The organism is Inquilinus limosus DSM 16000, assembly GCF_000423185.1.
Taxonomy (GTDB): domain Bacteria; phylum Pseudomonadota; class Alphaproteobacteria; order DSM-16000; family Inquilinaceae; genus Inquilinus; species Inquilinus limosus.
On the sequence record NZ_AUHM01000032.1, the window covers coordinates 1 to 57,671 of the forward strand.

Genomic DNA, 57,671 nt, shown 5'->3' on the forward strand with positions numbered 1-57,671 from the left:
CATGGTCAGGCCGAGCTCAGCCCGCAGCGAGGACAAGAGCGCCATCACCTGGGCCTGGACCGAGACGTCGAGGGCCGAGACCGGCTCGTCCGCCACCAGGAAGTCGGGGTCGGTGGCCAGCGCCCGGGCGATGGCGATGCGCTGGCGCTGGCCGCCGCTGAAGGCATGCGGATAGCGGTCGGCATGCTCCGGCTGCAGCCCGACCTGGACCAGCAGCTCCCGCACCCGCCGCCGGCGCGCCGCCTCGTCGGCCAGGCGGTGGATGCGCAGCCCGTCGGCGATCTGGGCGCCGACCCGGCGCCGCGGGTCGAGGCTGGAGAACGGGTCCTGGAACACCAGCTGCATCCGCCGGCGCAGCCGCCGCAGCGGTTCCCGGCCGAGGCCGGAGAGATCGGTGCCGTCGAACAGCACGCGCCCGGCGCTGAGCGGCTGCAGCCCGAGCAGCAGCCGGCCGATCGTGCTCTTCCCCGAGCCGCTTTCGCCGACCAGGCCGACCGTCTCGCCGCGCGCCAGAGATAGGCTGACATCGGTCACCGCCTGCACCGGCCGGCCGCGGCCGAACAGGCCGCGCCCGCCGAAGCGGCGGCCGATCCCTTCGGCGACGACGAGAGGCGGCGTCACGGCGTTTCCCAGCACAGGTCTCGCATCCTCCGTTGCGTCCGCGGCGGATCGCAGAATGCCCCAACATCGCCAAAGAAATCAGCCATCTTGCCCGGCTGGACGGCCGCCCCGTTCCGCGGTTAGGACTATGGCCCGGACAAGAGGCCCGAGGCGCGGCGCCTGGGGTGGCACAGGAGGCGTCGCTATGCCGTTTTGGCAGCCTGTTCGACTGGCTGGGGTCGTCGTGGTTCTCGCATCGCTGGCCGCTGCCGCCCAGACGCCGTCCACAGAGACGCCGCCCGCCGAGGCGCCGCCGGCGCAGACGCCGTGGGACCAGACCTTCATCAATCCGCATCCGGCCGAGGACGACCTGGTCCTGCCGATGCCCTGCGGCGGGGCCATGGCCTTCCGCCGCGTCGAGGTCGAGAGCGGCGGCTGGCTGAACGACATGCGGGTGGCGCTCGGCGGCTCCGACCCCGATCTGGGGGTGATCGACGACCGCCGCTTCGACAACATCGCGGGCGCCTTCACCCCGACCGCGGATCAGACCCGACGCTACTTCTACATCGGCAAATACGAGGTGACCCGGTCGCAATACGAGGCGCTGAGCGGCACCTGCAGCCCGCCGACCATGCGGGGCCGGGAGCCGGCCGTCGACATCTCCTGGTTCGACGCGCTCGCCTTCGCCGAACACTACACCGAATGGCTGATGGCGAATGCCCGGGACAAGCTGCCGAAGGAGGGCGACCTGTCCGGCTATCTGCGCCTGCCGACCGAGGCGGAGTGGGAGTTCGCGGCGCGGGGCGGCATGGCGGTCTCGGCGCTCGACTTCGTCGCCGACCGCTTCCCCATGGCGGGCGGCAACCCGGCCAGCTATCTCTGGTTCCAGGGCAGCCAATCGGCCGGCGGCCGGATCCACCCGGTCGGGCTGCTGCAGCCGAACCCCCTCGGCCTCTACGACATCCTCGGCAACGCCTCGGAGCTGATGTTCGAGCCGTTCCGGCTGAACCGGCGCGGCCGGCTGCACGGCCAGGCGGGCGGCTTCATCATCCGCGGCGGCGACTTCCTGACCCCGCTGGACCAGGTGCGCAGCGCCACCCGCACCGAGCTGCCCTATTTCTCCGAGAAGACCGGCCAGGCCACGGCGCTGCGCCAGGTCGGGATGCGGCTGGTGATCGCCGCGCCGGCGATCGTCTCGGCCGAGCGGCTGACCGCGCTGCAAAAGGAATACGAGGCGCTGGCGGCGCCCGATCCGGGGCAGGAGACCGCGCTGCAGGAATCGGCCGCCATCCGCGACCTCGACACCGCCGCCCAGACCACCGACGACCCGGCCCTGCGCGCCAGGCTGCAGCGGATCTCGCACGACCTGCGCGACGCGATCACCGAGCGCAACGACGCGCGCGACCGCGCCATCCGGCTGATGATCAATCTCGGCGCCTTCTTCGGCAACAAGCTGCGCACCGACCAGCTGCGGCTGGACAGCGTCGGCAAGGCGATCGACGACGTGGCGCGGCCGGCCCTGGCGGAGATGCAGCGGCGCCTCAACGGCAGGCCGGACGGCGCCGACGCCCTCGCCCGCGCCGAGCAGCAGGTGGCCGAGATGGAGGCGCAGCGCGAGGCGCTGCGGGTCGGGGTGCGGCTGTCGCTCGAGAACTACGCCGACACCGTCTTCACCATGGCGGGGGACTATTCGCCGGAGGTCATCCAGGCGCAGTTCCAGCTGCTGAAGAGCGAGCTGCAGGCGCGCAACGCGGGCGAGCTGATCCCGTACGCTGCCCTGTTCGTGGCGCATATGGAGGCCTACCGGGCCCAGGGCAAGGCCAACCCGGCGGCCTGGCTGAAGGACCTGAACCGGTAGCGCCGCGGCCGCGGCGCAGCGAAGGGGGAGCCGAGATGACGAGACGATGGGCAGCGATCCTCGCCCTGGCCGGGGCGGCCGCGGTGTCCGGCTGCGCCGGCAGCGGCGACCCGCATGAGGGCGGCTTCATCACCGGCGTCACCAACCTGATGTCGGGCGGCTACCAGCAGCGGATCGATCAGCGCCAGGCGGAGGTGGCGTCGCTCGGCGCCGAACAGGCTCAGCTGCAGGCCCGGGCCGACGCGATCCGGCGGGAACAGGCGCAGGTGGACCGTGAGCTCGGCGCCGCGCGGGCCCGGATGGCGCAGCTGAACCGCCGCATCGCCGCGCTGCGGGCCCAGGCCTCGGCCGCCGATGCGGCCAAGCTGGACGACGCCCAGCGGCGTCTGGCGCTGGCCCGCAGCAAGGCGAACGAGGCCTCCAACCGCGACCGCTCGACCGCCGACCGCGCCGCCGACATCGCCGACCTGCAGCAGGTGCTGGATTCGGTCGGCGGCCTGGTCGACGAGATCGCCCGGACGACGCCGACGAGCTGAGCGCAGCGTTCCGGAGACTCAGAGTTTCCCGAGCACGTCCGACGCCGCCTTGGCCGCGGCTTGCTGCGCCGCATCCTCGGCCGTCCCCGCGGCCCGGCGCGCGGCGTCGGCGATCTGCCGGTTGCCCGGCAGCGCGGAGGGAAGCCCGCCGGGGACGGTGTCGCGGGCAAGAGCGAGCGCGTCCTGCGCCTGCTGCGGCACGGCCCCCATCCCAGCGCCGGTCAGCGCATCGGCGGCCTGCCGCCGGTCCGGCAAGCCGCCGGGAAGGGCACCGCGGGCGGCGTCGAGGGCGTGCGGCACCTCGCCCGGCAACAGGCCGCCGAGCGCCTGCTGCGCCACCTGTCCGGCCTGGTCCAGCGCCATGGACTTGGCCATCTCGGCCAGCCCGTCGGGCTGCGACAGGCCGGCAATCAGCTGCTGCGCCCGATCGGCCACCGATCTCAGGATCGACGACGAATCGAAGCTGGGCATCGGGCTGAAATCCGGCGGCACGAAAGGCGTCTGCGGCGTCAGCTCCGGCAAGGCGGCGATGGCGGACGAGCCCGACGATCCCAGCGCGCCGGTCATGCTGCCGGCCGCGGAGGCCAGGCTGCCGGCGGAGGAGCGGGCCGCGCCGGCAGCCTGCTGAACGCGATTCGCCGCGCCGGAGGCCATCTGCGGCAACTCCGGCGGGGCATAGTCGACCAGCGGCCGCAGCACCTTGTCGCCGATGGTGTTGAAGGCGACCTGGCGCAGGCCGTGGACCGCGGCCATGGCCGGCGTCTTCACCGAGCTTCCTGCGAAGGACATGGCGGCTTCTCCCCCTTTCCACCCAGCGGCTACGACGCCGGCCCGAAGGTGCGGACGGCGATGTCGTAGGCCCGGCGGTTGATCGCGTCGATCAGGTACAGGTCGGGCTGGGGCCTGAAGCCGATCAGGAGAAAGGACGCCCAAGCCCGACCCGCACGCGCGACCATGACGCGAATCCGGATCCTCGATCCCTTCGTCTCGACCTCCACCTCGCCTCCTCGCACATCCGTCAGGTCGGAGCCGAGGTCGACCGGGGTCAGTGACACATCGGGGATGGCGGTGCCGACCGCCCCTTGAGCGGCGTGGATGAGCGCGTCGGCGACCGCTCCGTGCGAGGGGTAGGCGGCCTCGGGCGCGACCAGAACGTTGACCTGCCCGATCATCCGCTCGCCCACCATGTTCTTAAGGTTGATGCTGTCCTGGCCCGGCCCCACGCTTTCGTCCCGCTTCTCCGCCCAACTCGTCGGGAAGACGAAACGCGCCGGCAACACGTTGGAGAGCCGTATGGTGCGAAGCGGCTCGGCGGACGGAACATCCGCCGCGTGCGGCAAGCGGAAGCTGTTGGCGGCCACCACGAAGGCCTCCTCCGCCCGGCTGTAGTCTGCCGCCGGGGCATAGCCGAAGACGAGATAGAGCCGATCGCCATTCTTGGAGGTGGACATCCGGTAGGTGAAGGCCTTGCCCTTCACCTCGCGCCTCGCCAGCACGTCCGCGTTCCAGCCTGCAGGGGTATCAGTCAGGTGGCGCTTCAGGACCTCGTAGCCGTTCTCACGCAGCCAGACATCGAGCCAATCGGCGCTCGCCAGTTCGCGCCCAAGCTTCTCCGTGTAAACCTCGAGCAAAGCCCGCTGATCCCGGGAGCCATAGCGGGACAGCAGGACGAGCCCCTTGGCGTCCGGATTCTCCGGCTTGTACGGCTCGTATTTCAGCCAGTCCTTAGGCAGCAGAAGGCTGAAGGTCAGGGCCGGGTCGCCATTGTCCTCGAACTGACGCTGGCTGGCCTGCAGGATCTGCGCTTCCGAGGAACGGGGTTTCAGGAGCAGCTCTGTCATGGGGGTCTCCGCCGCGCGGACCGGTTGCGGCTTCAGAATCATCACGATGGAAAAGCCGAGAATCGTGACGAGGATGAAACAGAACACCATCAGTTCAGGGAGCCGGCCTTCGCTGGCCGCGCGATCGATGTCGCCCTTCCGATAGGGCCAGAGGAGGCCGAAACGCCAGGTCAGCGGAACGCGAAGACCGGCGGGTGTGGCCGAGGCCGCGTGCCGGACCAGCCGGCGGAAACGCGTCAGCATCAGCAGCACCCACAGCCCGTACCCCGTCAGAGCCAGGCCGCCGACCATCACCGCCGAGACGGGCGTCAGGGCCTGACCATATCGCTGCGCCCAGCCATAGGTGAGGCCGAGCAGCACCGCGAACAGAATCGCGAGTGCGACGGCGCTTCGCCGGGTGCGGCCCTCCCTGGGAAGGAGCATGGCGATGTCGGCCAGCCAGCGTCTCACCTCACTTGCCTCCGGACGCGGGCCCGATGCTGACCTCCTGCTCGACGCCGGCACCCAATAGCACGCCGAGCCCGGCATAGGCCCCCGCATAGTAGCGTTCGTCGGCCCGGTCGTAGTAGGCGTAGCCGCCGCCCTTGGCGCCGACGCCCCCCACCTTGGCGGACGCCTTCTCCTTCATGTTGAGGGTCCAGTCATCCGGGACGCCGGGCAGCCAGCCGATCGGAATGGTGGTCTGCGACTCGGCCGAGCCCCCCAGCGCCGAGGCGCTGGCCTTGCCGCCCAGAGCCACGCCGACACGACGGCCGTCATCGCCGAACAGCGCATCGCCTTCGGCCTTGGCATAGAATTGCTGTCCCTCCAGCGCCCCGCCGACGCCGCCCGTCTTCAGGTCGCCGAGCTCGCCGGCGACCTTGCCGCGCGCCATGTAGGCCGCCGCCTCGCCATGCGCGCCGGCACCGTAGGGGGTGAGCCCGGCATGGCCCTTCGCGGTCGCGGACAGGATGTCCATCTCGCCGGACACCGCCCCCAGATCGCCTCGCTTTTCCCCCCGCAGCTGCGCGCCGGCGACCGTCGCTTCGGCATCGACCGTCGCCTTGTCGGGACCGAAGCTGGTCGCGACCTTCCCCTCCGCACCCATGACCTTGGCGGAGTTCGGCCCGGAGCCCTTGTTGCCGGCCCAGGCGTCGCCCTCGGCCTGCCACGACGTCTGCTGGGCCCCCGCGCCCACGCCGACCTGCGGCCCGGGGTTGGCGCCCTGCCCCTCGGGCGTCCAGGCGGGGCCGGCGGGGCCGACGGTCGGCCCATCCGCCCCGCCGGGCGTCGGCGTCGGCACCGGCGCCGCGCAGTTCAGGAGGATCTTGGCGCCGCGGCTGTCGATCCCTTCCCCGCTCATCTCCACCGTGGAGCCGCCGGCCTCCTGCCGCATCGCGGTCTTGGCCATGACATGGATGCCGTCCGGCACCATCGAGATGAAGTTCTGCGGCGCCGCCGGGCCCTGGCTGGCGAACACCTTGGTCTCGGAATGGGTCTCTACCCCATCGGCGCTGAGCCGGATCTTGTGACGGCCGCCGAAGGACAGGATGATCTGCGTCTCGTCCATGTAGATCTGGCTGCCCTTGTGCTGCAGCGTGATCGATTGCGGCGTCATCTGCACCTGCGACGCCTGGACGGTGGTCAGGTGCAGCGTTTCCGCCGCCATGGTGTAGGCGTTGCCGACCTGCGTCCGCTGGTTGTTGCGGACGATCTGGGTCGAGTCCTTCTGGGCGTGCTGGAACATCTCCTCCGCCCCGGCCTGGTCCTCGAAGCTGAGCTCGTTGAAGCCCGCGCCGCCGGGGCTGGTCGAGGATTTGAACCCGGTGCGGGTCTTGTGGCCGGGCAGGGACAGCGACGGCATGGTCGTGGGGTTCGGCACCACGCCCATGACCAGCGGCTTGTCGGGGTCGCCTTCGAGATAGCCGACCAGCACCTCCATGCCGATGCGGGGGATGGTCTGCGAGCCCCAGCCGGACCCGCCCCAGGGCTGGCTGACCCGCAGCCAGCAGGAGGAGGTGTCGTCGCCCTTGGCGTAGCGGTCCCACGGGAACTTGACCTTGATCCGGCCGTAGCGGTCGGTGTGGATCTCCTCGCCGGGCGGGCCGACCACGGTCGCGGTCTGGATGCCCTCGATCCGCGGCCGCGGCGTCTTCTGCTCCGGCACCCAGCGGGTCGTCGCCGGCACCACCTGGAACCGGTTCGAATAGGTCGCCGTGCCGCCGTTGGCGGCGTAGGACTGGTCCTCTGCCCAGTGCATCACCCGGACGACGGCGTAATCGGCGTTCTCCTCGGCGATCGGGTGGCCGTACAGCCTGAACCGCTGGGCCGGCTGGAGGCGGCGGTTGCCGCTCTCGGCGTCGACCGTCTCGAAGCCGGCCTCGTGGGCCTCGATGCGCCGCCGGGAGATGTGGTCGGCCCGGTCCTTGTCCAGGAACCGGCCGCCCCAGCGGTACATTTCGAACATCCGGTTGGTCTCGATCGGGGCCAGCGAGGGCTGGCCCCGCATCACCGGCGCCTGCGGGGTCTCGAAGTTCCAGTCCGCCTCCGCCGCCTGGCCGGGCATGAACTGATAGCGCCGGACCCAGCCGGTGACGTCGTTCAGGTCGAGGTTGGTGCTGGTGAAGCGCAGCTCCGGCTCCTCGCCCGGCGTCCAGGCATGGGCCCCGTCCGACACCACCAGCACGTGCCGCGCCGGCCCGCCGTCGCTGCCCGGCTCGTGCCGGAACCACCAGCTCCAGCCTTCCTCCTCCAGCAGGCGGGCGATGAAGTTGTAATCGGTCTCGTTGTACTGGACGCAGTATTCGCGCACCGCCTTCGGTCCGATCACAGGTCCGAAGTCGAAATCCCGGATCTTCGCCTCGGTGAAGATGGTTTCGAGGATCTGCTGGGTGGTCTTGTTCTGGAAGATCCGGCAGTCGGAGGTGTGCGTGAACAGCCACAGCCACGGCCGGGCGGTGAGCACATAGGAGCGCATTCCGTCGCCGAGGGCCGGCCCGGCGTCCAGCGCCCCGACGACGCCGGACCAGGTTCGCCGCGCACCACCGGGCAGTTCCAGCGTCCAGCTGACCGGCAGGCCGACGAGGTCCTTCGGCAGGATGTCCCGGCGCTTGGACCGCACCCGCAGCCGGAAGCCGAACAGGTCGTTCAGGCCTTCGACGCCGTCCATCCCCTCCAGCAGGAAGACGTCCTCTCCCAGGGGCGTCTGGATGGCGAGAAGACGCCCGGCCTGGGTCAGCGACCCCACATAGTCATAGGGAGACATGATCGACTCCGGCCATCTTCGGCGAAGCGTCCCCGGCCGCGGGACAGGCGGCCCGCGATCCGGCCCCGGATCGGACGCGGAGGGCCGCCGTAGCGGCCCCATGCAGATGCACCATCACACCCCCACCCCATCGTCGCCGTCGGCACCCGGCACCGCCTCGTCGGCTGGCGCCGGCCACGGTCTTTCATGCCAGCATCGATTGTCAGGCCGCGGTGGGGCCGGTCCGGTCCGCCTGGCGCAGAACCACCGCGATGACGGTGAGGGCGGCGAGCAGCCTGGCCGCCGGGGACCGCGGCACCTCAGCCGCCGCATCCGTCGGACGGCCCAGCGCCACGAGCCTGATCTCCTCCCCGTTCGCGCCAGGGACATGCCGCATCAGCAGGACGTCGAGGCGGCGCTCGGACCGCCTGAGCCCCGCGGCCCGCCAAAGCCGGCGCGCCAGCCGGCAGGCACGCGCCGCCATCTCCTCCTCACGAAGCGGAGGCGACGCCGGAGCCGCGCGTGACGGCAACCGCCAGGCAAGGCGGCTGCGGAAGCCCGGCAGGGGGGAGGCGGCCATCAGCTCGGCAGCGGCCCGTTCCAGCAGGACGGACTGGCGCTGCCGTCGAAGCACCGCGCCGGTCCCGCCCGGCGGCCGGACGGAATCATCCTCCAGCTCCCCGAGAACGGTGTCGATCAGCCGGATCACCTGATCTGTGCGCATGGTCCTTCGGCTCAGGAGGAGCAGTTTCGGATGCCGCGCGAACGCAACGGCGGACCCGGTCCGCCGGCCGTCACCGGAGGCGGACCGCACCGCGCCGTACCGCGCCCGCCCGGCATCCCCGCCGCGAACGCCAGGCGGCCGGGGCCGAACGGGGCCCCGGCCCCGCCGTCAGCCCTTCTTGGTGGTGGCGACGTCGTAGCTGGCGACCTGGTTGTTCACCGGCTTATGATTTTCGTCATAGGTCGTGTACTTCAGGTCGACCTTGGTGAAGTTCAGCGTGATCTCTTCCGACGGACGGTCGCCGTTGGTGTGGACCTGGTAGCCGGTGACCAGCGCGTTGGTCAGCTTGTATTCCATATAGGTGGCGCCGGGGCTGCCGGTGGTGACGAGATGGATCGTCACCGTCTTGCCCTGGTTGCCGGTCGCCGCCGCCTCGAAGAACTTGAGCGACGAGCCGTCCATCAGCTTGCTGAGATGAACCTCGCCGACCACCGGCTCGGATGCCTCGCGGTTCTGGGCCGAACCCGAAGGGGTCGAGACGGAGCGGTGCACACCCCAGTTCAGCGCCGCGACATCGATCCATTTCTTGTGGCTCTCATGCGTCGCGTCGCCTTGGATACCATCGATCTGAACATAGATCGCCATGATGTCTCACCCTCTCGTTGCAAGAAAAACGACATCCTCGGCGGCCGCGCCGCGAGGCATTGGTCGGACAGCACCGGGACTACTGCAATCCGGAGCCACCAGTTCACGCTGTCTTGAAACGGGCCCCCTCCGGAAAACAGGTCAACGCCCGGATAAAAGCGGATCGTTGTGTCAACTTTGCTGTAGGAATTGAGGCAGGAAGCCACAGTTTCGTCATACTTTGGCGCGCATCAGTGGCTAAACACCTCTCATACCTGAGTACGTGGGTATCTATACACAGAATCGACGATTCTGGAAGCTGCAAGACATTTGGCGCATAATCGATCTTCCGCGCCGGCCGCGGCGCTCGGGGGTGAGAGTGTCCGGAAAAGAATCTTACGAGAAAGGAACACCCGCCGCGGGCCGTGACGGACTCGACACATTCGGAGATTCCCGCAGGCCGATTTATCCGCATTTCCGCATATGGAGCGCGGGCGGTATGCTGCCGAACGCCCGCCGGCGACCGCTTCGTCAGACCGATTGAACCGATGTGAGATCACCGTGCAGACTCCGGACGTCCTCGACATCCAGTCCTTGACCGCCCCGATCCCGGGCGCGAATCCGGCTGGCGAAGATCTGCGTCAGGACTTCTCGGCCGGAGCCCCGTTCCAGCGTCTGCGCGACCTGCGCGGACAGGTGCGCGCGCAGGAGCGCGCCGCGGATGCCGAGGACGACGCGGCCCAGCCGATCGCGGAATGGCGCCAGATTATCGCCGGCGGCGCCGAGCTGCTGGCGCAGCGGTCGAAGGATCTCGAGATCGCGGCGATGATGGTCGAGGGCCTCGCCCGGGTGCACGGCTACGCCGGGCTGCGCGACGGATTCCGCCTCGCGCACGCCCTGGTGGAGCAGCATTGGGACGGGCTGCACCCCCTGCCGGACGAGGACGGCGTGGCGACGCGCCTGCGCCCGCTCATCGGGCTGAACGGCGAAGGCGCCGAGGGGACGCTGATCCAGCCGGTGCGGAAGATCGCGATGATTCGCGGGCAGCAGGGCAGCTACGCCCTGTGGCAGATCGTGCAAGCCGGGGAGATCGCGGCGCTGGAGCCCGAGCGCCGGCAGCAGCGGCTGGACGCGGGCGGCGTGGACCTGGATGCGGTGCGCCAGGCCGGGAACGAGATGGATGCCGCGACGGTGGCGACGCTGGTCGCGGACATTTCCGGCGCGCAGGACGCGTTCCGGCAGCTCTGCGCCGCGCTGGACGAGCGCTGCGGCCCCGATTCGCCGCCGAGCTCGAACATCCGCAAGGTCCTGGAGGCGGCGCAGGACGCCGCCCGGCTGGTCCTCGGCGACCGCGTCCCGGCCCAGGGGCCGGCGGCTGCCGGGGATGGGGCGGCCACCGGCCATCAGGCCCCGCCGGCACCGTCGGGCACGGCGCGTCCGGCGGCCCTTCCCGGCGAGATCCGCGACCGCGAGGATGCGTTCCGACTGATCGAGCTGGCGGCGGCGTGGTTCCGGCGGATGGAGCCGCAGGCCCCGATCTCCTACACGCTCGAGGAATCGGTGCGCCGGGCGCGGCTGCCCCTGCCCGACCTGCTCGACGAGCTGATTCGCGACGAGACGGCCCGGGGCGATTTCCTGATCGCCGCCGGCATCAAACCCCGCAGCAGCGGATGAAGACCCGTGGATACGCGTAACCCTGCAGTGACCCAGACGAGGCCATGATGTCCAGCATTCACGACAAGCTCGAGCGCGTCCGCAAACCGCGCGTCCACATCACCTACCAGGTCGAGACCGAAGGCGCCGTGATCGAGAAGGAGCTGCCCTTCGTGGTCGGCGTCCTCGGCGACTTCTCGGGCGATCCGACCCAGCCGCTGGCCCCGCTGCGCGACCGCAAATTCGTCCAGATCGACCGGGATAATTTCAACGACGTGATGGCCCGAATCGCGCCCGGCCTGAACCTCCGGGTGGAGAACACGCTGAAGGACGACGGCACCGAGATGGCGGTCCACCTGGCCTTCAAGTCGCTGGACGATTTCGAGCCCGGCGCTGTGGTCCAGCAGGTCGAGCCGCTGCGCAAGCTGCTGGAGACGCGCAACCGTCTCCGCGACCTGATGTCGAAGATCGACCGGTCGGAGGACCTCGAGGCGCTGCTGGAGAAGGTGCTGCAGAACAAGGACCAGCTGGCGCAGCTGTCCAGCGCGCTCGGCGCCGAGGACGACAAGGCCGCACCCGCCGCGGATGCCGGCGAGACCAAGGAGTAAGCCATGGCCGTGGAGAAGAGCCCGCAAACCCAGGCCGCCGTCCAGACCACGGAGACGGCCGCCCCCAGCCTGCTCGACCAGGCCATCGGCGCCACCAAGCAGACCGAGCCGGAGCGGGCGCAGGAGCTGCTGCGCACGCTGACCGAGGAGGCGCTGAAGGGAACGGTCACCTATGACCGGAACCTGACCCGGACGCTGACGCACGCGATCAAGGCGATCGACGAGCAGCTGTCGCGCCAGCTGGCGGCGATCATGCACCATGAGAAGTTCCGCAAGCTGGAAGGCTCCTGGCGCGGCCTGCACCACCTGGTCAGCAACACGGAGACGAGCAGCATGCTCAAGATCCGTGTCCTGAACCTGTCCAAGCGCGAGCTGCACCGGGACCTGACCAAGGCGGTGGAGTTCGACCAGAGCCAGGTCTTCAAGAAGATCTACGAGAACGAGTTCGGCACCCCCGGCGGCGAGCCCTATGGTGCGCTGATCGGCGACTACGAGTTCTCGCCCCACCCCGAGGACATCGAGATCCTGCAGCATATGAGCCAGGTCTCGGCCGCGGCCTTCGCGCCGTTCATCTCCGCCGCCGCGCCGCAGATCTTCGGCTTCAACGACTACACCGAGCTGTCCAGGCCGCGCGACCTGGAGAAGATCTTCGAGTCCCTGGAGTACACCAAGTGGCGCAGCTTCCGGGATAGCGAGGACAGCCGCTTCGTCACCCTGACCATGCCGCGCGTCCTGGCGCGGCTGCCCTACGGGGCCGCCACCCGCCGGATCGACGAGTTCGATTACGAGGAGGCGCCGATCGACGCCGGCGGCGTCCATCGCGCCATGGCGCATGAGGATTATTGCTGGATGAACGCGGCCTATGTGATGGGCACGCGGCTGACCGACGCCTTCGCCCAGTACGGCTGGTGCACCGCGATCCGCGGCGCCGAGGGCGGCGGCAAGGTCGAAGGGCTGCCGTTCCACACCTTCACCAGCGACGACGGCGACCCCGACCACAAGTGCCCGACCGAGATCGGCATCACCGACCGGCGCGAGGCGGAGCTGTCGCGCCTGGGCTTCCTGCCGCTGTGCCACTACAAGAACACCGACTACGCCGTGTTCTTCGGGGCGCAGACGACGCAGAAGCCGAAGAAGTACGACCGGCCGGAGGCCACGGCGAACGCCGCGATCTCGGCCCGCCTGCCCTACATGATGGCGACGTCGCGCTTCGCGCATTACCTGAAGGTCATGGCCCGCGACAAGATCGGCTCGTTCCTCGAGGCGTCCGACTGCGAGGCCTGGCTGAACCGCTGGATCATGAACTACGTCAACAGCAACAAGGACGCCGGCCAGGAGGTGAAGGCCCGGTATCCGCTGGCGGACGCCAGGATCCAGGTCAAGGAGATCCCGGGCGCCCCCGGATCGTACAACGCCGTCGCCTGGCTGCGGCCCTGGCTGCAGATGGAGGAGCTGACGACATCGCTGCGGATGGTGGCGCGCATCCCCAATGTCGGCGGAAACGGCTGATCTGTTGACCCAGGCGAGGTCCGCGGCCAGGCGGCCGCGCCGGCCCGGGCCCGGCGCGGCGCCGCTGGGGCCGGAGCTGGTCGACCGCATCCTGGCGGGCGGCGGCCGCGACGCCGCCGACGGCGCCGGGCCGGTCGTCGCCCTCCTGGCCGAGCCGCGCACGGCGGAGGCGCTGGCGCTGTGGTTCGGGCGGTCGCAGGCGGCCGAGCTGCTGGCCGACCGGCGGGCGCTGCTGGCGGCGCTCGACCGCGACATCGCCTGGATCGACGCGCTGATCTCGGCCCAGCTCGACGTCATCCTGCACGCGCCCCGGCTGCAGCGGCTGGAGGCCAGCTGGCGCGGCGTCGCCTATCTGGTCGAGATCGCCTCCGGCACGGCGGCGGCCAAGATCCGGATCCTCGACATCGACTGGGCCGAGGTGTGCCGCGACCTGCAGCGGGCGATCGAGTTCGACCAGAGCCAGCTGTTCCAGAAGATCTACGAGCAGGAGTTCGGCATGCCCGGCGGCGAGCCGTTCGGCCTGCTGATCGGCGCCTATGAGCTGCGGCACAAGCCGGGGGCCGACCATCCGACCGACGATGTCGCCGGGCTGAAGGGCATGGCGCAGATCGCGGCGGCCGCCTTCGCCCCCTTCATCGCCGGCGCCCATCCGACCCTGCTGGGCGTCGAGAGCTTCACCGAGCTGGGCCAGCCGATCGACATCCTGCACGGCGTCAGCGGCCCCGAATACGTGCGCTGGCAGGGCCTGCGCGACCTCGAGGATTCCCGGTTCCTCGGCCTCACCGCCCCGCGGGTCCTGATGCGGCCGCCCTGGCCGGACGACGGCAGCCGGGTCGACGGCTTCCGCTACCGCGAGGACACCTCGGCCCCCGACCTGTCGGGCTATTGCTGGGGACCGGCCGTCTTCGCCTTCGGCGGCATCCTGATCCGCGCCTTCGACGAATCCGGCTGGTTCGCCGAGATCCGCGGCGCCGCGACGATGGGCGGCAGCGGCGGGCTGGTCACCGACCTGCCCAGCCTGTCCTTCGGCACCGACCGGGACGGCGTCGGCTACCGGATCGCGACCGATGTCGAGCTGACCGACGCCGCCGAGAAGGACATCTCCGACCTCGGCATCATCGCGCTGTGCCGGGCGCGGGACACGCCCTATGCCGTGTTCCACGGCAACCCGTCGCTGCAGCGCCCCAAGACCTACGACCGGCAGGCCGCGAACGCCAATGCGCGGCTGTCGGCGATGCTGCAGTACATCTTCTGCATCAGCCGCTTCGCCCATTACGTCAAGGTCATCGGACGCGAGCGGGTCGGCAGCTTCCAGTCGGCCGAGGACTGCCAGGAATTCCTGCGCCGCTGGCTGCTGGGCTATTCGATCTCGAGCGACACCGCGAGCGGCGAGCAGCGCGCCCGCTATCCGCTGCGCGAGGTCGACGTGGCGGTGCGCGAGCTGGCCGGCCGGCCCGGCATGTATGGCTGCGTCATCCATCTGCGGCCGCATTTCCAGCTGGACCAGGTGGCGTCGAGCTTCCGCCTGGTTACCGAATTGGCGGCGCCGGGCGCCCGGGCCGCCTGACGCCGGTAAGTGGGGAGAGATTTTCATGACCAGCGCGAGCGAGCATTTCCAGGCGGGCCGCCTGTCCGAGGCGATCGCCGCCGGCCTCGCCGAGGTCAAGGCGAAGCCGGCCGACACGGCGAAGCGGGCCTTCCTGGCCGAGTTGATGTGCTTCGCCGGCGAGTTCGAGCGCGCCGACCGGCAGCTGGACGTCGTCGCCGACCAGGACCCGGGCGCGGCGCTGGGGCTGGCGCTGTTCCGGCAGCTGATCCGCGCCGCCCAGGCCCGGGCGGAGCACTTCACCGCCGGCCGCCTGCCGGAGTTCCTGGAGCCGCCGACGCCGCATCTGCAACAGCTGCTGGAGGCCGGCATCGCCCTGCGCGACGGCCGCGCCGAGGACGCCGGCCGGCTCGTCGCCGAGGCCGAGGCCGCGCGACCGCCCTGCCCCGGCCGGCTGGACGACACCGAGATCGCCGATCTGCGCGACGTCGACGACCTTGTCGCCCCGGTGTTCGAGATCCTGACCAGCACCGGCAAGTACTACTGGGTGCCGATGGAGCGCGTGGCCGCGATCGAGTTCCACCCGCCCGAACGCGTGCGCGACCTGCTGTGGCGCCGCGCCTCGATGACGGTGGCCGACGGGCCGGAGGGCGACGTCTACCTGCCGGTTCTGTACGGGGCGGCGACCGCCGGTGCCGACGACGGCGCCCGGCTGGGCCGGATCACCGACTGGCAGGGCGGCGGCGGCACGCCGGCGCTCGGCATCGGCCAGCGCTGCTGGCTGGCCGGCGAGACCGCCGTCCCGATCCTGCAGGCGCGGCGCTTCGAAGCCCGGCCCGTCTGACGACCATGGCCAAGGACGACACCTTCCTGCTTCTCTCCGTCCTCGACCGCCTGCTGGCGGACGAGGCCGAGCCGGCCACGCGCGTCGGCATGCGGCGGACCACGCATTCGCTGGCCGAGATCCGCAACGGCGTCCGGCGCGACCTGGAGAACCTGCTGAACACCCGGGCCCGGCCGGTGGCCTGGCCCGAGGCCTATGGCGAGCTCCGCTCCGCCCTGACCGGCTACGGCATCCCCGACTTCACCGCGCTGCCGATGACCTCGACGGAGGATCGCGAGCGGTTCCGGGCGCTGATCGAGGCGACGATCCGGCGCTTCGAGCCGCGGTTCCGCAGCGTCTCCGTGCGGCTGCTGGAGAACGCGGAGGGCCTCGACCGAACCCTGCGCCTGCGCATCGACGCGCTGATGCATGCCGAGCCGACGCCCGAGCCCATGACCTTCGATTCCGTCCTCGAGCCGGTGAGCCGCAGCTTCTCGGTGACGACGCGCAGCCATGGCTGAAGACCTCCTCACCCATTATCAGCGCGAGCTGACCTATATCCGCCGCCTGGCCGGCGAGTTCGCCGACGCGCATCCCAAGATCGCCGGCCGGCTGCGGCTGAGCGGCGAGGCGACCGACGACCCCTTCGTCGCCCGGCTGATCGAGGCCTTCGCCTATCTCAACGCCCGGGTGCGGACCAAGCTTGACGACGACTTCCCCGAGCTGACCGACGCCCTGATCGGCGTCCTCTACCCGCACTACCTGGCGCCGATCCCGTCGATGGCGATCGCGCGCTTCGACTGCCAGGCGGACATGACCGGCCCGTATCACCTGCCGCCGGGGATGGAGATCAACACCGAGACGGTGGCGGGCGACACCTGCCTGTTCCGCACCGCCTATCCGCTGACCCTGTGGCCGATCGCCCTCGACACCGTGGCCTTCGGCGCCCGGCCGATGACGGCGCCGCCGAACCCGCGGGCGGCGGGGGCGGCGGCGATCCTGCGGGTGGGCCTGCGCTGCCTGGGGGATGCGGCGACCTTCTCCTCGCTCGGCATCGACAATCTGCGCTTCTACCTGTCAGGCCCGGCGCAGCAGGCCCTGCCGCTGTACGAGCTGATCCACAACAACTGCGTCTCGGTAGCCCTGGCCGACGGCCCCACCGATCCCAACCCGGTGATCCTGCCGCCGCGCGCGATCAAACCGGTCGGCTTCGGCCCGGATGAGGGGCTGCTGTCCTATCCGGCCCGGTCGCATCTGGGTTACCGGCTGCTGACCGAATACTTCGCCTTCCCGGAGAAGTTCCTGTTCTTCGATCTCGAAGGGCTGGAGGCGAAGACCCTGATGGACGCCGGCCGGCGGCTGGAGATCTTCTTCTATCTCAACCGCGGCTCGGCCGACCTCGAACGCAGCATCGGACAGGATTCCCTCGCCCTCGGCTGCAGCCCGATCGTCAACCTGTTCCCCCTGCGGGCCGAGCCGATCGCGGTCACCCAGCTGGCCTCCGAATACCGGGTGGTGCCGGATTCGCGGCGCCCGGTCTCCACCGAAGTCTATTCGATCGAAAGCGTCGAAGGGTCCGACACGCAGGGCCAGGCGACCCGGTTCGAGCCGTTCTATGCGATGCATCACGGCGGCGGGCAGAAGGCGTATTGGCACGCCACCCGCCGCCCGGGCCGCCGGGGGGAAGGCGGCACGGAGGTGTTCCTGTCGCTGGTCGACGAGGCGTTCGACCCGGCGGCGAGGCCGGGCATGACGCTGTCGACCGAGATCCTGTGCCTGAACCGCGACCTGCCGAGCCGCCTGCCCTTCGGCGGCGGCCAGCCGCGCCTGGCCCCGGCGGAGGCGCCGGCCGCCCTGCGCGGCATCACCTGCATGACGCCGCCGACCCCGACTCTGCGCCCGGCCCTCGGCAAGCACGGCCGGTGGCGGCTGGTCTCGCATCTCGCACTGAACCACCTGTCCCTGACCGACGACGCCGGCGGGCTGGAGGCGCTGCGGGAGATCCTGAGGCTCTACGACTTCCGAGACGCGCCGGAGACGCGGGCCATCATCGACAGCGTGCTGAAGGTGTCGAGCCGCCGCGGCTCCGCCCGCATGCCGGGCGACGCCCTGGGCGGCTTCGCCCGCGGCGTCGACGTCACCATCGAGTTCGAGGGCGAGCGTTTCTCCGCCGCCGGCCTCTACCTCTTCGCCTCGGTGCTGGAGCGCTTCCTTGGCCTGTACTGCAGCGTCAACTCCTTCTCCCGGCTGACCGCGACGATCCGCGGCCGTCCCCAGCCGCTGAAGCGCTGGCCCGCCCGCGCCGGCGAAACGGTGCTGCTGTGATCGAGCCCCTGGTCAGGCGCCCGACGGGAGTGGAGGCGTTCCAGGCCATCCGGCTGGCCGAGACCATCGCGCGGCGGCAGCGGCCGGGCCCGGACGGGCGCGGCCGCCCGGTCGGGGAGGATCTGGCCCCGCGCGAGGAGGCGGTCCGCCTGACCAGCGCCGTCAGCCTCGCCTTCCCTGCCGGGTCCGTCGCCGGCTTCGAGCCGCCGCCGGAGGGCGAGGCCGGCCCGCCGCGCCTGGCCCTGACCCTGTTCGGGCTGATCGGCCCGTCCGGCGTCCTGCCCAACCACCTGACGGCCGAGGTCGCCCGCGCCGTGCGGATGAAGCGGCCGGCGCTGAAGTCCTTCCTCGACCTGCTGCTGCACCGGCTGGCGTCGTTCTACTACCGCGCCTGGGCGAAATACCGCCTGCCGATCGCCTATGAGCGGTCCGGCCGGACCGAGGACGACATCACGCACGCCCTGTACGCGCTGGCCGGGCTGGGCCTGCCGCATCTCCGGCAGCGCCTGGCGGTCGACGACGAGACCATCGTCCACTATGCCGGCCATTTCGCCCGCTGGCCCCGTTCGGCCGCGGCGCTGGAAGCGATGCTGGGCGACTATCTCGGCCTGCCGGTCCGGGTGAAGCAGTTCGAAGGGACGTGGATCCCGCTGCCGCCGGAGGAGCGCAGCGCGCTGCCGTCCGACGCCGCACCGGAGGGGAATTTCTGCCGGCTCGGCGTCGACGCGGTGGTCGGCGAACGGGTCTGGGACGTCCGCGGCAAGTTCCAGATCCGCGTCGGCCCGGTCTCCTGGGAACGGTTCCAGACGCTGCTGCCCGGGACCGAGGCCGTCCGCCGCCTGGTCGAGCTGACCCGCCTCTATGTCGGCCCGGGCCTCAGCTTCAACCTGCGCCTCGTGCTCGACCGCAACGAGGTGCCCGAGCCGCATCTCGGCACCGGCGCCTTCCGGTTGGGCTGGACCAGCTGGGCGGTGTCGCGGACGCCGCCCGCCGACCTGTCCGACGCCGTGTTCGAATTCGACCCAGCCTGATTCCGCCGCACGCATTTCAGCAGAAGAGATCACGCCATGGCCGCCATCGATTTGAAATCCCTCGTCGGCAAGCTGAACACCCCCTGCCGCCGGGCGCTGGAAGGCGCGGCCGGGCTGACGCTGTCGCGATCGCAGTTCAACGTCGAGATCGAGCACTGGCTGATCAAGCTGCTGGAGGACGGGCAGAGCGACCTCGTCGCCTGCCTCAAGCACTACGAGATCGATCCCGGGCGGGTGGCGGGGGAGCTGACCCGGGCGCTGGACCGGCTGAAGACCGGCAACACCCACCCGCCGGCCCTGTCGCCGTCGCTGGTGTCGCTGGGGCGCGAGGCCTGGCTGCTGGCGACGCTGGAATACGGCGAGGCGCGGATCCGGTCCGGGCACATCCTGGCCGCGCTGCTGTCGGACGAGACGCTGGGCCAGCACGGCCGCGCGGCGTCGCCGCTGCTGGGCCGGATCCCGCCCGACACGCTGCGCCGCGAGCTGCCGAAGATCACCGCCGGATCGGCCGAGGACCAGGACGCCGCCGCCGTGCCGAGGATGGACCAGGCCGCCGCGGCGCCGGGCGGCCCCGCGGCCGCGGGCGGCGGCAAGACCGAGGCCCTGGACCGCTACACCATCGACCTGACCGCGCGGGCGCGGGCCGGCCGCATCGATCCGGTGCTGGGCCGCGACGCCGAGATCCGCCAGGTGATCGACATCCTGACCCGGCGGCGCCAGAACAACCCGATCCTCACCGGCGAGGCCGGCGTCGGCAAGACCGCCGTGGCCGAGGGCTTCGCCCTGCGGATCGCCGCGGGCGACGTGCCGGAGCCGCTGCGCGACGTCGCCCTGCGCACGCTCGACCTCGGCCTGCTGCAGGCCGGCGCCGGGGTGAAGGGCGAGTTCGAGAACCGGCTGAAATCGGTGATCGAGGAGGTGCAGGCGAGCCCGCGGCCGATCATCCTGTTCATCGACGAGGCCCACACCCTGATCGGCGCCGGCGGCCAGGCCGGCCAGGGCGACGCCGCCAACCTGCTGAAGCCGGCCCTGGCGCGCGGCGAGCTGCGCACCATCGCCGCCACCACCTGGGCCGAGTACAAGAAGTATTTCGAGAAGGACGCCGCCCTGACCCGCCGGTTCCAGGTGGTGAAGGTGGAGGAGCCGGGCGAGGCCGCGGCGATCGACATGATGCGCGGCATCGTGCCGATGCTGGAGAATCACCACAAGGTCCGCATCCTGGACGAGGCGGTGGTCGAGAGCGTGCGGCTGTCGCACCGCTACATCGCCGGCCGCCAGCTTCCCGACAAGTCGGTGAGCCTGCTGGACACCGCTTGCGCCCGCGTCGCCATGGCCCAGGCCGCGACGCCGGCCGCGCTGGAGGGCTGCCAGCGCCGCATCGAGCGGCTGGACGCCGAGATCGCGATCCTGACGCGCGAGCAGGCGACCGGCGGCGACGGCGCGGAGGAGATCGCCGCCCTGCAGGCGCGGCGGGCCGAGACCGAGGCCGAGCTGGCAACGCTGCGGCAGCGCTGGGAGCAGGAGCGCGGCCTGGCCGACCGGATCTGCGGCCTGCGCGACCGGATCGAGCGGGCGGAGGGCCTGGCGCCGGCCGCCGAGCCCGCCGAGGCGGCGGCGCAGGACGCGGGCGCCGAGGATGCCGCGACCCTGCGCACGGATTACGCCGCGGCCCGCGCCGAGCTGGCCGCGCTGCAGGGCGAGACGCCACTGGTCCCGGTCGAGGTCGACGGCCAGGCGATCGCCGAGGTGGTGGCGAACTGGACCGGCATCCCGGTCGGCCGCATGGTGTCGAACGAGATCCGCGCGGTGCTGACGCTGGAGGAGCGGCTGCGCGAGCGGGTGGTCGGGCAGGACCATGCGCTCGACGCCGTCGCCCAGGCGATCCGGACCTCGCGCGCCAAGCTGACCGACCCGCGCAAGCCGATCGGCGTGTTCATGTTCGTCGGCCCGTCCGGCGTCGGCAAGACCGAGACGGCCCTGGCCCTGGCCGACCTGCTGTATGGCGGCGAGCAGAACCTGACCGTGATCAACATGTCGGAGTTCAAGGAGGAGCATAAGGTCTCGCTGCTGCTCGGCTCACCGCCCGGCTATGTCGGCTACGGCGAGGGCGGCGTGCTGACCGAGGCGGTGCGGCGGCGACCTTATTCGGTGGTGCTGCTGGACGAGCTGGAGAAGGCCCATCCCGGCGTCCAGGACGTGTTCTACCAGGTGTTCGACAAAGGCATGCTGCGCGACGGCGAGGGCCGCGACATCGACTTCAAGAACACCGTCATCATCATGACTTCGAACGCCGGCACCGACCTGGTCGCCAAGCTCTATGCCGACCCGGACACCGCGCCGGACGCGGCCGGGTTGTCCGCAGCGCTGCGGCCGGAGCTGTTGAAGATCTTCAAACCGGCCTTCCTCGGCCGGATCTCGGTCATCCCCTACGTCCCGCTGGACGACGAGACGATGCGCAGCATCGTCCGGCTGCAGCTGGACCGGGTGCGGCGGCGGATCGAGGAGGCCTACGGCGCCCGCTTCACCTATGGCGACGACCTGATCGAGGGGCTGCGGGCCCGCGCGACCGAGAGCGAGAGCGGCGCCCGCACGATCGAGCAGATCCTGTCGCGCACCGTGCTGCCGGAGCTCGCGGCCCTGTTCCTGGCCCGGATGGCCGAGGGCCAGCCGATCCAGGAAGCGGTCGTCTCCATGGACTCCGATGGCACGCTGCAATATCGTGTCTCGTAACACCGCCAGGACGCCCCGCCGCCCTTCCGGCGGGCGCAGCCCACATGCGGGCTAGACAGCCATGAAGCTGATTCTCGACCTCACCTCCGGCGGGCGATCCGCTGCCCGGGATTCCCGCAGCTTCGACCGTTGCGGCCTGACCATCGGCCGCGACGTGGACAATGACTGGGTGCTGGAGGACGCCTCCCGCTTCCTGTCCAAGAGCCACTGCTTCATCGATTATGTCGATGGGCATTACGTCCTGTTCGACCTGTCGACCAACGGCACCTTCCTGAACGGCGGCGCCACCCCGATCGGCCGGTCGAACAGCGTCGTCCTGTCGGACGGCGACCGGATCACGCTCGGCGACTACCAGTTCCTGGTGCGGCTGTCCGGCACGGATGCGCCCGCCGCCAGCCTTTCGATCGACATCGACGACCCGATGGCCTCCCCCTTCGGGGTCGATCCGCAACGCGGATCGATGATGCCGCCCCCGCCGCCCGGCCCGCCGGGATGGCCGCCGACGCCGGCCCAGCCCGACCCCTTCGCCTTCGAGACCGGCCCCGGCCCGACGGACGCCTGGACCCGCCCGGCCGAACCGGACCATCTGCCGGCCGAGCAGGTCGCCTTCAGCCCGCCCGCCGCGAAGTTCCAGGAGATCCCGGAGGACTGGGCGGAGGAACCGTCGGCGCCGCCGGAGCGCGGCCGCGCCCCGGCCCGCCCCATCCCCCGCGACTGGAGCGAGCCGCCCGCGCCGCAGCCCCCGCCGCTGCCGCAGGCGCCGGCCGGGCCGCCACCGCTGCCGCAGACACCGGTGGCGGTCGAGCCTCCGCCCCTGCCGCCGCCGACACCGCCGGCGCCCACGCCGACGCCCGCCGCCGCGCCCGCGCCGGCGCAGCAGGGCGACGTCATGCGCATCCTGCTGGAAGCCGCCGGGCTGGACCCGGCCCAGTTCCCGGCCGAGCGCAATGCCGAGCTGGCGGCGATGATCGGCCAGATCCTCCGCACCAGCGTGCAGGGGCTGCTGGAGACCTTGAGCGCCCGGTCGGCCCTGAAGAGCGAATTCAGGATCGAGCCGACCGCGATCCGGCCGCGCAACAACAACCCGCTGAAGTTCTCGGCGACGGCGGTGGAGGCGATGACCGCCATCCTGTCCCCGCCCATGCCCGCCTTCGCCAAGGGTGCCGAGGCCATCGAGGAAGCCTTCAACGATCTGCGTGGCCACCAGATCGGCACCATCGGCGGGATGGAGCGGGCCCTGCAGCATCTGCTGGACAGCGTGTCGCCCGAAGCCGTGGAGCAGAGCCTGGGCGCCGGCGGCGGGCTCGGCGCGATGCTCCCAGGCGGCCGCAAGGCGCGGCTGTGGGACGCCTATGTCGAGCTGCATCGGCGCCTGTCGGAGCGCGCCTCGGAGAATGTCCGCGACCTGTTCGGCCGGTCCTTCGCCGAAGGATACGAACGGCGGAAGGACCGTCTGTAGATGGCGGGCCGCTGGACCCGGCCCGCCGGAAATGGCTAGGAGCAATGGCCTAGATAGGAATATTCCAGGGTGGCGCTTTCTCGCCACGATCCGGATCTAGACTCGGACCGTGGGCGCCGGAGCCGCATATCGCCGGTTGGGGGTGGAATCATGAAGGGATCGGGACTCATCATCGCCGCGCTGTCCGCGCTCGTCTTGTCCGGCTGCGCCACCGCCAAGGCGATCGGCGATGCCGTCGACAGCACGCTGGGAACCGCGCCGGGCAGCACCCCGGTGACGGTCGCGGCCGCCCCCAGCGCCAATCCGGACGCCTCCGGCCGCCCCTCGCCGATCCAGGTGCAGATCTACCAGCTGCGGTCCGGCGCGGCGCTGGAGCAGGCCGACTACTTCAAACTGGCGGAGAACCCGCAGGCGGCGCTGGGCGAGTCGCTGGTCGGCAGCGAGCAGACCGTGGTGGCGCCCGGCAAGAGCCAGACCCTGTCGCTGAAGCTGGATCCCGCCACGCGGCTGATCGGCGTGGCTGCGGGCTTCCGCGACATCGACCGCGCCCGCTGGCGCGCCATGGCCCCCGTCGATCCCGACAGCAGCGATCCGATCAGGATCTCGGTCGGGGCCGCGGATGTGTCGGTCAAGGTCGAGGATTAGGGCGCGATGGCCTGGGACAACAAGGTCGTCTGGTCGGAGGGCATGTTCCTCCGCACCCATCACTTCCAGCAGTTCGACCGCTATGTCGAGAAGCTGGTCCGCGCCCGCATCGCCGGCCTGCTGCCCCATGGCTGGGGCATCGGCGCCCTGGCCATCAATCGCGAGCTGCTGACCACCGGGAAGTTCGCGATCAGCGCGGTGCACGGCGTGCTCGAGGACGGCACCCCCTTCGCGGTGCCGGAGGATGTCGATCACCCGGCGCCCCTGACCGTCCCGGAAGGCACGAAGAACGCGATCGTCTACCTGGCCGTCCCGGTGCGCCAGCCCGGCCACCCGGACATCGACCATGACGATGCCAACGCCACCGCGCGCTATGCGACCGTCGACTTCGAGGCCACCGACGCCAACGCCTTCTCCCCGGCTGTGGCGTCGCTGCAGGTCGCGCGCCTCAAGCTGCGCTACCTGCTCGAGACCGACGACCGGTCCGGCTATGTCTGCCTCGGGATCGCCCGCGTCGTCGAGGTCCGCGCCGACCGGTCGGTGGTGCTGGACGACAAGTACATCCCGCCCAGCCTGGCCTGCGACGCCTCGCCCGCCCTGGCGGGGTTCGTGTCCGAGATCCTCGGCCTGCTGCATCACCGGGGCGAGGCGCTGGCCGGCCGAGTCAACGCCTCCGGCACCCGCGGCGTCGCCGAGATCGCCGACTTCCTGCTGCTGCAGCTGGTCAACCGGGCCGAGCCGCTGTTCGCCCATTTCGCGGTGACGCCCGGGATCCACCCCGAGCGGCTGTACGCCACGATGCTGGAGCTGGCGGGCGAGATCGCCACCTTCACCGGCCGGGACAAGCGGCCGGTCGCCTTCCCGCCCTATCGCCACGACGACCTGCAGCGCTGCTTCCAGGCGGTGATGATCGAGCTGCGCCAGGCCCTGTCGGCCGTGCTGGAGCAGAGCGCGATCCCGATCCCGCTGGAGGAGCGCCGCTACGGCATCCGCGTCGCGCCGATCCACGACCGCGCGCTGCTGGACCAGGCCGCCTTCGTCCTGGCGGTCAAGGCCGATGCGCCAGCCGAGGCGGTGCGCCGCCACTTCCCGTCCCAGATCAAGATCGGCCCGGTGGAGCAGATCCGGAACCTGGTGAACGCCGCCCTCCCGGGTGTGACCATCCGGCCGCTGCCGGTGGCGCCCCGGCAGCTGCCCTATCATCCGGGGGCGATCTACTTCGAGATGGACCGGAACAGCCGCTACTGGGAAGAGCTGAAGACGTCCGGCGGCATGGCCGTCCATGTCGCGGGCGAGTTCCCGAACCTCCAGCTCGAATGCTGGGCGATCAAGGCACCGCAGGGATAGGCCCATGGTGGACGACGATCCCTTTGCCGATCCGAAGGACAATGATCGCACGGTGATCCGGCCGCGCCCCGGCGGGCCGCGCCCGGCGGCGGTGGTCAGCGGCAAGGGGCCGGCAGGGGAAGGCGAGCCGACGCAGACGCCGCGCCCGGCCGGGCCGCGCCCGCGCCTGGCCGCCGGGCTGGCGGAGGACGTCCTGTCCGGGGCGGTGCCGATCGCCCCGACCGGGGTCAACGCCGTGGTGCAGGCCGCGACGCCGCTGCTGGCGCTGGCGGTGCGGCTGAAGAACCGGGCGGTGCACCGCGACGTGCAGCTGCTGCGCGAACGGGTGGTGTCCGAGATCCGAGCCTTCGAGCGCAACGCCCTGGCCGCCGGCGCCACCGCCGACGCCATCCGCGCCGCCCGCTACGGCCTGTGCGCCACCATCGACGACCTGGTCCTCAACACGCCCTGGGGCAGCCAGAGCCTGTGGACCAAGCAGTCCATGGTCTCGACCTTCTACAACGAGACCTGGGGCGGCGAGCGCTTCTTCGACATCCTCGACCATCTGATGAAGGATCCGGAGCGGACGCTCGACATCCTCGAGCTCTATTACGTCTGCCTCGCCCTGGGCTTCGAAGGCCGGTACCGGGTGGAGGGCCGCGGGCCGGCGCGGCTGGCCGAGATCCGCGATTCCCTCTACCGCGCCATCCACCGCCGGCGCGGCGAGCGGGAATCCGCCCTGTCGCCGCACTGGACCGGGGTCTCGTCGGAGCGCCGCAAGCTCGGGCGCCTCGTCCCGCTCTGGGTGATCGGGGCCGCCACCGCGGTAATCCTGCTGGCCGCGTTCTTCGGCTTCCAGTGGTTCCTGAACGCCGCGGTGGAGCCGGCGATGGCCGCCACCGCCCAGCTGCCGCCGACCGGGCCGGTGGTGATCGAGCGGCCGGCCCCGATCGAGAAGCCGCCGCCTCAGGTCGTGGTGGTCAAGGAGACCTCCGGCGGCCGGCTCAAGCGTTTCCTGGAACCGGAGATCCGCGAAGGCCTCGTCTCGGTGGAGGAGGATGCGCAGTCGGTCCGCGTGCGGATCAGCGGCAACGGCCTGTTCGCCTCCGCCAGCGATTCGGTGATGCCGGAGCGGATGGCGGTCCTGACCCGGATCGGCAACGCGCTGAAGGAGGAGCCCGGACAGGTCGTGATCGAGGGCCACACCGACAACCAGCCGATCCGCACCCTGCGCTTCCCGTCGAACTGGCAGCTGTCCCAGGCGCGGGCGGAATCGGTGCGCAAGATCCTCGACGGCATCGTCCAGGAGGATTCCCGCTTCTCGGTCGAGGCCAAGGCCGACACCGTGCCGCTGGCCGCCAACGACAGCGCCGACGGCCGGGCCCGGAACCGGCGCATCGAGGTGGTCCTCCTGAAGCCGCAGAGCGGCGGCTGACCCGGACGGAACGATAAGAGCCGATGCGAAATATCCTCTCCGTCCTGACCGCCCGCTGGTTCGTCACGCTGATCGGCGTGCTGCTGCTCGCGACCATCGTCTGGTTCGTCGGGCCGCTGATCGCCGTGGCCGAGGTCCGCCCGTTGGAGGAGGCGCTGATCCGGGTCGTGGTGATCGCCGCGATGCTGGTGATCTGGGCCTTCGCCATCGCCTGGTCGATCGTGCGCAGCCGCAGCGCCAATGCGAAGCTGGTCGACGACATGGCGGCGGCGCAGGCCGCCGACACCGGCGGCGCGGCCGAGGAGGAGATCGAGACCATCCGCGGCCGGCTGGCCGAGGCGATGACGGTCCTGCGCAGCACCCGCCTGGGGCGCAAGGGCAGCCGACGGTGGCTGTACGAGCTGCCCTGGTACATCCTGATCGGCCCGCCGGGGGCCGGCAAGACGACGGCGCTGGTGAACTCCGGCCTCGACTTCCCGCTCGCCGACCGCACCGGGCAGAGCCGCGACGCGCTCCGCGGCATCGGCGGCACCCGCAACTGCGACTGGTGGTTCACCAACGAGGCGGTGCTGATCGACACCGCCGGCCGCTACACCACCCAGGACAGCCATGCGGCGCAGGACGCCGCGGCGTGGAAGGGGTTCCTGGCCCTCCTGAAGCGCAACCGGCCGCGGCAGCCGATCAACGGCGCGCTGGTCTGCGTCAGCCTCTCCGACATCGCGCTGATGCCGGAGAGCGAGCGGTCGGCCCATGCCCGGGCCGTGCGCCAGCGCCTGCAGGAGCTGACGGACGAGCTCGGGGTCCGCTTCCCGGTCTATGTGCTGTTCACCAAGGCCGACCTGCTGGCCGGCTTCGCCGAGTTCTTCGACGATCTGGGCCGGGAGGAGCGCGAGCAGGTCTGGGGCACCTCCTTCGCCTTCGACGACGGCAAGGGCGAGCAGGGCGTGGTCCAGAACTTCCTGCGCGAGTTCGACCTGCTGGTCGACCGGCTGAACGACCGCGTGATCCGGCGACTGCACCAGGAACCCGACATCCGCAACCGCAGCCTGATCTACGGCTTCCCGGCCCAGGTCGCCTCGCTGCGCGAGCCACTGCAGGAATTCCTGACCGAGGCGTTCCGGCCGAACCGCTACGACACGCGGCCGCTGCTGCGCGGCGCCTATCTCACCAGCGGCACCCAGGAGGGGACGCCGTTCGACCGGCTGATGGGCGCCATGGCCCAGTCCTTCGGGCTGGACCGGCAGCAGATGGCGCCGGCGCAGGGCCGCGGCCGCAGCTATTTCCTGACCGACCTGCTGCGCCGCGTGATCTTCGCCGAGGCCCATGTCGTCTCGACCAATCCGCGGCTGGAACGGCGGCTGCGCTGGGTCCGCTGGGGCGCCGTGGCCGCCGCGCTGGTCGCGATCGTGGCCGGCGTCACCGCCTGGAGCGTCAGCTACCTCGGCAACCGCGCGCTGATCGCCTCGGTCACCGACGGTCTGCAGGACTACGCCGGCAAGCTCGGCGACGCCAAGGGGCCGGTCCGCGATTCCGACCTGCGCCCGATCCTGCCGGCGCTGGACGCGCTGCGTGCGGTCCCGACCGGCTATGCGCATCGGGACGAGGACGTGCCGCTGGCGATGCAGTTCGGCCTGTACCAGGGCGATACCCTGTCCCAGGGCACGGTGCAGGGCTACCGGCATGCCCTGAGCAGCCTGCTGCTGCCGCGGCTGGTGCTGCGGTTGGAGGAGATCCTGCGCCGCGTCGACCAGCCGTCGGACCTCGCCTATGTCGCACTGAAGACCTATCTGATGCTGGGCGGCAAGGCCCCCGGTCTCGACCGCGACACGGTCCTGGACTGGCTCAAGGTCGATCTGGCGCAGCGCTATCCGGGCGCGCAGAACGCGGCCCTGCGCGGCGCCGTCGCCGCCCATGCCGGCGCCATGCTGGAACGGCCGCTGGCCGGCATCGACATCGACGGCAAGCTGGTCGAGCGGGTGCGGACGGTGATCGCGGCGACCCCGCCCGCCCAGCGCGCCTACATGCTGCTGACCGCGGGTCCGGCGGTGCAGTCCCTGCCGCTCTGGACGGTGACCGACAATGCCGGCCCCGAGGCGGCGCGGGTCCTGGCCCGGCCGTCCGGCCGCGGCCTGGGCGAAGGCGTGCCGGGCCTGTTCACCTATCGCGGCTTCCACGAAACCGTCCTGCCCGGCATCGAGGAGGCGGCGCGGCTGGTGGCGTCGGAGCGCTGGGTGGTCGATCCCCAGGCCCCGGCCGAAGCGGCCGACGATGCCGCGACGGCGAGGATCGCCAGCGATGCGCTGCAGCTCTACTACAACGACTACATCTCGGCCTGGAACGCGCTGCTGGCCGACATCCGGATCGTCGATTTCGAGAGCCCGGCGCATGCGGTCGAGACCCTGAACATCCTGTCGGGCCCCAGCTCGCCGCTCGCGGCGCTGCTGCGCGGGGCGGCGAAGGAGACGACGCTCACCGCCCCGCCCGCCGGGGAAGCGGCGCCGGGCGGCCAGGAGATGACCGAGGCGCAGAAGCAGGCGGCGAACACCGCCGGCGCCCAGGCCGAGGCCGCGGCGCAGACCCGGCTGGGGACCGGGGGCCGGCTGGCGGCGATGCTGGCCCAGGATTATCTCCGCACCCGGCTCGGCGGCGCCGGCGACGCGGGCGACGCCCCGCCGCCGGGAGCCTATGTCGACGAACGGTTCCGCGACTTGCACGCCTTCGTCCAGGGGCCGAGCGGCGGCCCCTCCCCGCTCGACGACATGATCCGGACCCTGGCCGACGTCTACCGCCAGATGAACCGCAGCGTGATGACGCCGGGCGCCGGCGGCGCCGCGGCCAATGCCGAGCTGGCGGCGCTGGCGCAGCAGCTGACCGCCTCCGCCGGGCGGGCGCCGGAGGCGATGCGCGGCTGGGCGGACCAGATCGCGAAGGCCACGTCCAACGTCACCATCGGCGGGGCCCGGCAGGGGCTGAACGCCGACTGGAACACCACCGGCCGGCCGCTGTGCCAGGCCGCCGTGGCCGGCCGCTATCCCTTCGCCCGCGGCTCGGCCCAGGACGTGAAGCTGGATGATTTCGGCCGGCTGTTCGCCCCTGGCGGGCTGATCGACGGCTTCTTCAGCAAGAATCTCAGCCAGTATGTCGACACGTCGCGCAACCCGTGGCGCTGGGTGAAGCTGAACAATGTCGATCTCGGCATCAATGACGGCGTCCTGGCCCAGTTCGAGAAGGCGGCGCGGATCCGCGACGCCTTCTTCCCCCAGGGCGGCGCCCAGCCCAGCGTCGGGCTGGAGATCTCGCCCATCGACCTGTCGGCCGACGCCGCCAGCGTGACCCTGGACATCAACGGCCAGGCCGTCACCTACAGCCACGGCCCGGTGCGGCCGATGGCGATGCGCTGGCCCGGAGCCGGGGCCGGCCAGGTCCGCGTCTCCTTCACCGGGATCAACGGCGCGCCGGGCGGGGGCATCACGCTGGACGGGCCCTGGGCCCTGTTCCGGCTGGTCGACCGGTCGCGGGTCAGCCGCACCTCGGCCAGCGACCGGTTCCAGTTCACGGTCAGCGACGGCGGCAGCAGCGCCACCTTCGAGATCCGGACCGCCAGCGTCCTGTCGCCCTTCACCCTGCCGCAGCTGAGGGACTTCCAATGCCCGCAGGCGTTCTGACGGAGGGAAGCGGGGGCGCGGGCATCTTCGGCAAGCTGCCGTGGCTCGGCGATTTCGTCACCCGCCGGCTGCCGCGCAGCTTCGTCGAGCCCTGGGATTCCTGGCTGCAGGCGGGGATGGCGGCGACCCGCGAGACGCTGGGCGACGCCTGGCTGGACAGCTTCCTGACCGCGCCGGTCTGGCGCTTCCTGCTGCCGGCGGGCAGCGCCGGGCCGGCGGCGGCCGGGGTGCTGATGCCGAGCGTCGACCGCGTCGGGCGCTACTTCCCGCTGACCCTGGCGGTGCCGCTCGACACCGACCCGCCGCCGGACGCCCCGCTCGCGGCCGGCCCCTGGTTCGACGCGCTCGAGGATGCCGCGCTGGCCGCCCTGGAGGAGTCCGTCGCGGCCGAGGATTGGGAGGCGTCGATCGAGCGGATCGCCCCTTTTCCGGCCGCGGCCCCGCCGTCCATGGCCGAGATCGGTGCCGGCTGGCGCGCCCAGCCGGTGTCCGGCGCCGGCGGCCTCGGCGCGGCCGTGCTGCGCCTGGCGGCGGATCCGGCCGCGCCGCCCCTGGCGCGGTTCTGGACCAACCCCGCCGCCGACGGATGGTGCCTGACCGGGAGCGGCCTGCCGCCGCCGGCGGTCTGGCCGCACGCCTTCATGGCGCCGGCCGCCCAGGCGGAGGCGCCGTGAGCCGCTTCCACTTCCATTGCGCCGGCCGGACCAGCACCGGCGCCGTCCGCCGCCACAACGAGGACGCGTTCCTCGCCCGGCCGGAGATCGGGCTGTGGGTCGTCGCCGACGGCATGGGCGGCCACCGCCACGGCGACGAGGCGAGCCGCATGATCGTCGACGCCCTGGCCGACATCCAGCCGCCGGAATCGGGCATCGCCTTCATCAGCGAGGTGCGCGGGCGGCTGGAGGCGGTCCACGCCGCCCTGCGGGCCGAGGCGGCGCGGCGCGGCGGCGTGATCATCGGCTCGACCGCGGTGGTGCTGATGATCCTGGCCAACCGCTTCGTCTGCCTCTGGGCCGGGGACAGCCGACTCTACCTGCTGCGCGACCGCCAGCTGTGGCAGATCACGCGCGACCATTCCTATGTGCAGGAGCTGATCGACAGCGGCGTGCTGTCGCCGGAGGACGCGCAGGGCCATCCGCAGGCCAATGTGATCACCCGCGCGGTCGGCGCCTCCGACACGCTGGAGTTCGACATGGAGCGGAGCGTCGTCCTGGACGGCGACGTCTTCCTGCTGTGCACCGACGGGCTGACCCGGGTGGTGTCCGACGGCGAGATCGCGAACATGCTCGACGCCATGCCGCCCGAGCAGGCGGCGAACGGGTTGATCGACCTGGCCCTCGGCCGCGGCGCCCCGGACAACGTCACCGTCATCGCCCTCGCCTGCCGGGACGACGAGGAGCGGACCATCCCGCCCGGCCGGCTGACCATGGTGCAGCCGTGACCACGGAGTCGAGGCCCCAGGGCGCGCCGCCGGACCCGACGCGCATCACCGCCCCGGATCACGGCCGCGCCGCGTCCGCCGGGCTCGAGCCGGGCACCCTGCTCCTGCACACCTATCGCGTCGTGCGGCTGATCAACCGCGGCGGCATGGGCGAGATCTACCAGGCCGAGCACATCGACCAGCGCACCCAGCACGCGATCAAGGTGATCCTGCCCGAGCTGGTGGGCGACGAGTCCATCGTCACCCTGTTCCTGCGCGAGGCCCAGGCCCTGCGCCAGATCCGCCACCCGGCCATCGTCGGCTATGACGGGTTGTTCCGGGACGCCGGCGGCCGGCTGCATCTGGTGATGGAGTATGTCGAGGGGCCGTCGTTGCGCGACCGCCTGGCCGGCGGGCCGCTGACGCCCGAGGAGATCGCGCGGCTGCGCAACCGCATCGCCGCCGGGCTGGCCGAGGCGCATGACCGCGGCATCTTCCACCGCGACGTGTCGCCGGACAACGTCGTCCTGGAGCACGGCCGGCTCGAGGCCGCGAAGGTGATCGATTTCGGCATCGCCAAGCTGGCGGATACGGGCATGCGCACCGTGGTCGGCGACAGCTTCGCCGGCAAGATGTCCTGGGCGTCGCCGGAGCAGGTCGGCCTGTTCGGCGGCCAGATCGACGCCCGGTCCGACATCTACAGCCTCGGCCTCGTCCTTGCCGCCGCCGCCCGCGGCCGACCGCTGGACATGGGCCAGACGATGATGGCGACGATCGAGGCCCGGAAGACGGTGCCGGCGCTCGACGGCGTGCCGCCCAGCCTGGTCGGCCAGATCGCCCGGATGCTCGCCCCGGACCCGCTCGACCGGCCGCAATCGATGCGCGAGCTGATCGCCGCGGCGACGCCGCCGCCGGCGCCGCCCCCCGCCCCGGTCCGGCAGCCGCCGTCGCGGCCGTGGCTGTGGCTGGCCGCGGCCCCGCTGGCGCTGCTGGCCGTGGCCGGCGGCGGCTGGTGGCTGGCCAGCGAGGCCGGCCTGACCCAGGGGCTGTTCACGCAGTCGCCTCCGCCTCCGCAGCCCCAGCCGCCGTCGCCGCCACCGCCGTCGGCCAGGGCCGAGGGGCTGACCTCGCCGCCGTCTCCCCCGCCGCCGGCGAAGATCGAGGGCCCGACCGCTCCGCCGCCTCCGCCGCCGACCGATGCCGCGGACACGTCCCTCACCGGCCCGCTTCCGCAGCCCACCCCGGCCGCGCTGCAGCAGATCGTGAAGCTCTCTCCCGACGAGATCTTCAAGGTCGGCCAGCGCTATCTGACCGAACGGGCCGACGCCGACACGGCGCTGGCGCTGTGGCTGCAGGCCTCGCGGAGCGGCAGCGGCGAGGCCGCCTTCGCCATCGCCCGCTTCTACGATCCGGCGACCTGGAACCAGGGCCCGCATCCCTTCACCGCACCCAATCCGAGCAAGGCCCGCGAGTATTATACGCTCGCCCTGCAGCGGGGGGTCGCGGCGGCCCGCGCGCCGCTCGACGCCCTCGGACCGCCCGGAACGACGCCATGAGACGATTCCGCCTCCCCGCCGTTGCCGCCCTGCTCGCGGTCCTCTGCGCCTGGAGCCCTGCCTTCTCCCAGGATCCGGCGGCAGCCGCGCGCAAGCCGCTGCTGATGGAGGGCACGACGACCTTGTGGCAGCGCGTGCTGACCCGGCCCGGGGCACGCCTGGCCGGCGCGCCGGGCGGCGCGCCGAGCGGGGCCGAGCTGCCGCCCCTGTCGATGCTGTTCGTCTATGCCAGGGCGCCGAGCGACGACGGCGTGGCGCTCGAGGTCGGAACCGCCGCGGACGGCAAGACGCTGGGCTGGCTCCCGGCCGCCCAGGTGATCGACTGGAAGCAGACGCTGGTCGTCGCCTTCACCAACCCGGTGAACCGCAACCGGTCGCTGTTCTTCAAGGCGTCCGAGCCGCTGCTGTCGCTGATGGAGGAACCGGACGCCGGCGCCAAGGCCGAAGCCCTGCGCCGGGAGGCGGAATCCGGCACCCTGCCGGCCGACAGCCCGATCGCGTCGATCGAGCCGCCGCGCTGGATCGACCCGGCCAAGAACTTCTACCTGCTGCCGATCCTGAACTGGACCGAGGGCTATTTCGCCTCCGGCTTCTCCGGCCTGGCGCTGCAGGTGGCCGCGACCTCGCTGCAGGAGACGCCGGACCAGCCGGCGGCCGGCGCGGCGACGGAGTTGGGCGGCATGGCCAAGGTCATGGAGGGCTACCGGGCCGGTGTCGTCTTCGTCGTCGACACGTCGTTGTCGATGGACCCCTACATCGCCCGCACCCGCGACACCATCGCCGCGCTGACCGACAAGCTGGCGGCCTCGAAGATCGGCGACAAGCTGAGCTTCGGCTTGGTCGGCTTCCGCGACGTGATGCCGGACGGCAGCCCGGACGGCTACATCTCGAAGGTCTTCGCCAGCCTGGCGGACGGGCGCGACCGCGCCTCGTTCCTGAAGCGGCTGGCCGCGGCGGAGGCCTCGACGAACGACAATCTCGACTTCGGCGAGGACTCCTTCGCCGGGATCAAGACCGCCCTGGACGACATCGACTGGACCGGTGTCGCCGGGCGCTTCGTCGTCCTGGTGACCGATGCCAGCCCACGGCGCGCCAACGACCCCTACTCCTCGACCCGGCTCGACCCCGACCAGATGCGGCTGCTGGCCGAATCGAAGGGTGCGGCGCTGCTGACCATCCATCTGGAGACCCCGGCCGGCAAGGACGACCACGCCGCCGCCACCGACGCCTACACGACGATGACCGCCTATCCGAATGTCGGCAGCCTCTACTTCCCGGTGGAAGGCGGCGACCTGCGGTCCTTCGGCACGGTGATCGACCGCATCGCCGGCATCATGGTGCAGCAGATGGAGGCGGCGGCCGCCGGCCGGGTGGCGGAGACCCAAGGCGAGGCCGAGGCCCGCCCCCCCGACACGCCGCCCGTCCCCGGCGCCGCCGGGCCGGCGGATCCCTTCGCCCGCGCCGGGCTGGTCGGGCGCGCCATGCAGCTGGCCTATCTCGGCCGGACCGAAGGCGGCCGGCCGCCGCGGCTGTTCTCGGCCTGGATCTCCGACCGCGACCTCGCCGATCCGGCGCTCAAGGCGCTCGACGTGCGCGTCCTGATCACCAAGAACCAGCTGTCGGACCTGCAGGCGACGCTGCGGACGATCATCGACGCCGGCGAGGTCACCGCCATCGCCCCGAACGACTTCTTCCGCCAGCTGCGCAGCGCCGCGGCGACCATGGCCCGGCGGCCGGAGGGCGTGGCCCGGGAGGAGGCGCGGCGCCTGGTCGATCTCGGCCTGATCGGCGAGTATCTCGACGGGCTGCCCTATCGCAGCCGGATCATGGAGCTGACCGAGGACGATTGGCTGTCCTGGAGCTTCGGCCAGCAGCGACAGTTCCTGGACGACCTGGAGGCTAAGGTCGCGCTGTACCAACAGATCTACGACAACAACGACCTCTGGATCGCCCTCGACGGCAACCGCGGTGGCGGCGAGGCCGTCTACCCGATCGCGCTCGACGCCCTGCCATGACCGGCTGGGCGGGGGAGAACGTCTACACGCTGCGCGACGTCACGCTGCGCCGCGGCACCGGCACGGCCGTGTTCGAGCTGGTCGTCAGCAGCGTGGTGATCCCGCGCGGCGAGGTGCTGTTCCTGACCGGCCAGTCCGGCTCGGGCAAGTCGACCCTGCTCGACCTCCTGGCCGGCACCCTGGCGCCGGACCGGGCCGGGGTGTTCGAGCTGCGCGCCGCCGGCGGCGCGGCCGCGGATCTGGCGGCGCTGTGGCGCGCCGGACGCCAGAACGCGCTGGCGGCGCTGCGCGCCCGCAGCATCGGCTATGTGCTGCAAACCGGCGGCTTGCTGCCCTATCTGACCGTGGCCGAGAACATCGCGCTGACCGCCCGGATCGCGGGACGCTACGACGCCGTGCATCTGCGCGACCTGGCGCAGCGGCTCGGCCTGACCCGGCTGCTGGGCCTGCCGCCAGGCCGGCTGTCGGTCGGCGAGCGGCAGCGCGTCGCCATCGCCCGGGCCCTGGCCCATCGCCCCGACATCCTGCTGGCGGACGAGCCGACGGCGTCGCTGGACCCGTCCACCGCGGACCAGGTCTTCGCGCTGCTGCTCGAGACCGTGGAGCGGCTGCGGACCACGGCGATCATCGCCTCGCACGACTGGTCGCGGGCCGACGGTCGGCGCCGGATCGGCCATTCCCTGCGGCGCGAGGACGACGCCGTGCGCGCCTATTTCTGGACCTGAGCCATGACCGGACGGATCGCGCTGGCGGCACGCCTGGCCACCCGGGATTTCCGCCATGACTGGCGGATCGCGCTGTGCCAGGTGCTGGGCCTCGCCGCCGTGCTGGCGCCGCTGCTGGTGCTGTTCGGCCTGCGCTTCGGCCTGATCGACACGATGGCGCAGCGGCTGATCGAGGATCCCCGCAACCGCGAGATCGCCCCGGCCGGAAGCGGCCGCTTCGACGACGCCTTCTTCCGCGACCTCGCCGCCCGGCCGGATGTCGCCTTCGTCGTGCCGGCGACCCGATCGATCGCCGCCACCTTCACCCGACTGCAGGCCGCCAACGGTGCCGGCCGTCCGCAGTCCGGCGTGGCCCTGCTGCCGAGCGGTCCCGGCGACCCGCTGCTGGGGACCGCCGAGCCGCCGGCGGGCGACCGGGTGGTGCTCAGCCGCCGGCTGGCCACGGCCCTCGGGGCCGGCCCGGGCGGCCGGCTGACGGCGGAGATCACCCGGCAGCGGGACGGCCGGATCGAAGGGCAGAAGGTCGAGCTGACGGTGGCGGACGTCACCGATGCGCCGGTGACGCCGGTCGAGGCGGCGCTGGTGCCGCTCGACCTGCTGGTGGCGACCGAGGATTGGCGCGACGGCCTGGCCGTCGGCAGCCGCGGCTGGGCCGGGGCCCCGCCGCCGGCGGCCGAGCGGGTCTTCGCCCGGTTCCGGCTCTACACTCGCTCGATCTACGATGTGGCCGCGGTCGAGGCCAGCCTGCGCGGCCGGGATGTCGAGGTCCGCACCGCCTCGGTCGAGATCGCGCAGATGCAGTCGCTGGACCGCAATCTCGGCATCGCCTTCTGGCTGATCGCGGGCTGCGGCGCGATCGGCTATCTCGTCTCGCTGGCCGCCGGGCTGCGCAGCCATGTCGAGCGCAAGCGGCGGGACCTGGCGCTGCTGCGCCTGATCGGCCTGCCGACCCGGTCGCTGGTCGCGTTCCCGGTCACCCAGGCGGTGCTGATCGCGGTGCTGGGCCTGATCCTGGCCGTGATCGCCTTCCTGGCCGCCGCCGCCCTGCTCAACGCCATCTTCGCCGACGGGCTGCAGCCGGGGGAGCAGATCTGCCGGCTGCTGCCGGTCCATTTCGCCGCCGCCGCGGCGGCGACCATCGCCGCGGCGCTGCTGTCGGCCAGCTGGGGCGGCCTGCTCGCCGCCCGGATCCAACCATCCGAGGGGCTGCGCGATGTCTGACCGGCGCCGCATCCCCGTCGTGACCTGAGCGGCCTTCTCATGCGCAGGTGGTCGACCATCGGCCTGGCTTTCGTCCTCGCGGCGGCCGCCGGGCTGCTCGTGGCCGTGCACCTGTCCAACCAGAGGCTGGCGGACGCCGCGCGGACGGCGCTGACCGCAACCCAGGCGGCCGCCCCCGATGCTGCATCGACGCCGGAGGATCCGGCCGCGGCGCTGCCGGCCCTGGACGCGCTGCACGCCTCGCCGCTGGCCGGACGGGATCCCGAATGGTGGCGCCGGGCCAGCCTCAACGCCCCACGCCTCGACGAGCTCGCGGCGGAGACCGACTGGCTGGATCGCGACCTGCTGCGCGACGCCTTCCTGCGACGGTTCGCGACCCGCATCCTGCACCAGATCGACCGTCCGGACGTCGAGCCCGAGCTGGCCTTCGAAGGGCTGAAGGCGGCGCTCGCGCTCGGCGGCGCGGGGCCGCGCCAGGACGCGCTGATCCGCCTCTGGGCGACGGTCGACTGGTCGCTGACCGAGCCGCAGCAGCGCGACCGCCTGCTGCAGATCCTGGACCGCGCCCTGGCCGCCGAACCGCGCCTGACGCCCGCGATCGACGGCGAGGCGGTCGAGCGCATCCGCGTCCGGCTGCGCCAGGCGCCGCTGTCGGCCCGGGCCTATGCCGCGATCCGCACCTCGGACGCGGCCCAGGCCCTGCCGGCGTTCCGGGCGGATCTGGCGCTGGGCCGCGAGAGCTGGGCGGTGACCCGCCGGTCGGGCGCTTCGCTGGCGACGCCGATCCCCGGATTGCTGACGGCGGACGGCTTCCATCGCGTCGTCGTCCCGGCCCTCGCCGATCTGTCCGGCTCGCTGCAGGCCGATGCCTGGGTGCTGGGCGACGACGCCCGGCCGGAGCAGTCCGGCCAGGCCCTGACCACGGCCGTGCTCACCCTTTACCTCGCCGATGTCGCCCGGGCCTGGGACGAGCTGCTCGACGACCTCGAGCTGGCGCCCAGCCGCGCCGATCCGGAGAGCGCCGCCCGCATGGTCGGGGCCCTGGCGACGCAGCAGGGGCCGTTGCTGCGCCTCGCCCTGGCGGCCCGCACGGCGACGCAGTTCGACCGGGCCGCCGGCGCCGAGGCCGAAAAGCTGGCCGCCCTGGCCGAGGCGCTCGGCGGCAGGCGGCCCTGGGCCGAGATCGACCGGCGCTACGCTTGGCTGCTCGCTACAGGCGACGGCGACCTGCCGGGCTTCTCCGCCCTGGTCGAGGCAACGCGGCCTTTCCTCGACCGCGCCGGCAGCCTGCCGGCCGACCGCACCCCGGCGGCAGGAGGCTTCGATTGAGCCCGGAGGCGCCCGTTCCGGGCCGGGAGGCCTGCCGGGCCGGGATGGCCGGCGACCCCTTCGTGCTCGGCCGCCCGGAGCTCGGGCTCTGGGCCCTGGTCGCGCCGGAGGCCGGCGCCGCCGGGCGCGCGGACGCCGCGGCGCTGCTGCGCGACCTGGCCGACCTCGACCCGCCCGAAGCGCAGGCGGACCTCGCCCGGCTGCTGCGCCGCAGGATCGAACAGGAAGCTCTCCGGGCGGGCCATCGCCTGCGGTCGCAGGGGCGATCGGACGGCCTTTCGATCGTGGTCGCGCTGGTCAGCCCGCCGCATCTCCTGTCCCTGCGGCTGGGCGGATGCGGGCTCCACGGCCTCGGCCCCGGCGGCGCCACGCCGCTTCCCTTCGACCCGCCGGACGGCGGCACCGCGGGATCGGGGCCTCAGGTCGAAACCCTGCGCAGGCGCCTGAGGGATGGAGAGCGCCTGATCCTGGCCTCGCCCGGCCTGGAGGCGGTGCTGCGCGACCGCGGCGCGGGGACGGTCCTGGCCGGGCTGCCGCCGGACGCCGCGGCGCGGTTCCTGGTCCAGCGCGCCGCCGCGGCCGGCCGGACGGAGGATGCGGCGATCGTGCTGTCGCTGCCGCCCTTGGTCGAAACGGCGGAGGAAGAGCCGACGTCACAGCCGATGCCGGCCCCGCCGCCCGAACCTCCAGCCCGGCCCGCCCTGCCTCGTCCCGCCGTTCCCGTCGCCGCCGACCGGGCGTCGCCGGCGCTGATCGCCGGCGTGGCCGTGCTGACCCTGGTCACGGCCGCGGCCGTCGGCCTGATCCTGCTGCGCTCGCCCCCGGCGCCGCGGCCGGAGGAGCAGGTCGAGACCGCGCCGGCCATTCCCGAAGCGGCCATCGCCGCCCTCGACTTGTCGCCGGGCGACTTGGCCGCCGCCGACCGTCGGCTGGCCCAGACCGTGCGCCTGGCCGTGGCGGTGACGGCGCTCGACCGCGCCCTGGCCGCGCTGGACCTGCCGGCGACACCCGGCGACGCCGCCGCCCGGCCCTTCGCCCCGGCCGCGCTCGACGCGCGGGCTCGGATCCTGGCCGGCCGGCTGCCCGGGCTGCCGCTGTCCACCCCGCTGCGGGGCGACTATCGCCTGTCCAGCCCGTTCGGCTATCGCATCCATCCGATCACCGGGCTGTCGCTGCTGCACGCCGGCCTCGACATGGCCGGCCCGATGGGCACGCCGATCTTCGCCACCGGCAACGGCAAGGTGGTGCGGGCGGGGCCGGCCGGCGGCTACGGCAACCTGGTCGAGATCGAGCACGCCGACGGGCTGCACACCCGCTATGCCCACATGCTGTCGATCGCGGTCAATGTCGGCGACGAGGTCACGGCGGCGACGGTGGTGGGGGCGCTGGGGTCGACCGGCGCCTCCACCGGCCCGCATTTGCACTATGAGGTGCGGCGCGGCGAGACGGCGGTGGACCCGATGCCGTTCCTCGAGGCCGGCCAGACGCTGAAGGCCATCCTGGCCGCCGCGATCCGGCGATAGGGCCCGGTCAGAGCGGCTTGGACAGGTCGCCCACGATCTCCGACATCGCGTCGATGCGGCCGCTGAGCTGGGCGATCTCGCCGTCCAGCGCCCGCACCCGCGACCGCTCCTGCGCGGACGCCGCCTTCTGGCCGAAGCTGTTGCGGGCCTCGGACAGGATGTCCCGGTTCTTCCGGGTGCCGTCGATCGCCTGCTGCATCACCTGCCGGTCGGTGCGGACCGAGGCGAGCTCGGCATCCAGCTGCGCCTGGGTGGCGGTGCCGTTGCGCACGCCCTTGCGCAGGCGGGCCAACTCGCGCTTGTGCTCGTCCAGCACGGTCTGCATGGTCCCGACGAGCTCGCGCGCCTGCTGGTTCTTGACCTTGGCGTCCGCGATCACGGAATCGAGCTGATCCTCGGCCCGGGCGTATTCCTTCTGCTTCTCCGCGACATAGCTGCCGGCGAGGCCGCCGATCGCGGCGCCGGCGCCGGCGGCGATCAGGTAGTCCCCGGCATCGACCCTGGCGCCGGCGAGATCGGCGATGGCCATGCCGAGCCCGCCCAGGGCCGCCCCGACCACGGCCCCTTCGACGATGGTCCGGGTCGAGATCTCGGTTTCCTGCCGCAGCTTGGCCTGGGCCTGGGTGTTGGGCGGCGGCAGCGAACCAGAGCCCCCCGACCCGCCCGCGCCGACGCATCCGGCCAGAATCAGGGCCGTCATCAGCATCACGGCAATCTGTTTCACGGTATCCCCCTGCAATATCGCGGACAGGAATCTAATCTGCCGACCACAGTCTCATGGTCACCGTGACGGCTCCGTGAAATGAGCACGGCGCGCCGGACCGGCCGCATTCGGCCGATTCCAGAGACGGTCGCAGAATGGATGGATTCCCCCTCTCACCGAGATCATAGCACGGCGATCCACCGCGGGGCGATGCGGGCGGCGACGCCCTGCGGGGGCATCGTCCGCCTGGCTTGGAGGACGCTCCCGGTCACGGTCCCGCCGAAGCCAGGCCCTACGGGATCTCGGCGATCCGGCTTCCGGCCGCGAAAGCCGGCCGGCTGTCACGACATTGTCGAATGACGGTCACTGTGCCGTTCGGTCCGTGTGCCGCAGCAGGAACATCGGGCCGACGCGGATGCCGGTGCGGCCGTCCTCGTCCCGGGCCGCCAGCTCCAGCGTCTCACCCTCATACAGGATCCCGTGCAGGCGCCAGCTGCCATCCGGCAACTGCTCGCAATCATGGGTGCAGAAATACTCGATCAGGCATTTCAGCCTTCCGTCGGCGTAGACCAGGTATGTCGGGTTGAAATCCGGGCCGTAGACGCCGAGATGCGGCGCCAGCTCGGCCGGCACGTCGGAGTCCACGGCGTCGCGCCGGGTCCAGTCCTTGCCTTTCCAGCCCAGAACGCCGTCGGCGCTGAAGGTGAGGTCGAGATGCGGATAGTCCGCCCCCTCCCCGTAGATCCGGCCGTCGATGGTGAAGGCGTCGCCGCCGCGCCATTTCAGCTCCAGCGGCACGCCCTCGCCCATCAGGTACAGCCGGCCGTCCTTCGCCCGCAGCTCCACGCTCTCGCTGCCGTCGGCCGCCCGATAGAGGCCGGGCATCACCGACAGATGCGCCGCGGTCAGAGGCGGATCCTTCGCCGGCGGCGCCGGCGGCCGGCCCATCCGGCGCGACGCCAGGGCCAGCTGCAGCGCCCGCCTCGCCAGCCGGTCGGCGATCTGGTTGCTGAAGTCGAGGGTGGAGAAGGTCAGCGCCGCCAGCCCGGCATGGGGCAGCGCCACCATCTGGGTGGCGTAGCCGTAGACCGCGCCGCCATGGCCGACCGCCAGCCAGCCGTCGACCTCGCGGACGCCGAAGCCCAGGCCATAGCCCTTGTGGCTGCCGCCGTGGCCGGCCGAGTGCCGGCCGACCACGGTCCACATCTGCCGCAGGCTGGCGGGCGACACGATGGAGCGGCCGTCCGGGGCGAAACCGCCGCGCAGGAGGCACGTCGCGAACTTCGCCATGTCGGGCGCGGTGGAGAGGATGGCGCCGGCCGGCGACCCGCCGAGATCGAAGACCGGCGCGGGGAAGTCGCGGTCGAAATCCCACATCCAGGCCGGGGCCAGCCGGGCCCGCGCCTCCGGCGCCAGGGCGGCGCTGCTGTCCGCCATGTCCAGCGGCTCGAAGATGTGGCGGGCGACATAGTCGGCGTAGCGCAGGCCGCTGACCTGCTCCAGCACCCGGCCGACCACGGCGATGCCGGCGTTCGAATAGTGGATGATCCCGGCGCTGGGATCCTCCTTCAGAACCGAGGTCTTCAGCCCTTCGACCGTCACCTCGAGCCCCGGCCGCCGGTCGTCCAGGTAATGACCGTCCTTCGGCTCGCGCACCAGGCCGGCGGTGTGGCTCATCAGCTTCCGCAGCGACACATGGGCGCCGTATGGGCCGCTCTCGCGCCCGGCGAAGGGATTCACGGGACGGAAGCCGGGGATGTAGGCGGACACGTCGGCGTCGATGTCGAGCAGCCCCTTCTCGGCCAGCTGCATGATGCCGATCGCGGTGAACATCTTGGTCAGCGATCCGATCCGGAACAGCGAGTTCCCATCCAGCCGGCGGCCGAGATCGGGCCGCACCACATGGCCGGTGGCCAGCAGGCCGTCGCGGTCGACCACAGCGTAGGAGATCGACGGGATCGCCTTGTCCCCGACCTCATGCGCGATGAATTCCTCCAGGCCGGCGGCCAGGGCACGGTCGTCCATTCGGTCGTCTCCTCTCAGGTCCGGAGGCGGGGGTCGAGGATGTCGCGCAGGGCGTCGCCCACCAGGCTCCAGGACAGCACGAACAGGAAGATCGCGGCGCCGGGGAAGGCCAGCGTGTACCAGTAGCGGAACGGGCTGTCGCCGCGGCCGACGATCCAGTTGCGGGAATAGCTGATCAGCTGGCCCCAATCGGCGTAGCCCGGCTCGACCCCGACGCCCAGGAAGCTGAGGGCGGAGGCGGTCAGCACCATCGACCCCGTCATCATCGTCGCCAGCACCAGCACGGGGAAGAAGGCGTTCGGCAGGATGTGCCGCAGCAGCAGCCGGGCGTCGCGCGTGCCGTAGGACCGCGCGGCCTTGACGTAGTCCAGCTCCTTCACCCGCAGGATCTCGCTGCGGATGACGCGGGCGTAGTTCATCCACCCGAAGGCGGTCAGCGCCATCGTCATCGGCCCGATGCCCTTGCCCAGGAGCGTGGTCAGCACCATCGCCGCGATCAGGAACGGCACGGCCAGGAAGACGTCGACGATGCGCATCAGCACCTCGTCCACCATGCCGCCGTAGAAGGCGGCGACAGCCCCCACCACGGCGCCGATCAGGGTCGAGATCAGGACGACGCCGAGGCCGATCTTGAAGGCGGTGCGGGTGCCCCAGACCAGGCCGTAATAGATGTCGAACTGCCCCTCGGTGGTGCCCAGCAGGGCCCGGGCCGAGGGCGGCTGCGGCGTGGCGCGGAAGCCGCTGCGCGGGATCTCGTAGGGCGAGGTCTGGTACGGCTCCGGCGACGCGATCACCGGGGCCAGCGCGGCAACGGCGACGAAGCCGGCGAGGACCAGGATGCCCAGCAGCGACAGCGGGTTGCGCAGCAGATATCCGACGATCCTCATGCCAACCTCACCCGCGGGTCGAACAGGGGGTACAGCAGGTCCACCACCAGGTTCAGGACCACCAGCACCAGCGAGAAATAGAGGGCGAAGCCCAGCACGGCCGGGAAATCCAGGTTGGCGGCCGCGTTGGCGGCGAACTGGCCGAGGCCGTGGTAATCGAAGATCGTCTCGGTGATGACGACGCCGCCCAGCATCGCCGCCACCTCCATCCCCGCGACCGTGATCACCGGCAGCAGCGCGTTGCGCCGGGCGTGCCGGTTCTGCACCACCCGTTCGCCGAGCCCCTTGGCACGGGCGGTGCGGACATAGTCCTGGCGCAGCGATTCCAGCATCGAGGTGCGCATGATGCGGGTCATCGACGCCAGGTTGACGTAGCTGAGGGTCAACACCGGCAGGATCAGGTGGCGCAGCGCGTCGAGAAGGATCGGCAGGTTGCCGTTCAGCAGCGCGTCGACCGTGTTCAGCCCGGTCCAGCGCCGGAAGCCGTCGCCCCCGACCTCCACCAGCGCCCACTGGCTCAGCCGCCCCGGCGGGAACCAGCCGAGCGACCCGTAGAACACCATCATCATCAGAAGGCCGAAGACGAAGACCGGGAAGGACCAGCCGAGCACGGTGAACAGGCGGATGCCGTGGTCGACCGGCCGGTTCAGATGCACCCCGGCCCGGCTGCCCAGCCAGATCGCGCCCAGGATGCCGGGCACGAAGGCGAAGATCACCAGCTCCAGCGACGCCGGAAACAGCGAGACCAGCGCCTCGGCCACCGGCATCCGAGCCGTCTCCGACCAGCCGAGATTGCCCTGCAGGATGTTGCCGATCCAGCGGCCGTATTGCAGGTGGAACGGGTCGTTCAGCCCGTATTTCTCGATCAGCGCCTGCACCTGCGCCGCGCCGCCCTTCAGCGCGTCCGGGCTGCCGACATAGGTGACCACGCGCTGGGTGGGCGTCAGCATCATCTGCATCGCGAAGATCATCAGCGTCAGCGCGAAGAAGACGATGGGGACGAAGGACAAGCGTCGGATCGCGTAGGCGAGCATCGAAAGTCCCGGGCAGAAGGCATCACGACCGGGCCGGGCGGGCGCGCCCCGCCCGGCTTGGCGACTACTGCTTTTCCTTCTTGCTGATTGGATAGAAGTCCCAGGCGCCGTACTCGATCATGTTGTGGACGTAACCGTCGACCCAGTCGCGCGTGACGATGAAGCCGTACTCCTCCCACAGGAACTGGGTGGTGGCGTATTCGTGGCTCATCTCCTGCAGCTTCGCGTAGATCTTCTCCCGCTCCGCCGGATCGACCGTGGTCCAGCCCTCCTTCAGGAGCGGATCGAACTTCTCGCGCATCAGCTGGCGGTAGCCCTCGCCGGTCATGCCCGCGACCAGGCCGGTGCTGGACAGGTAATAGGTCGCGGCGCCCAGCGGCCCGCCCGGATCGGAATAGTCCGGTCCCCAGCCCATGATCGCCATCGGCGCGCTGGGGTCGGCCCCGCCATAGACCTTGTCGGCGAAGGTGGCGGCCTGCAGCTGCTGGATCTTCAGCTTGAACTTCGGATTGATGCGGGCCAGGTTCTGCTGCAGCAGCGACAGCGCCGAATGATACGCGCTGTTGCCTTCGGTCATGTAGGCGGTCAGCTCGAAGCCGTTCTCCCAGACCTGGCCGCCCCAGGCCTTCTTGAAGTGCTCCGCCGCCTTCTCGGGGTCGTAGGAATAGACCGGGCTGTCCGGCCGGTAGCCCATGATGCCGCGCACGGTGGGCCCCCGCAGCTGCACGGTCTTGCCCAGCAGGACCTCGTCCAGCAGCAGCTGGTAGTCCTGGGCGTAGTTGAAGCCCTTGCGCACGTCGATATCGGCGAAGAAGTCGGGCGGGATGCCCTTGCCGTCCAGCTTGCCGCTGCCGATCGCCGGGTTGTCCACCGCGCTGACCGGCCAGATGTAGAAGATCGACCGGCCGAACACCTGGGGCAGGCCCTCGGTCACCTTGATGCCGGGCTTCGCCGCCACCTCGTCCAGGAACTCCACCGGCGTCGTCACCACGTCGGCGTCGCCGGCCTCGAGCTGCAGCAGGCGCGTGGTCCATTCCGGCACGGACCGCAGAACGACGCGCTCCAGCTGGGCCGGGCCCTGCCAGTAGCCGTTGAACCGCTTCATGGTGATCTTCTTCTCGGACCGGTCCCATTCCTCGACCATGAAGGGGCCGCTGCCGTTCTCGACCTCGAACAGCTTGTCCTCGCCCAGCTCGGGCTTGTGGAACGCCTTCCAGGTGCCGGCGGTGCCGTCCCAGTCGCCCTGGTCGCGGGCCCACTCCTGATCGATGATCGAGGTGGCGAAGGGCAGCGCCATGATGCCCAGCGTGGCCGGGAACGGCGCATCCAGCACGATCGTCACCCGGTCGCCGTCGACCTTGATCTTCTCCGACAGCGCGTCGTGCACCTTGGCGAGGCCGACGGCATCGACCTCGGCGAAGGTCTTCACCCCGGCCAGGTCCATGGCCCAGGCCTCGATGTCCGGATACTTGCCGGCGGTGATCATCTCCGTCACCGCATTGGCCATCCAGCTGTCGCCCTGCAGGATGGCGCGCATCAGCGAATACTTGACGTCCTGGGCCGTCAGCTCGCCATGGCCGGGGACGATCGCCGCCTTCTCCTGGTCGGTCAGCTCGTCATACAGCTTCCAGGCGACCAGGCCATCCGCGCCCTTCACCCCGACCTTGTGGGTGTAGACCCCCTTGCGGATCGGGAAGGTGTAGCTGATCGACCCGTTCTCACCCGGCTTGATCAGCCCGTTCTCCAATGACGGCACCTCGGTCGACAGGGCCGGCACGAACTCGGAGATCTCACTGCCCTTGTAGTTCAAGAGCCGCATATGGGTGTTGATCGAGACATAGGTGTTGGGGGTATCGGCCATGTAGGCCGGGTCCAGCGTCCGGATGTCGCTGGTCCAGAGATAGACCAGGGTGTTCGGGTTCTTCAGCTCGGCCTGCGCTGCGCCGGACAGGGCCAGCAAGGCGACGCCGAGGCTGGGGCCGATCCAACTCTTCATCGAGAAGCCCTCCTGTTGATGGGCGCTTTCGCCCTTATGGGGTCGCCTGGAACGGCGATCTGCAGGCAGTGTGTCTTAGGCCCGACGATAAGACCATACTGAATACGCCCAAATTTTCCGTTTCCAGAAAACCTTTAGCGCATTGGAATATAACCCCAGGTCATGGGCATGAGGACAGCCGCCCGGGAGGACCGTCAGGCTTCCGCGCGCACGAAATGCCGGTCCGACACCTGCAGCATCGGCAGGAACATCGGCTCGTAGTCCGGGGGGCGCACCGCGCTCGGGATCTCGTCCGCCAGCAGCAGGCGGTTCTCCGGCCGCTGCCGCGGATCGGCGACGGGGACGGAGGACAGGAGCTTGCGGGTGTAGCTGTGCCGCGGGTTGCCGAACACCTCGCGCCGGCTGCCGATCTCGACGATCTGGCCCAGATACATCACCGCCACGCGGTGGGCCATGCGCTCCACCACCGCCATGTCGTGCGAGATGAACAGGACCGAGATCCCCGTCTCGGCCTGCAAATCCATCAGCAGGTTGATCACCTGGGCCTGGATGGTGACGTCGAGCGACGCCACCGCCTCGTCCGCAATCACCAGCTTCGGCCGGGTGCTCAGCGCCCGGGCGATGCAGATGCGCTGGCGCTGGCCGCCGGAGAAGGCATGCGGGTGGCGCCGCGCATGCTCGGGCGACAGCCCCACCCGCTGCAGCAGCTCGGCGACGCGCGCCCGGATCTCGGCCCGCGAGAGGCCGCCATGCACCAGCATCGGGTCGGCGATCGCCTGCCCCACGGTCATGCGCGGGTTCAGCGAGCTGAAGGGGTCCTGGAACACCATCTGCACCTGTCGGCGCAGCGCCTGGATCTCGCGCGCCGGCCGCCCCAGCGTCTCGCGGCCCTCGAACCGGATCGAGCCGGAGACCGGCCGGTCCAGCTGCAGGATGCTGCGGCCGATGGTGGACTTGCCGCAGCCGCTTTCCCCCACCAAGGCCAGCGTCTCGCCCGGGAAGATCTCGAACGACACGTTCTCCACCGCATGGACCCGGCCCGTCACCTTGCCGAAGACGCCGGACCGCAGGTCGAAGCGGGTCGTCAGGTTCTCGACCGCCAGCAGCGGGGCGCGGGTCATGCCGACACCGCCTCGACACCCTGGTCCCTGCGCGCCTCGACCAGGCTGGAGGCATCGCTCATCTCGACCAGAGGAAAGCGCTCGGGCTCGTCCTTGTCGGCCATGCTGCCCAGGCGCGGAACCGCGGCCAGCAGCGCGCGGGTATAGGCGTGCGCCGGCGTCTCGAACACCTCGTAGACCGTTCCGGTCTCCACGATCTTCCCCTTCAGCATGACGCAGATCCGGTCCGCGATCTCGGCCACCACGCCCATGTCGTGGGTGATGAACAGCACCGACATCCCGATCTCGCGCTGCAGCGCCCGCACTAGGTCGAGGATCTGGGCCTGGATGGTGACGTCCAGCGCCGTGGTCGGCTCGTCCAGGATCATCAGCGACGGGCGGCAGCACAGCGCCATGGCGATCATCACCCGCTGGCGCATGCCGCCGGACAGGTGGTGCGGATACTGGTCCAGCCGCTTCTCCGCTTCCGGCACCCGCACCAGCTTCAGCGCGTTCAGAGCGATCGCGCGCGCCTCCGCCGCGCTCTTGCCCTGGTGCTGCATGATCGCTTCGCTGATCTGGAAGCCGATGCTGAAGACCGGATTCAGGCTGGCCATCGGGTCCTGGAACACCATCGAGATGTCGGCCCCGCGGACGTCCTTCATCCGCTTCTGCGGCAGCCGGGCCAGGTCGGCCACCTCTCCCCCGCGGAGGCGCATCCGGATCGACCCGCCGGCCAGCACGGCGCCGTCATATTCGGCCAGCCGCATGATGGTCATCGCGGTGACCGATTTGCCGCTGCCCGATTCCCCGACCAGGGCCAGCGTCTCGCCCCGCCCGATATGGAAGGAGACGCCCTTCACCGCGTGCAGGGTCTCGCCCCCACCGAGCGAGAACGACACCTGGAGGTTGTCGACCTCGAGCACGCGATCGTCCCTCATGGCGGCTCCGATGCTGCGGGCAAGAAGAAATTTCTTATACGCTAAAAAATACCGTATTTAACAATGACGTCTGTCACAAGCACCAATGACAAGCCGGGAGGACGGAATGCGTCTCTACATCTCCGCCGACATCGAAGGCATCGTCGGCGTCGTCAGCCGCGACCAGACCGGGCCCGAGGGCTTCGAGTACGAGCGGGCGCGCGACTGGATGACCGACACCGTGGTCGCCGCCTGCGAGGCCGCGCTGGAGGCCGGGGCGACCGAGATCGTGGTCAGCGATTCCCACGGCAACGGCCAGAGCCTGAAGATCGAGAAGCTGCCGGAAACCGTCCAGCTGGTGCGCAGCTGGCCGCGGCCGCTGTGCATGATGCAGGGGATCGAGGTCGGCGAGTTCGCGGGCGCCCTGCTGATCGGCTACCACTCCGGCGCCAGCAACCCTGCCGGCGTGCTGGCGCACACGCTGAGCGGCAGCGCCTTTCAGGAGGTGCGCGTCAACGGCCAGGTGCTGAACGAGGCCGGGCTGAACGCCGCCATCGCCGGCCATTACGGCGTGCCGGTGATCTACGCCTCGGGCGACGACGTGGCGACGGCCGAGATCCGCGACATCCTCGGCGACATCGAGACGACGACGGTGAAATGGGCGCACAGCACGCGCTCCGCCCGCACCTTGACGCCGGCGGCGGCCCATGCGGCGGTGCGCGCGGGCGTGAAGCGCGCGATCGCCCGCATCGGCGAGGCCAGGCCGTTCCGGCTGAAGGCCCCCTGCGCCCTGGAGGTCCGGTTCCGCCACCGCCTGCCGGTCGAGCACCTGGCCTATCTGCGCTTCGTCACCCAGGTCGACACCTACACCATCCGCTACGAGGCGGAGGATGCGGTCGACATGTCGAAGTTCCTGATGTTCCTGTTCGGCTACAGCGTCACCGCGACGATGTAGCCGGCTGGGAGCCACCCTGCCGCCGCGGGCCGGGTGGCGGCGTTCCGTCAGATCGCGAACAGGGACCGCAACGTCCCCTCCAGCCCGGGATCGGGGCTGGAGCAGACGAAGATGATGGTCGCGTCGCCTTCGCCCACCGAGACGAAGCCGTGGCCCATGGTGCTGTCGATATAGATGCTGCCGCCCTTCTCCAGCCGCACCGGGGCGTAATGGTCGGTGTGCACCTCGATCGCCCCCTCGAGGACGTGGACGAACTCCTCTCCCGAATGGCGGACCAGCGGGCCGAACTCGGCGATGTCGCGCGTCTTGACCGTGGCGATCACCGGCACCATCCGCTTCCGCTGCAGCTCGGTGCAGAGATAGAGATAGTCGTAGTTCGGGGTGACCTGCTGCAGCCCCTCCCCCGGCCGGCTGATCGACCGCCGGGCCAGGGCCGCCCCCGTCCCCGCCGGCGTCGACAGCAGCTCGGCCAGGGTGACGCCCAGCCCCTCGCTGATCTGCAGCAGCTTGTCATAGGTCAGCGACATCTGGTCGTTCTCGACCTTCGACAGGGTCGAGACCGCGACCCCGGTCCGCTGATAGACGTCCTGGAGCGTCCAGCCGTGCCGACGCCGCAGCGCCTTCAGGCATTCCCCGAGCTTGGGCTGATTGGACATGCGCGCACCGGACGGTTGATCATCGATCACCCTAAGTCGAGCGTCGCGCTTATCGCAAGAACCATTAATTTTCCTATACGACTAATTATTTGACATAAACGCTATAGTCCCGCAACCTTCGGCCAAAGGGAGGCCACGGACGTCCGTCGACATCGCCGTGATTGGGGGCGCCGGCGCGCCGCTGGCTATCGAGACGGAGGCGCATCCGTGAAGATCTTCATCGCCGCCCTGGTCACCGAGACCAACACATTCTCGCCGCTGCCGACCGGCGCCGCCAGCTTCTACGCCCCCGATACCTATCGGCGGCGCGACGCCAGCCTGGACGGCACGGCGGCCGAGACGATCTGCCAGAAGACCTGGCGCCGGCTGGCCGAGCGCGACGGGCACGAGGTGGTCGAGAGCGTCACCGCGATCGCCCAGCCGGCCGGGCGCACCATCCGGTCGCTGTACGAGAGCCTGCGCGACGACATCCTGGACGATCTGCGCCGGGCCGGGCCGGTCGACGTGGTGCTGCTGCTGATGCACGGCGCGATGGTGGCGGACGGCTATGACGACTGCGAGGGCGACACCGCCGAGCGGGTGCGCGCCATCGTCGGCCCCGAGGTGCCGGTCGGGATGGAGCTGGACCTGCACTGCCACCTGACCGACCGGATGGTCGAGGCCTGCACCGCGATCATCGGCTTCAAGGAATACCCGCACACCGACATGGAGCCGCGCGCGGCCGAGCTGTACGAGCTGTGCCTGCGCGCCCGCCGCGGCGAGATCCGGCCGGTGATGGCGCTGCACGACTGCCGCATGATCGGCATGTGGCGCACCCCGGTGGAGCCGATGCGCGGCTTCGTCGACCGGATGCAGGCGCTGGAGGGCCGCGACGGCATCCTGTCGGTCACCTTCGGCCACGGCTTCCCCTGGGGCGATGTCGAGGATGTCGGCGCGCGGATGCTGGTGCTGGCCGACGGCGACCGCGACCGGGCCCGCCGGGTGGCCGAGGATCTGGGGCGGGAGATCTGGGACCTGCGCCACGCCACGGCGACGCCGCACGACACGGCGGACGAGGCGCTGGACCATGCCCTGGCGGCGCCGTGCGGTCCGGTGGTTCTGGCCGACGTGGCCGACAATGCCGGCGGCGGCGCGCCCGGCGACAGCACCTTCATCCTGCGCCGGATCATCGACCGCGGCATCGGCAGCGTGGTCAGCGGCTGCTACTGGGACCCGCAGGCTGTGGCGCTGTGCGAGGAGGCCGGCGAAGGGGCGAGCTTCGACCTGCGCATCGGCGGCAAATGCGGCCCGGCCTCGGGCGATCCGGTCGATCTTCGGGTCACGGTCAGGCGCGTTCTGCCGGAGCTGCACCAGACCGGGCTGAGCGAGGGCTGGGCGCCGCTGGGCCGCGGCGTCTGGGTGCAGGCGGCGGGCGAGGTCGACCTGGTGCTGGTGACGCTGCGCAGCCAGACCTTCGCGCCCGACGCCTTCACCGCCTTCGGCATCGACCCGACCAAGAAGGCGATCGTGGTGGTGAAGTCGACCCAGCATTTCCATGCCGGCTTCGCCCCGATCGCGGCCGAGATCCGATACGTCACCACGCCCGGGGCGATCCCGCCCGACTATGCCGCCATCGGCTACACCAAGCGCCGCCTGCCGTTCTGGCCGCGCGTCGAGAATCCCTTCGCCTGACGCTGCTTTCCGGGAGGACGCCATGAGCCACGACAGCCCACTGCCCCCGGACCTTCCCCATGATTTGGGGGCCCGGATCGACGCGCTGTTCGCGCGCTGGGCCCGGCCGGATTCGCCCGGCGCCGCGGTCAGCGTCACCCGGCACGGGCGCGAGATCCATCGCGGCTTCTACGGCATGGCCGACCTGGCCCATGGCGTGCCGATCGACGAGCGCACGGTGATCCGCATCGGGTCGCAGACCAAGCAGTTCACCGTGCTGCTGGCGCTGATGCTGGAAGCCGAAGGCAGGCTGTCGCTGGAAGACGACGTCCGCCGCCACCTGCCCTGGCTGCCGGAATATCCGGAGACGGTGACGCTGCGCCACCTGGCCGCCAATGTCGGCGGTCTGCGCGATTTCCTCGAGATCATGGTCCTGGGCGGGCTGCCGATCGGGGCGCCGTCCACCCGCGCCTGGGCGCGCCGGATCATCGGCGGCCATGGCGGCGTGAACTTCCGGCCCGGCACCGACCTGATCTACTGCAACACCGGCTTCTTCCTGCTGTCGGAGATCGTCGAGCAGGTCTCTGGCCGCAGCTTCAACCAGCTGCTGGAGGAGCGCATCACCGGGCCGCTGGGCATGCGCGACACCCGGCTGATGCGCTGGGATTCGGAGATCCTGCCGCGGCTGGCGGACCACCACACCCGCGGCCCGGACGGCGGCTGGCACAAGGCGCAATGGGGCGTGGTGCTGGGCGGCGAAGGCGGCATGGTCTCGACGCTCGAGGACATGAAGCTCTGGCTGGCCAATCTGGACCAACCGAAGGTCGGCACGCCGGAGATGATCGCCCGGATGTCGGCGCCCGGCGCCGTGATCGACGGCATCCCGCCGCCCTACGGCCTCGGCCTCGTCACCTGCCGCTACCGCGGCCTCGCCAGCATCGGCCATGGCGGCGGCGTCGCCGGCGGCCGCTCGGAATCGGTGCGCTTCCCGGAGGCCGGGATCGGCGTCGTCATCCTCGGCAACACCGACGACATGGGCCCGTTCTCGCTGGCCCGCCGCATCCTGGATCTGGTGCTGGGCCATGAGCCCGGCCCGCCGCGCGCGCCCGGCGCCACCGAACGTCTGGTCCGCGCCGCCGGGCTGTACCGGGCCGAGGACGGCGACGACGTGTTCGGCATCACCGTGAAGGACGGCGAGCCGGTGATGGTCAGCAACATGGGCGGCGGCCTGCCGATCGAGCAGGTCGGCGACGACAGCTTCATGCCCGAGCGCGGTATCGTGCCGCTGGAGTTCACGCCGCGCGACGACGGGACCATCGACACACGCTGGTTCGGCCGGCCGCGGCGCTTCCGCCGCCTGTCCGACGCCGCCCTGCCGATCGCGCCCGGCCTGGCCGGCCGCTACGCCGACGCCGCCACCGGATTCGAGGCGGAGATCGGCGAGGACGGGGACGAGACGGTGCTGTGCCTGCGCACGTCCCACGGCGCGTGGGAGACGGCCCTGGAGGCCCGTGCTCCCGATCTGTACCTGGCGCTGCCGCGGCGGGCCATCGCCGACACCCCGCCGCCGGCGGTCGAGACCGGCGGGTGGCTGTTCACGGTGCGCCGCGTCCCCGAAGGCATCGTGCTGAACGACGACCGCACCAAGCGGCTGCTGCTGGCCCGCGTGCCCTGACGTCCCGATCCGGCTGGCTACACCCACGGGACCTCGGCAGGATCCGAGGCTGAGCTTTGCGTGGAACAGCAAGAAGGCCGCCCCTTGTGAAGGCGGCCTTGTGCAAGGAACGTTGGTTGCGGGGACAGGATACCACCGATATCCATACGGCTTGGCCGTGGCAGTCTAAGGCCGGCGCTCAACCGCAAGCGACAATGGCGCCGACGAGCGGCCGCGCAAGGAGGTCGCGATCCGCGAGCACCTCGCCTGTATGGTCACGCCGAGGCCGCCAGCCTGATCACGTTCCAGGACGCAGGTCCGAGCGTCGCCGCGATCCGTCCAGCCTCGACCCGCACGCTGTTCAGCGCGCGAGGCTGGATCCGGTCCGGCGCCTCCCTGCTGTTGGCCGCGGAGAGATCGTCGTCGCGCATCTCCAGCGCCTGGGTCAGCTCGAGGTGGCCGAAGCCGCGCGCGTCGATCTCGACCGGGGCCGATTGGTCGAGGTGGCGGTTGAGGACGAACAGGGTGACGGCCCGGCCGTCCTCGTCATGGACCGCGGCCACCTTGACATAGGGCACCTCCGGCAGCGGGAAGGTCAGGTCCGCCGTGCCGCGAGGGTCGTAATAGGTCGCGGCGTAGGTCGGCGAGTCCACCTCCGCGCGCAGCACCCGGCCGCGGCCGAAATTGCTGAAATGGGCGAAGGGGTGGAAGATCGTCTGCCGCCAAGCCGGGCCACCGGTCTCCGTCATGATCGGGGCGATGGCGTTCACCAGCTGCGCCAGGCAGGCACAGCGCACCCGGTCGGCGTGGTTGAGCAGCGAGATGCAAGCCCCGCCGAAGGCCAGCGCATCCTTCATGGTGTAGACCTCTTCGAGGATCTCGGGCGCCACCGGCCAGCCGAGCTTGGTCCGCCCTTCGCCTCTGCGGCGCGTGCGGTACCACACGTTCCATTCGTCGAAGCTCAGCATGATGCGCTTGGACGAGCGCCGCCGGGCCGCGACAGCATCGACGATGGCGACGACCTCGTCGATGAAGGAGTCCATCAGGTCGGGGCTGGCGAGGAAGGCCGGCGTGTCGCCGGCATAGTCGTTGAGATAGGTGTGCAGCGAGATGAACTCGACATGCTCGAAACAGTGCTCGAGCACCGTGTCCTCCCAGGTGCCGAAGGTCGGCATGGTGCGGCCGGAGGAGCCGCAGGCGGCGAGCTCGATCGACGGATCGACCCATTTCATCAGCTTGGCGGCCTCGGTGGCGATGCGGCCGTACTCCTCCGCCGTCTTGGTTCCCATCTGCCAGGCCCCGTCCATCTCGTTGCCGAGGCACCAGAACTTGACGCCGTGCGGCTCCGGCCAGCCGTGGGCGCGGCGCAGGTCCGAGAGTTCCGTCCCGCCGGGGAAGTTGCAGTATTCGACGAAGCGGCGGGCGGCATCGCCGTCGCGGGTGCCGAGATTGACCGCGAGCATCGGCTCGACGCCGGCGGCCCGGCACCAGTCGATGAACTCGTTGGTGCCGAAGGCATTGGTTTCGGTCGACATCCAGGCGAGGTCGAGCCGGCGCGGGCGCTTGTCGGCCGGTCCGACGCCGTCTTCCCAGTTGTAGCCCGAGACGAAGTTGCCGCCCGGATAGCGGATGATGGTCGGCGCCAGCTCGCGCACCAGTTCGAGCACGTCGGTGCGGAAGCCCCGGGCGTCGGCGCGCGGGTGCCCCGGCTCGTAGAGGCCGCCATAGACGCAGCGTCCGAGATGCTCGACGAAGGCGCCGAACAGGCGGCGATCGGTCTCGCCGATGGCGAAGGCACGGTCGATGGAAACCCTGACGGTCTGCATGAAGCGCTCCGGGAGAAGAGACGGACGAAATCGTCAGGCCGCCGGCTGGGGCCTGGGCGCGGCGGGAAGCTCCTCCCGCCAGGCGTTGCGGACGGGCAGGACCGCCTGCAGCAATCGGATGGAATAGGGATGGGTCGGGGCGGCGAGCACGGCCCGGGCGGGACCGCCCTCCACCACCCTGCCCTTCTCCATGATGATGAGCCGGTCGCTGATGTAGTAGGCGGTGGCGAGGTCGTGGGTGATGTAGACGATCGACACGCCGAACTCGTCGCGCAGCGTCGCGAACATGTTGACGATCGTCATGCGCAGCGACGCGTCGATCATCGAGACCGGCTCGTCCGCGACGATCAGCGCCGGCTCGGGCACCAGGGCGCGGGCGATGGCGACGCGCTGCAGCTGCCCGCCGGACATCTCGTGGGGGAAGCGGCCGCGGACCTCCGCGAGCGACAGGCCGACCTTGCGCAGCGCGGCGTCCACCCGGGCCTCGACCTCGTCGCGCGTCCGGGCGCCGCAGAACCGGCGCGCCGCCATGAAGAGGTAGCGGTCGAGCCGCTTCAGCGGGTTGAACGCCTCGAAGGGGTTCTGGAACACCGGCTGCACCTCGGCCATGAAGGCGAGCCGGTCGCGGCGGCTGCGGATCGTCGCGAGATCGCGGCCGCGGAACAGGATCGAGCCGCCGCTCGGCGCCGTGCTGTTCAGGATCATGCGGGCCAGGGTCGACTTGCCCGAGCCGGACTCGCCGATGATGGTGAAGACCTCCGGCCGCTCGCTCGCCAGCGAGAACTCGACCCCGTCGACGGCCTGCACGACATGGCGCCCGAACAGGCCGCCGGACCTGAAGCTCTTGCTCGCCTGCCGGACCTCGAGCAGCGTGCTCATGGCAGAGCCGCCCCCCTCGCCCGGGCCGTGGCGACGTGGCAGGCGACCCGATGACCCGGCTCGAGCTCCTCGAGCGGCGGCACCGCCTCGCGGCAGAGCCCCACCGCCAGGGGACAGCGGGGATGGAAACGGCAGCCGGCCGGCGGGTCGGCGAGATTCGGCGGAGCTCCCGGAATGCCGGTCTTCCGGACTTCGTCGCCGAGCCGGGGCAGGCTCGAGATCAGATGCGCCGTGTAGGGGTGAAGCGGACGCTGGAAGATCTCGGCCGTCGGCCCCTCCTCCACCAGCCGGCCGGCATACATGATGCCGAGCCGGTCGGCGAGGTTGGCATGGACCGCCATGTCATGGGTGACGAACAGGATGGAGGAGCCCATCTCCTGCTGCACCTCGCGCAGCATCGCCAGCACGCCCTTCTGGACGACGACGTCGAGGGCGGTCGTCGGTTCGTCGGCGATGATGAATTCCGGCCGGCAGATGGTCGCCAGCGCGATGGTCAGGCGCTGGCGCATGCCGCCGGAGAGCTCGTGCGGATAGGCGTCGAGCACCCGCGGGTCGAGCGACAGGCGCCGCAGATGGCCGGCGACGGTCGCCGCGAAGTCCCGCCGGCTGCCGGCGAGATGGCGCGCGGCGAAGTCGGCGAAGGTGTTGCGGATGCGCCGCACAGGGTTGAGAACGTTCATCGATCCCTGCGGCACGTAGGACAGGCGGCTCCAGCGGATCTCGGCGACCTGGGCCGGCGACATCGCGTAGATGTCCCGCCGGCCGTCCGCGAAGGCGAAGCTGACGGTGCCGCCGACGACGTTGAGCGGTGGCCGGATGGCGCGGGCGATGGTCTTGATCAGCGTGGTCTTGCCGGAGCTGGATTCCCCGGCCAGCCCGTAGATCTCGTTGCGGCGGATGGCGAAGCTGACGTCGTCGACGGCGCGCACCTCCCGCGTCACCCCGAAGAACCGCATCTGGTAATAGGCCTTGAGGCCCGCGACCTCGAGCAGTGGAGCGGCGGCGGGCGACCTCATGCAGCGCCCCCCATCCGCGCCAGCCGGCTGCGCGGATCGATGTATTCATTCATCGAGATCGCGAGCAGGAACAGCCCGATGAAGAGCATGACCACCAGGGCCACCGGGAAGGCGATCCACCACCACACGCCGGCGACGAGCGCCGTGTGCTGGTTCGCCCAGTAGATCATGCCGCCGACGGTCGGCGTGTTGATGTCGGTGAAGCCGAGCACCGACAGCGTCACTTCGATCCCGATCGACCAGTTGATGTTGTTCATCGTGGTCGAGAACACGATCGGCAGGACGAAAGGCAGGTGTTCCTGCACCAGGATCCGGCCGGTGCTCGCGCCCGAGAAATAGGCCTGGTGGGTGAATTCGCGGGTCCGCAGGCTCATCGCCATGGCGCGGATCAGCCGCGCGTCATAGGCCCAGCCGAGCCCG

At 71.1% G+C, this 57,671-nt stretch carries 45 protein-coding genes (1 of these 45 running past the window's edge); 27 read left to right on the forward strand and 18 right to left on the reverse strand.

The window, feature by feature from the left end; translation table 11 throughout:
• A partial coding sequence (locus tag G537_RS0123400) for an ATP-binding cassette domain-containing protein (RefSeq protein WP_026872186.1) occupies nucleotides 1-621 on the reverse strand: 621 nt, incomplete at its 3' end.
• Nucleotides 622-844: 223 nt separating this feature from the next.
• Here G537_RS0123400 and G537_RS0123405 point away from each other — a divergent pair.
• Together G537_RS0123405 and G537_RS39480 are read left to right on the forward strand one after the other, a co-directional pair.
• The gene (locus G537_RS0123405) at nucleotides 845-2,458 is read left to right on the forward strand and encodes a formylglycine-generating enzyme family protein (RefSeq protein ID WP_051248985.1); all 1,614 of its coding nucleotides are present in this window, start codon (nucleotides 845-847) and stop codon (nucleotides 2,456-2,458) included.
• A 35-nt stretch (nucleotides 2,459-2,493) separates the two neighbouring features.
• Nucleotides 2,494-2,994 carry a hypothetical protein gene (locus G537_RS39480; protein WP_051248987.1) on the forward strand — a complete coding sequence of 167 codons (501 nt, stop codon included), beginning with the start codon at nucleotides 2,494-2,496 and terminating at the stop codon, nucleotides 2,992-2,994.
• Between the two features lie 18 nt (nucleotides 2,995-3,012).
• On the opposite strand, the gene G537_RS0123415 is transcribed toward G537_RS39480, so the two are convergent.
• The 5 genes from G537_RS0123415 to G537_RS0123440 all read right to left on the reverse strand — a co-directional run bounded on the left by G537_RS0123415 (nucleotide 3,013) and on the right by G537_RS0123440 (nucleotide 9,427).
• Nucleotides 3,013-3,783: a hypothetical protein gene (locus G537_RS0123415; protein WP_026872188.1), complete on the reverse strand. Its 771-nt coding sequence runs from the start codon at nucleotides 3,781-3,783 to the stop codon at nucleotides 3,013-3,015.
• 29 nt (nucleotides 3,784-3,812) lie between these two features.
• Nucleotides 3,813-5,285: a hypothetical protein gene (locus G537_RS39485; RefSeq protein WP_034852767.1), complete on the reverse strand. Its 1,473-nt coding sequence runs from the start codon at nucleotides 5,283-5,285 to the stop codon at nucleotides 3,813-3,815.
• Between the two features lies 1 nt (nucleotide 5,286).
• Complete coding sequence (locus G537_RS42295) at nucleotides 5,287-8,079, reverse strand: type VI secretion system Vgr family protein (RefSeq protein ID WP_051248989.1); 2,793 nt, start codon at nucleotides 8,077-8,079, stop codon at nucleotides 5,287-5,289.
• A gap of 202 nt (nucleotides 8,080-8,281) precedes the next feature.
• Nucleotides 8,282-8,782 (reverse strand): hypothetical protein, encoded by a 501-nt coding sequence (locus tag G537_RS0123435; RefSeq protein ID WP_026872189.1) that lies wholly within the window; start codon nucleotides 8,780-8,782, stop codon nucleotides 8,282-8,284.
• Nucleotides 8,783-8,950: 168 nt separating this feature from the next.
• A complete protein-coding gene (locus G537_RS0123440) occupies nucleotides 8,951-9,427 on the reverse strand; it encodes an Hcp family type VI secretion system effector (RefSeq protein WP_026872190.1) in 477 nt (158 codons plus the stop codon).
• A 540-nt stretch (nucleotides 9,428-9,967) separates the two neighbouring features.
• Between G537_RS0123440 and tssA the strand changes: the two genes are divergently transcribed.
• From tssA to G537_RS42300, 22 genes are all read left to right on the forward strand, one after another.
• The gene (gene tssA / locus G537_RS0123445; protein ID WP_026872191.1) at nucleotides 9,968-11,080 is read left to right on the forward strand and encodes a type VI secretion system protein TssA; all 1,113 of its coding nucleotides are present in this window, start codon (nucleotides 9,968-9,970) and stop codon (nucleotides 11,078-11,080) included.
• A 47-nt stretch (nucleotides 11,081-11,127) separates the two neighbouring features.
• Nucleotides 11,128-11,667 carry a type VI secretion system contractile sheath small subunit gene (tssB, locus tag G537_RS39495; RefSeq protein WP_211230480.1) on the forward strand — a complete coding sequence of 180 codons (540 nt, stop codon included), beginning with the start codon at nucleotides 11,128-11,130 and terminating at the stop codon, nucleotides 11,665-11,667.
• A gap of 3 nt (nucleotides 11,668-11,670) precedes the next feature.
• A complete protein-coding gene (gene tssC / locus G537_RS0123455; protein ID WP_026872192.1) occupies nucleotides 11,671-13,176 on the forward strand; it encodes a type VI secretion system contractile sheath large subunit in 1,506 nt (501 codons plus the stop codon).
• 4 nt (nucleotides 13,177-13,180) lie between these two features.
• Entirely contained in the window at nucleotides 13,181-14,743 is a 1,563-nt protein-coding gene (tssC, locus tag G537_RS0123460) for a type VI secretion system contractile sheath large subunit (protein WP_245579100.1), read from the forward strand.
• A 25-nt stretch (nucleotides 14,744-14,768) separates the two neighbouring features.
• On the forward strand, nucleotides 14,769-15,566 hold the full coding sequence (locus G537_RS0123465; RefSeq protein WP_034852773.1) for a type VI secretion system accessory protein TagJ: 798 nt from the start codon (nucleotides 14,769-14,771) through the stop codon (nucleotides 15,564-15,566).
• Nucleotides 15,567-15,571: 5 nt separating this feature from the next.
• The gene (gene tssE / locus G537_RS0123470; RefSeq protein WP_026872195.1) at nucleotides 15,572-16,066 is read left to right on the forward strand and encodes a type VI secretion system baseplate subunit TssE; all 495 of its coding nucleotides are present in this window, start codon (nucleotides 15,572-15,574) and stop codon (nucleotides 16,064-16,066) included.
• Complete coding sequence (tssF, locus tag G537_RS0123475) at nucleotides 16,059-17,870, forward strand: type VI secretion system baseplate subunit TssF (protein ID WP_026872196.1); 1,812 nt, start codon at nucleotides 16,059-16,061, stop codon at nucleotides 17,868-17,870. The genes tssE and tssF overlap by 8 nt, the downstream gene beginning before the upstream one ends.
• A complete protein-coding gene (gene tssG / locus G537_RS0123480) occupies nucleotides 17,867-18,901 on the forward strand; it encodes a type VI secretion system baseplate subunit TssG (RefSeq protein WP_051248993.1) in 1,035 nt (344 codons plus the stop codon). Before tssF ends, tssG begins: the two co-directional genes overlap by 4 nt.
• 36 nt (nucleotides 18,902-18,937) lie before the next feature.
• The gene (gene tssH, locus G537_RS0123485) at nucleotides 18,938-21,631 is read left to right on the forward strand and encodes a type VI secretion system ATPase TssH (protein WP_026872198.1); all 2,694 of its coding nucleotides are present in this window, start codon (nucleotides 18,938-18,940) and stop codon (nucleotides 21,629-21,631) included.
• 61 nt (nucleotides 21,632-21,692) lie between these two features.
• Nucleotides 21,693-23,090, forward strand: a complete 1,398-nt coding sequence (gene tagH / locus G537_RS0123490) for a type VI secretion system-associated FHA domain protein TagH (protein WP_026872199.1) — start codon at nucleotides 21,693-21,695, stop codon at nucleotides 23,088-23,090.
• Nucleotides 23,091-23,240: 150 nt separating this feature from the next.
• A complete protein-coding gene (gene tssJ / locus G537_RS39500) occupies nucleotides 23,241-23,735 on the forward strand; it encodes a type VI secretion system lipoprotein TssJ (protein WP_051248995.1) in 495 nt (164 codons plus the stop codon).
• Nucleotides 23,736-23,741: 6 nt separating this feature from the next.
• Entirely contained in the window at nucleotides 23,742-25,082 is a 1,341-nt protein-coding gene (gene tssK, locus G537_RS0123500; protein WP_026872200.1) for a type VI secretion system baseplate subunit TssK, read from the forward strand.
• A gap of 4 nt (nucleotides 25,083-25,086) precedes the next feature.
• Nucleotides 25,087-26,496: a type IVB secretion system protein IcmH/DotU gene (gene icmH, locus G537_RS0123505; protein WP_026872201.1), complete on the forward strand. Its 1,410-nt coding sequence runs from the start codon at nucleotides 25,087-25,089 to the stop codon at nucleotides 26,494-26,496.
• A 23-nt stretch (nucleotides 26,497-26,519) separates the two neighbouring features.
• Nucleotides 26,520-30,161 carry a type VI secretion system membrane subunit TssM gene (tssM, locus tag G537_RS0123510; RefSeq protein WP_026872202.1) on the forward strand — a complete coding sequence of 1,214 codons (3,642 nt, stop codon included), beginning with the start codon at nucleotides 26,520-26,522 and terminating at the stop codon, nucleotides 30,159-30,161.
• Entirely contained in the window at nucleotides 30,143-30,835 is a 693-nt protein-coding gene (gene tagF / locus G537_RS39505) for a type VI secretion system-associated protein TagF (RefSeq protein WP_051248997.1), read from the forward strand. Before tssM ends, tagF begins: the two co-directional genes overlap by 19 nt.
• Nucleotides 30,832-31,602, forward strand: coding sequence for a PP2C family protein-serine/threonine phosphatase (locus G537_RS39510; protein WP_034852775.1), 771 nt, complete (start codon nucleotides 30,832-30,834; stop codon nucleotides 31,600-31,602). Before tagF ends, G537_RS39510 begins: the two co-directional genes overlap by 4 nt.
• Nucleotides 31,599-33,137: a serine/threonine-protein kinase gene (locus G537_RS45460; RefSeq protein ID WP_051248999.1), complete on the forward strand. Its 1,539-nt coding sequence runs from the start codon at nucleotides 31,599-31,601 to the stop codon at nucleotides 33,135-33,137. Before G537_RS39510 ends, G537_RS45460 begins: the two co-directional genes overlap by 4 nt.
• Nucleotides 33,134-35,152, forward strand: a complete 2,019-nt coding sequence (locus tag G537_RS0123530; RefSeq protein WP_026872203.1) for a vWA domain-containing protein — start codon at nucleotides 33,134-33,136, stop codon at nucleotides 35,150-35,152. Before G537_RS45460 ends, G537_RS0123530 begins: the two co-directional genes overlap by 4 nt.
• Nucleotides 35,149-35,877, forward strand: a complete 729-nt coding sequence (locus tag G537_RS0123535; RefSeq protein WP_026872204.1) for an ABC transporter ATP-binding protein — start codon at nucleotides 35,149-35,151, stop codon at nucleotides 35,875-35,877. Before G537_RS0123530 ends, G537_RS0123535 begins: the two co-directional genes overlap by 4 nt.
• Before the next feature lie 3 nt (nucleotides 35,878-35,880).
• The gene (locus G537_RS0123540; RefSeq protein ID WP_026872205.1) at nucleotides 35,881-37,098 is read left to right on the forward strand and encodes an FtsX-like permease family protein; all 1,218 of its coding nucleotides are present in this window, start codon (nucleotides 35,881-35,883) and stop codon (nucleotides 37,096-37,098) included.
• 39 nt (nucleotides 37,099-37,137) lie between these two features.
• A complete protein-coding gene (locus tag G537_RS0123545; RefSeq protein WP_026872206.1) occupies nucleotides 37,138-38,427 on the forward strand; it encodes an ImcF-related family protein in 1,290 nt (429 codons plus the stop codon).
• Nucleotides 38,424-39,950: a M23 family metallopeptidase gene (locus G537_RS42300; RefSeq protein WP_155888736.1), complete on the forward strand. Its 1,527-nt coding sequence runs from the start codon at nucleotides 38,424-38,426 to the stop codon at nucleotides 39,948-39,950. The genes G537_RS0123545 and G537_RS42300 overlap by 4 nt, the downstream gene beginning before the upstream one ends.
• Nucleotides 39,951-39,957: 7 nt before the next feature.
• Here the strand turns inward: G537_RS42300 and G537_RS0123555 are convergent, their stop codons facing one another.
• The 7 genes from G537_RS0123555 to G537_RS45175 all read right to left on the reverse strand — a co-directional run bounded on the left by G537_RS0123555 (nucleotide 39,958) and on the right by G537_RS45175 (nucleotide 48,636).
• Nucleotides 39,958-40,674, reverse strand: coding sequence for an HlyD family secretion protein (locus G537_RS0123555; protein WP_155888737.1), 717 nt, complete (start codon nucleotides 40,672-40,674; stop codon nucleotides 39,958-39,960).
• 342 nt (nucleotides 40,675-41,016) lie between these two features.
• Nucleotides 41,017-42,678, reverse strand: coding sequence for a serine hydrolase domain-containing protein (locus tag G537_RS0123560; RefSeq protein WP_034852777.1), 1,662 nt, complete (start codon nucleotides 42,676-42,678; stop codon nucleotides 41,017-41,019).
• A 14-nt stretch (nucleotides 42,679-42,692) separates the two neighbouring features.
• The gene (locus G537_RS0123565) at nucleotides 42,693-43,565 is read right to left on the reverse strand and encodes an ABC transporter permease (RefSeq protein ID WP_026872209.1); all 873 of its coding nucleotides are present in this window, start codon (nucleotides 43,563-43,565) and stop codon (nucleotides 42,693-42,695) included.
• On the reverse strand, nucleotides 43,562-44,575 hold the full coding sequence (locus G537_RS0123570; protein WP_211230481.1) for an ABC transporter permease: 1,014 nt from the start codon (nucleotides 44,573-44,575) through the stop codon (nucleotides 43,562-43,564). The genes G537_RS0123565 and G537_RS0123570 overlap by 4 nt, the downstream gene beginning before the upstream one ends.
• An 88-nt stretch (nucleotides 44,576-44,663) precedes the next feature.
• A complete protein-coding gene (locus tag G537_RS0123575; protein WP_026872211.1) occupies nucleotides 44,664-46,595 on the reverse strand; it encodes an ABC transporter substrate-binding protein in 1,932 nt (643 codons plus the stop codon).
• 194 nt (nucleotides 46,596-46,789) lie between these two features.
• Nucleotides 46,790-47,716, reverse strand: coding sequence for an ABC transporter ATP-binding protein (locus G537_RS45170; RefSeq protein ID WP_245579103.1), 927 nt, complete (start codon nucleotides 47,714-47,716; stop codon nucleotides 46,790-46,792).
• Nucleotides 47,713-48,636 (reverse strand): ABC transporter ATP-binding protein, encoded by a 924-nt coding sequence (locus G537_RS45175; RefSeq protein WP_245579104.1) that lies wholly within the window; start codon nucleotides 48,634-48,636, stop codon nucleotides 47,713-47,715. The genes G537_RS45170 and G537_RS45175 overlap by 4 nt, the downstream gene beginning before the upstream one ends.
• Nucleotides 48,637-48,742: 106 nt before the next feature.
• Between G537_RS45175 and G537_RS39530 the strand changes: the two genes are divergently transcribed.
• On the forward strand, nucleotides 48,743-49,570 hold the full coding sequence (locus G537_RS39530; RefSeq protein ID WP_051249003.1) for a M55 family metallopeptidase: 828 nt from the start codon (nucleotides 48,743-48,745) through the stop codon (nucleotides 49,568-49,570).
• Nucleotides 49,571-49,617: 47 nt separating this feature from the next.
• Here G537_RS39530 and G537_RS0123590 read toward each other — a convergent pair whose 3' ends face one another.
• Nucleotides 49,618-50,226 carry a helix-turn-helix domain-containing protein gene (locus tag G537_RS0123590; RefSeq protein ID WP_026872212.1) on the reverse strand — a complete coding sequence of 203 codons (609 nt, stop codon included), beginning with the start codon at nucleotides 50,224-50,226 and terminating at the stop codon, nucleotides 49,618-49,620.
• Between the two features lie 207 nt (nucleotides 50,227-50,433).
• Here G537_RS0123590 and G537_RS0123595 point away from each other — a divergent pair, with 207 nt between their 5' ends.
• Both G537_RS0123595 and G537_RS42305 read left to right on the forward strand, forming a co-directional pair.
• The gene (locus G537_RS0123595) at nucleotides 50,434-51,897 is read left to right on the forward strand and encodes a M81 family metallopeptidase (protein WP_026872213.1); all 1,464 of its coding nucleotides are present in this window, start codon (nucleotides 50,434-50,436) and stop codon (nucleotides 51,895-51,897) included.
• Between the two features lie 22 nt (nucleotides 51,898-51,919).
• Nucleotides 51,920-53,551: a serine hydrolase domain-containing protein gene (locus G537_RS42305; RefSeq protein ID WP_051249005.1), complete on the forward strand. Its 1,632-nt coding sequence runs from the start codon at nucleotides 51,920-51,922 to the stop codon at nucleotides 53,549-53,551.
• Between the two features lie 254 nt (nucleotides 53,552-53,805).
• On the opposite strand, the gene arfA is transcribed toward G537_RS42305, so the two are convergent.
• The 4 genes in view from arfA to G537_RS0123620 are tightly spaced (at most 33 nt apart) and all read right to left on the reverse strand, a layout consistent with a single transcriptional unit that may run on beyond the window.
• Entirely contained in the window at nucleotides 53,806-55,356 is a 1,551-nt protein-coding gene (arfA, locus tag G537_RS0123605) for an arabinosylfuranosidase ArfA (RefSeq protein WP_026872214.1), read from the reverse strand.
• 33 nt (nucleotides 55,357-55,389) lie between these two features.
• Complete coding sequence (locus tag G537_RS39540) at nucleotides 55,390-56,235, reverse strand: ABC transporter ATP-binding protein (protein ID WP_051249008.1); 846 nt, start codon at nucleotides 56,233-56,235, stop codon at nucleotides 55,390-55,392.
• On the reverse strand, nucleotides 56,232-57,251 hold the full coding sequence (locus G537_RS39545) for an ABC transporter ATP-binding protein (RefSeq protein ID WP_034852779.1): 1,020 nt from the start codon (nucleotides 57,249-57,251) through the stop codon (nucleotides 56,232-56,234). Before G537_RS39545 ends, G537_RS39540 begins: the two co-directional genes overlap by 4 nt.
• Nucleotides 57,248-57,671, reverse strand: partial view of an ABC transporter permease gene (locus tag G537_RS0123620; protein ID WP_026872215.1) — the final stretch only. Its footprint extends 446 nt past the window's final position; 424 of the gene's 870 nt are visible here — the last part of the coding sequence; its start codon lies beyond the right edge, outside the window — the gene reads right to left on this strand; its stop codon occupies nucleotides 57,248-57,250. Before G537_RS0123620 ends, G537_RS39545 begins: the two co-directional genes overlap by 4 nt.

Coding starts and splice junctions, on each gene's coding strand:
- G537_RS39480 (WP_051248987.1), top strand. CDS start 2,494: ATGACGAGACGATGGGCAGCGATCCTCGCCCTGGCCGGGGCGGCCGCG.
- G537_RS0123415 (WP_026872188.1), bottom strand. CDS start 3,783: ATGTCCTTCGCAGGAAGCTCGGTGAAGACGCCGGCCATGGCCGCGGTC.
- G537_RS42295 (WP_051248989.1), bottom strand. CDS start 8,079: ATGTCTCCCTATGACTATGTGGGGTCGCTGACCCAGGCCGGGCGTCTT.
- G537_RS0123435 (WP_026872189.1), bottom strand. CDS start 8,782: ATGCGCACAGATCAGGTGATCCGGCTGATCGACACCGTTCTCGGGGAG.
- G537_RS0123440 (WP_026872190.1), bottom strand. CDS start 9,427: ATGGCGATCTATGTTCAGATCGATGGTATCCAAGGCGACGCGACGCAT.
- tssB (WP_211230480.1), top strand. CDS start 11,128: ATGTCCAGCATTCACGACAAGCTCGAGCGCGTCCGCAAACCGCGCGTC.
- tssC (WP_026872192.1), top strand. CDS start 11,671: ATGGCCGTGGAGAAGAGCCCGCAAACCCAGGCCGCCGTCCAGACCACG.
- G537_RS0123465 (WP_034852773.1), top strand. CDS start 14,769: ATGACCAGCGCGAGCGAGCATTTCCAGGCGGGCCGCCTGTCCGAGGCG.
- tssE (WP_026872195.1), top strand. CDS start 15,572: ATGGCCAAGGACGACACCTTCCTGCTTCTCTCCGTCCTCGACCGCCTG.
- tssF (WP_026872196.1), top strand. CDS start 16,059: ATGGCTGAAGACCTCCTCACCCATTATCAGCGCGAGCTGACCTATATC.
- tssH (WP_026872198.1), top strand. CDS start 18,938: ATGGCCGCCATCGATTTGAAATCCCTCGTCGGCAAGCTGAACACCCCC.
- tagH (WP_026872199.1), top strand. CDS start 21,693: ATGAAGCTGATTCTCGACCTCACCTCCGGCGGGCGATCCGCTGCCCGG.
- tssJ (WP_051248995.1), top strand. CDS start 23,241: ATGAAGGGATCGGGACTCATCATCGCCGCGCTGTCCGCGCTCGTCTTG.
- tssK (WP_026872200.1), top strand. CDS start 23,742: ATGGCCTGGGACAACAAGGTCGTCTGGTCGGAGGGCATGTTCCTCCGC.
- icmH (WP_026872201.1), top strand. CDS start 25,087: ATGGTGGACGACGATCCCTTTGCCGATCCGAAGGACAATGATCGCACG.
- tssM (WP_026872202.1), top strand. CDS start 26,520: ATGCGAAATATCCTCTCCGTCCTGACCGCCCGCTGGTTCGTCACGCTG.
- tagF (WP_051248997.1), top strand. CDS start 30,143: ATGCCCGCAGGCGTTCTGACGGAGGGAAGCGGGGGCGCGGGCATCTTC.
- G537_RS0123530 (WP_026872203.1), top strand. CDS start 33,134: ATGAGACGATTCCGCCTCCCCGCCGTTGCCGCCCTGCTCGCGGTCCTC.
- G537_RS0123535 (WP_026872204.1), top strand. CDS start 35,149: ATGACCGGCTGGGCGGGGGAGAACGTCTACACGCTGCGCGACGTCACG.
- G537_RS0123540 (WP_026872205.1), top strand. CDS start 35,881: ATGACCGGACGGATCGCGCTGGCGGCACGCCTGGCCACCCGGGATTTC.
- G537_RS0123545 (WP_026872206.1), top strand. CDS start 37,138: ATGCGCAGGTGGTCGACCATCGGCCTGGCTTTCGTCCTCGCGGCGGCC.
- G537_RS0123560 (WP_034852777.1), bottom strand. CDS start 42,678: ATGGACGACCGTGCCCTGGCCGCCGGCCTGGAGGAATTCATCGCGCAT.
- G537_RS0123565 (WP_026872209.1), bottom strand. CDS start 43,565: ATGAGGATCGTCGGATATCTGCTGCGCAACCCGCTGTCGCTGCTGGGC.
- G537_RS0123575 (WP_026872211.1), bottom strand. CDS start 46,595: ATGAAGAGTTGGATCGGCCCCAGCCTCGGCGTCGCCTTGCTGGCCCTG.
- G537_RS45170 (WP_245579103.1), bottom strand. CDS start 47,716: ATGACCCGCGCCCCGCTGCTGGCGGTCGAGAACCTGACGACCCGCTTC.
- G537_RS45175 (WP_245579104.1), bottom strand. CDS start 48,636: ATGAGGGACGATCGCGTGCTCGAGGTCGACAACCTCCAGGTGTCGTTC.
- G537_RS39530 (WP_051249003.1), top strand. CDS start 48,743: ATGCGTCTCTACATCTCCGCCGACATCGAAGGCATCGTCGGCGTCGTC.
- G537_RS0123590 (WP_026872212.1), bottom strand. CDS start 50,226: ATGTCCAATCAGCCCAAGCTCGGGGAATGCCTGAAGGCGCTGCGGCGT.
- G537_RS42305 (WP_051249005.1), top strand. CDS start 51,920: ATGAGCCACGACAGCCCACTGCCCCCGGACCTTCCCCATGATTTGGGG.
- arfA (WP_026872214.1), bottom strand. CDS start 55,356: ATGCAGACCGTCAGGGTTTCCATCGACCGTGCCTTCGCCATCGGCGAG.
- G537_RS39540 (WP_051249008.1), bottom strand. CDS start 56,235: ATGAGCACGCTGCTCGAGGTCCGGCAGGCGAGCAAGAGCTTCAGGTCC.
- G537_RS39545 (WP_034852779.1), bottom strand. CDS start 57,251: ATGAGGTCGCCCGCCGCCGCTCCACTGCTCGAGGTCGCGGGCCTCAAG.